The 56,465-nt window shown below is 61.5% G+C and carries 53 protein-coding genes (2 of these 53 only partly in view); 22 read left to right on the top strand and 31 right to left on the bottom strand.

Annotation, left to right across the window (positions count from 1 at the left end; genetic code table 11):
- The 5 genes from ACJ8IN_RS11785 to ACJ8IN_RS11765 all read left to right on the top strand — a co-directional run.
- On the top strand, positions 1–1,040 hold the 3' portion of the coding sequence (locus ACJ8IN_RS11785; RefSeq protein WP_033646355.1) for a glutamine synthetase family protein. 379 nt of this gene lie to the left of the window's left edge; only the last 1,040 of its 1,419 coding nucleotides appear in the window; its start codon lies beyond the left edge, outside the window; its stop codon occupies positions 1,038–1,040.
- Between the two features lie 308 nt (positions 1,041–1,348).
- Positions 1,349–2,719 carry an APC family permease gene (locus ACJ8IN_RS11780; protein WP_033646354.1) on the top strand — a complete coding sequence of 457 codons (1,371 nt, stop codon included), beginning with the start codon at positions 1,349–1,351 and terminating at the stop codon, positions 2,717–2,719.
- Positions 2,720–2,810: 91 nt separating this feature from the next.
- Complete coding sequence (gene yddG / locus ACJ8IN_RS11775; RefSeq protein WP_033653883.1) at positions 2,811–3,704, top strand: aromatic amino acid DMT transporter YddG; 894 nt, start codon at positions 2,811–2,813, stop codon at positions 3,702–3,704.
- 73 nt (positions 3,705–3,777) lie between these two features.
- Positions 3,778–4,050, top strand: a complete 273-nt coding sequence (locus ACJ8IN_RS11770) for a hypothetical protein (RefSeq protein ID WP_046898558.1) — start codon at positions 3,778–3,780, stop codon at positions 4,048–4,050.
- A gap of 373 nt (positions 4,051–4,423) precedes the next feature.
- A complete protein-coding gene (locus tag ACJ8IN_RS11765) occupies positions 4,424–5,305 on the top strand; it encodes a nucleoside-specific channel-forming protein Tsx (RefSeq protein ID WP_060424248.1) in 882 nt (293 codons plus the stop codon).
- Between the two features lie 53 nt (positions 5,306–5,358).
- On the opposite strand, the gene ACJ8IN_RS11760 is transcribed toward ACJ8IN_RS11765, so the two are convergent.
- Positions 5,359–5,538: a hypothetical protein gene (locus tag ACJ8IN_RS11760; RefSeq protein WP_025160261.1), complete on the bottom strand. Its 180-nt coding sequence runs from the start codon at positions 5,536–5,538 to the stop codon at positions 5,359–5,361.
- A 443-nt stretch (positions 5,539–5,981) separates the two neighbouring features.
- Between ACJ8IN_RS11760 and ACJ8IN_RS11755 the strand changes: the two genes are divergently transcribed.
- A complete protein-coding gene (locus ACJ8IN_RS11755; protein WP_060424250.1) occupies positions 5,982–6,476 on the top strand; it encodes an anti-virulence regulator CigR family protein in 495 nt (164 codons plus the stop codon).
- Positions 6,477–6,590: 114 nt separating this feature from the next.
- Positions 6,591–7,121, top strand: coding sequence for a chorismate mutase (locus ACJ8IN_RS11750; RefSeq protein ID WP_047567895.1), 531 nt, complete (start codon positions 6,591–6,593; stop codon positions 7,119–7,121).
- Between the two features lie 3 nt (positions 7,122–7,124).
- On the opposite strand, the gene ACJ8IN_RS11745 is transcribed toward ACJ8IN_RS11750, so the two are convergent.
- The 4 genes from ACJ8IN_RS11745 to hutC form a co-directional block, all read right to left on the bottom strand.
- Positions 7,125–8,660 carry a serine hydrolase domain-containing protein gene (locus tag ACJ8IN_RS11745; protein WP_060424252.1) on the bottom strand — a complete coding sequence of 512 codons (1,536 nt, stop codon included), beginning with the start codon at positions 8,658–8,660 and terminating at the stop codon, positions 7,125–7,127.
- Positions 8,661–8,905: 245 nt separating this feature from the next.
- A complete protein-coding gene (hutG, locus tag ACJ8IN_RS11740) occupies positions 8,906–9,709 on the bottom strand; it encodes an N-formylglutamate deformylase (RefSeq protein WP_047567892.1) in 804 nt (267 codons plus the stop codon).
- Positions 9,706–10,929 carry an imidazolonepropionase gene (gene hutI, locus ACJ8IN_RS11735; RefSeq protein ID WP_033646347.1) on the bottom strand — a complete coding sequence of 408 codons (1,224 nt, stop codon included), beginning with the start codon at positions 10,927–10,929 and terminating at the stop codon, positions 9,706–9,708. Before hutI ends, hutG begins: the two co-directional genes overlap by 4 nt.
- 157 nt (positions 10,930–11,086) lie before the next feature.
- Entirely contained in the window at positions 11,087–11,842 is a 756-nt protein-coding gene (hutC, locus tag ACJ8IN_RS11730; protein ID WP_033646346.1) for a histidine utilization repressor, read from the bottom strand.
- Between the two features lie 180 nt (positions 11,843–12,022).
- Here hutC and ACJ8IN_RS11725 point away from each other — a divergent pair, with 180 nt between their 5' ends.
- The 3 genes from ACJ8IN_RS11725 to ACJ8IN_RS11715 all read left to right on the top strand — a co-directional run bounded on the left by ACJ8IN_RS11725 (position 12,023) and on the right by ACJ8IN_RS11715 (position 15,027).
- A complete protein-coding gene (locus tag ACJ8IN_RS11725) occupies positions 12,023–13,393 on the top strand; it encodes a formimidoylglutamate deiminase (protein WP_197838856.1) in 1,371 nt (456 codons plus the stop codon).
- On the top strand, positions 13,393–13,956 hold the full coding sequence (locus ACJ8IN_RS11720) for a HutD/Ves family protein (RefSeq protein WP_060438752.1): 564 nt from the start codon (positions 13,393–13,395) through the stop codon (positions 13,954–13,956). The genes ACJ8IN_RS11725 and ACJ8IN_RS11720 overlap by 1 nt, the downstream gene beginning before the upstream one ends.
- Before the next feature lie 69 nt (positions 13,957–14,025).
- Positions 14,026–15,027, top strand: a complete 1,002-nt coding sequence (locus tag ACJ8IN_RS11715) for a LacI family DNA-binding transcriptional regulator (protein ID WP_234553126.1) — start codon at positions 14,026–14,028, stop codon at positions 15,025–15,027.
- Between the two features lie 41 nt (positions 15,028–15,068).
- Here ACJ8IN_RS11715 and ACJ8IN_RS11710 read toward each other — a convergent pair whose 3' ends face one another.
- The 4 genes from ACJ8IN_RS11710 to pckA form a co-directional block, all read right to left on the bottom strand.
- Positions 15,069–16,511, bottom strand: coding sequence for a glycoside hydrolase family 32 protein (locus tag ACJ8IN_RS11710; protein ID WP_308325680.1), 1,443 nt, complete (start codon positions 16,509–16,511; stop codon positions 15,069–15,071).
- The gene (locus ACJ8IN_RS11705) at positions 16,508–17,767 is read right to left on the bottom strand and encodes an MFS transporter (protein WP_308325681.1); all 1,260 of its coding nucleotides are present in this window, start codon (positions 17,765–17,767) and stop codon (positions 16,508–16,510) included. Before ACJ8IN_RS11705 ends, ACJ8IN_RS11710 begins: the two co-directional genes overlap by 4 nt.
- Positions 17,768–17,935: 168 nt before the next feature.
- Positions 17,936–19,240, bottom strand: a complete 1,305-nt coding sequence (locus ACJ8IN_RS11700) for an MFS transporter (RefSeq protein WP_180548469.1) — start codon at positions 19,238–19,240, stop codon at positions 17,936–17,938.
- A 216-nt stretch (positions 19,241–19,456) separates the two neighbouring features.
- Entirely contained in the window at positions 19,457–21,076 is a 1,620-nt protein-coding gene (gene pckA / locus ACJ8IN_RS11695) for a phosphoenolpyruvate carboxykinase (ATP) (RefSeq protein WP_033646339.1), read from the bottom strand.
- Positions 21,077–21,508: 432 nt separating this feature from the next.
- Here pckA and ACJ8IN_RS11690 point away from each other — a divergent pair, with 432 nt between their 5' ends.
- Positions 21,509–22,852 carry a 2-hydroxycarboxylate transporter family protein gene (locus tag ACJ8IN_RS11690; RefSeq protein ID WP_308325682.1) on the top strand — a complete coding sequence of 448 codons (1,344 nt, stop codon included), beginning with the start codon at positions 21,509–21,511 and terminating at the stop codon, positions 22,850–22,852.
- 332 nt (positions 22,853–23,184) lie between these two features.
- Complete coding sequence (locus ACJ8IN_RS11685) at positions 23,185–24,603, top strand: serralysin family metalloprotease (protein WP_308325683.1); 1,419 nt, start codon at positions 23,185–23,187, stop codon at positions 24,601–24,603.
- 146 nt (positions 24,604–24,749) lie between these two features.
- Here ACJ8IN_RS11685 and ACJ8IN_RS11680 read toward each other — a convergent pair whose 3' ends face one another.
- On the bottom strand, positions 24,750–24,959 hold the full coding sequence (locus ACJ8IN_RS11680; RefSeq protein WP_004931526.1) for a hypothetical protein: 210 nt from the start codon (positions 24,957–24,959) through the stop codon (positions 24,750–24,752).
- A 157-nt stretch (positions 24,960–25,116) separates the two neighbouring features.
- Between ACJ8IN_RS11680 and ACJ8IN_RS11675 the strand changes: the two genes are divergently transcribed.
- On the top strand, positions 25,117–25,269 hold the full coding sequence (locus ACJ8IN_RS11675) for a hypothetical protein (protein WP_164070495.1): 153 nt from the start codon (positions 25,117–25,119) through the stop codon (positions 25,267–25,269).
- A gap of 38 nt (positions 25,270–25,307) precedes the next feature.
- Here the strand turns inward: ACJ8IN_RS11675 and yniD are convergent, their stop codons facing one another.
- Positions 25,308–25,400 carry a small membrane protein YniD gene (yniD, locus tag ACJ8IN_RS11670; protein ID WP_223307179.1) on the bottom strand — a complete coding sequence of 31 codons (93 nt, stop codon included), beginning with the start codon at positions 25,398–25,400 and terminating at the stop codon, positions 25,308–25,310.
- Between the two features lie 338 nt (positions 25,401–25,738).
- Between yniD and ACJ8IN_RS11665 the strand changes: the two genes are divergently transcribed.
- Positions 25,739–26,131, top strand: coding sequence for an ASCH domain-containing protein (locus ACJ8IN_RS11665; protein WP_033638276.1), 393 nt, complete (start codon positions 25,739–25,741; stop codon positions 26,129–26,131).
- Positions 26,132–26,135: 4 nt separating this feature from the next.
- Positions 26,136–26,735, top strand: coding sequence for a hypothetical protein (locus ACJ8IN_RS11660; protein ID WP_047567868.1), 600 nt, complete (start codon positions 26,136–26,138; stop codon positions 26,733–26,735).
- Between the two features lie 55 nt (positions 26,736–26,790).
- Here the strand turns inward: ACJ8IN_RS11660 and ACJ8IN_RS11655 are convergent, their stop codons facing one another.
- The 10 genes from ACJ8IN_RS11655 to yebS form a co-directional block, all read right to left on the bottom strand.
- Entirely contained in the window at positions 26,791–27,030 is a 240-nt protein-coding gene (locus ACJ8IN_RS11655; RefSeq protein ID WP_004931517.1) for a DUF1480 family protein, read from the bottom strand.
- A gap of 135 nt (positions 27,031–27,165) precedes the next feature.
- Positions 27,166–28,101: a Csu type fimbrial protein gene (locus ACJ8IN_RS11650; RefSeq protein WP_033638278.1), complete on the bottom strand. Its 936-nt coding sequence runs from the start codon at positions 28,099–28,101 to the stop codon at positions 27,166–27,168.
- Between the two features lie 20 nt (positions 28,102–28,121).
- On the bottom strand, positions 28,122–30,542 hold the full coding sequence (locus ACJ8IN_RS11645; protein ID WP_195904053.1) for a fimbria/pilus outer membrane usher protein: 2,421 nt from the start codon (positions 30,540–30,542) through the stop codon (positions 28,122–28,124).
- A 67-nt stretch (positions 30,543–30,609) separates the two neighbouring features.
- Positions 30,610–31,374 carry a fimbrial biogenesis chaperone gene (locus ACJ8IN_RS11640; RefSeq protein WP_033653896.1) on the bottom strand — a complete coding sequence of 255 codons (765 nt, stop codon included), beginning with the start codon at positions 31,372–31,374 and terminating at the stop codon, positions 30,610–30,612.
- 24 nt (positions 31,375–31,398) lie between these two features.
- Positions 31,399–31,947: a Csu type fimbrial protein gene (locus tag ACJ8IN_RS11635; protein WP_086557004.1), complete on the bottom strand. Its 549-nt coding sequence runs from the start codon at positions 31,945–31,947 to the stop codon at positions 31,399–31,401.
- A 5-nt stretch (positions 31,948–31,952) separates the two neighbouring features.
- The gene (locus tag ACJ8IN_RS11630) at positions 31,953–32,456 is read right to left on the bottom strand and encodes a Csu type fimbrial protein (protein WP_072270412.1); all 504 of its coding nucleotides are present in this window, start codon (positions 32,454–32,456) and stop codon (positions 31,953–31,955) included.
- Between the two features lie 2 nt (positions 32,457–32,458).
- Complete coding sequence (locus ACJ8IN_RS11625) at positions 32,459–32,998, bottom strand: Csu type fimbrial protein (protein ID WP_033638282.1); 540 nt, start codon at positions 32,996–32,998, stop codon at positions 32,459–32,461.
- A 274-nt stretch (positions 32,999–33,272) separates the two neighbouring features.
- Positions 33,273–34,709 carry a 16S rRNA (cytosine(1407)-C(5))-methyltransferase RsmF gene (gene rsmF / locus ACJ8IN_RS11620; protein ID WP_060424266.1) on the bottom strand — a complete coding sequence of 479 codons (1,437 nt, stop codon included), beginning with the start codon at positions 34,707–34,709 and terminating at the stop codon, positions 33,273–33,275.
- Between the two features lie 101 nt (positions 34,710–34,810).
- Positions 34,811–37,441 carry a PqiB family protein gene (locus tag ACJ8IN_RS11615; RefSeq protein ID WP_033638759.1) on the bottom strand — a complete coding sequence of 877 codons (2,631 nt, stop codon included), beginning with the start codon at positions 37,439–37,441 and terminating at the stop codon, positions 34,811–34,813.
- The gene (gene yebS, locus ACJ8IN_RS11610) at positions 37,410–38,657 is read right to left on the bottom strand and encodes a membrane integrity lipid transport subunit YebS (protein WP_039567108.1); all 1,248 of its coding nucleotides are present in this window, start codon (positions 38,655–38,657) and stop codon (positions 37,410–37,412) included. Before yebS ends, ACJ8IN_RS11615 begins: the two co-directional genes overlap by 32 nt.
- A gap of 255 nt (positions 38,658–38,912) precedes the next feature.
- Here yebS and ACJ8IN_RS11605 point away from each other — a divergent pair, with 255 nt between their 5' ends.
- The 4 genes from ACJ8IN_RS11605 (at position 38,913) to htpX (ending at position 43,473) form a co-directional block, all read left to right on the top strand.
- Positions 38,913–39,410, top strand: a complete 498-nt coding sequence (locus tag ACJ8IN_RS11605) for a GAF domain-containing protein (protein WP_033638286.1) — start codon at positions 38,913–38,915, stop codon at positions 39,408–39,410.
- Between the two features lie 96 nt (positions 39,411–39,506).
- Positions 39,507–40,217, top strand: coding sequence for an RNA chaperone ProQ (gene proQ / locus ACJ8IN_RS11600; protein ID WP_033638287.1), 711 nt, complete (start codon positions 39,507–39,509; stop codon positions 40,215–40,217).
- Between the two features lie 19 nt (positions 40,218–40,236).
- On the top strand, positions 40,237–42,285 hold the full coding sequence (prc, locus tag ACJ8IN_RS11595) for a carboxy terminal-processing peptidase (RefSeq protein WP_033638289.1): 2,049 nt from the start codon (positions 40,237–40,239) through the stop codon (positions 42,283–42,285).
- A gap of 309 nt (positions 42,286–42,594) precedes the next feature.
- The gene (htpX, locus tag ACJ8IN_RS11590) at positions 42,595–43,473 is read left to right on the top strand and encodes a protease HtpX (RefSeq protein ID WP_033638291.1); all 879 of its coding nucleotides are present in this window, start codon (positions 42,595–42,597) and stop codon (positions 43,471–43,473) included.
- Positions 43,474–43,524: 51 nt separating this feature from the next.
- Here htpX and ACJ8IN_RS11585 read toward each other — a convergent pair whose 3' ends face one another.
- Entirely contained in the window at positions 43,525–44,919 is a 1,395-nt protein-coding gene (locus ACJ8IN_RS11585) for an MFS transporter (protein ID WP_060427715.1), read from the bottom strand.
- Between the two features lie 231 nt (positions 44,920–45,150).
- Between ACJ8IN_RS11585 and kdgR the strand changes: the two genes are divergently transcribed.
- Positions 45,151–45,942, top strand: a complete 792-nt coding sequence (gene kdgR, locus ACJ8IN_RS11580) for a DNA-binding transcriptional regulator KdgR (RefSeq protein WP_060427717.1) — start codon at positions 45,151–45,153, stop codon at positions 45,940–45,942.
- A gap of 46 nt (positions 45,943–45,988) precedes the next feature.
- Here the strand turns inward: kdgR and ACJ8IN_RS11575 are convergent, their stop codons facing one another.
- The 5 genes from ACJ8IN_RS11575 to phnR form a co-directional block, all read right to left on the bottom strand.
- Positions 45,989–46,792: an ABC transporter permease gene (locus ACJ8IN_RS11575; protein WP_033638295.1), complete on the bottom strand. Its 804-nt coding sequence runs from the start codon at positions 46,790–46,792 to the stop codon at positions 45,989–45,991.
- A 2-nt stretch (positions 46,793–46,794) separates the two neighbouring features.
- Positions 46,795–47,658 (bottom strand): 2-aminoethylphosphonate ABC transporter permease subunit, encoded by an 864-nt coding sequence (phnU, locus tag ACJ8IN_RS11570; protein ID WP_060427719.1) that lies wholly within the window; start codon positions 47,656–47,658, stop codon positions 46,795–46,797.
- 1 nt (position 47,659) lies between these two features.
- On the bottom strand, positions 47,660–48,784 hold the full coding sequence (gene phnT, locus ACJ8IN_RS11565; RefSeq protein ID WP_308326147.1) for a 2-aminoethylphosphonate ABC transport system ATP-binding subunit PhnT: 1,125 nt from the start codon (positions 48,782–48,784) through the stop codon (positions 47,660–47,662).
- An 8-nt stretch (positions 48,785–48,792) separates the two neighbouring features.
- Positions 48,793–49,803 (bottom strand): 2-aminoethylphosphonate ABC transporter substrate-binding protein, encoded by a 1,011-nt coding sequence (locus ACJ8IN_RS11560; protein WP_060424271.1) that lies wholly within the window; start codon positions 49,801–49,803, stop codon positions 48,793–48,795.
- 175 nt (positions 49,804–49,978) lie between these two features.
- On the bottom strand, positions 49,979–50,698 hold the full coding sequence (phnR, locus tag ACJ8IN_RS11555; RefSeq protein ID WP_033653907.1) for a phosphonate utilization transcriptional regulator PhnR: 720 nt from the start codon (positions 50,696–50,698) through the stop codon (positions 49,979–49,981).
- A 155-nt stretch (positions 50,699–50,853) separates the two neighbouring features.
- Between phnR and phnW the strand changes: the two genes are divergently transcribed.
- Positions 50,854–51,957, top strand: coding sequence for a 2-aminoethylphosphonate--pyruvate transaminase (gene phnW, locus ACJ8IN_RS11550; RefSeq protein ID WP_041034837.1), 1,104 nt, complete (start codon positions 50,854–50,856; stop codon positions 51,955–51,957).
- Between the two features lie 9 nt (positions 51,958–51,966).
- Positions 51,967–52,776 carry a phosphonoacetaldehyde hydrolase gene (gene phnX, locus ACJ8IN_RS11545; protein ID WP_060424272.1) on the top strand — a complete coding sequence of 270 codons (810 nt, stop codon included), beginning with the start codon at positions 51,967–51,969 and terminating at the stop codon, positions 52,774–52,776.
- Between the two features lie 63 nt (positions 52,777–52,839).
- On the opposite strand, the gene ACJ8IN_RS11540 is transcribed toward phnX, so the two are convergent.
- The 4 genes from ACJ8IN_RS11540 to ACJ8IN_RS11525 form a co-directional block, all read right to left on the bottom strand.
- Positions 52,840–54,231 carry an L-cystine transporter gene (locus tag ACJ8IN_RS11540; RefSeq protein WP_060424274.1) on the bottom strand — a complete coding sequence of 464 codons (1,392 nt, stop codon included), beginning with the start codon at positions 54,229–54,231 and terminating at the stop codon, positions 52,840–52,842.
- Between the two features lie 181 nt (positions 54,232–54,412).
- On the bottom strand, positions 54,413–54,961 hold the full coding sequence (locus ACJ8IN_RS11535; protein WP_049212644.1) for a metal-dependent hydrolase: 549 nt from the start codon (positions 54,959–54,961) through the stop codon (positions 54,413–54,415).
- A 425-nt stretch (positions 54,962–55,386) separates the two neighbouring features.
- Positions 55,387–56,052, bottom strand: a complete 666-nt coding sequence (gene hxpB / locus ACJ8IN_RS11530) for a hexitol phosphatase HxpB (protein ID WP_033638306.1) — start codon at positions 56,050–56,052, stop codon at positions 55,387–55,389.
- Between the two features lie 64 nt (positions 56,053–56,116).
- Positions 56,117–56,465, bottom strand: the final stretch of a protein-coding gene (locus ACJ8IN_RS11525) for an HdeD family acid-resistance protein (protein WP_060424278.1). 932 nt of this gene lie beyond the right edge of the window; only the last 349 of its 1,281 coding nucleotides appear in the window; its start codon lies off the right edge, out of view; its stop codon occupies positions 56,117–56,119.

Genomic DNA, 56,465 nt, shown 5'->3' with positions numbered 1-56,465 from the left:
AAGATGGCACTCCCTTTGACGTTGAACCGCGCAATGTGCTGAACCGAGTGTGGCAGCGTTTGCGTCAGCGCGGGCTTTCCCCCGTGGTAGCGGTAGAGTTGGAGTTCTATCTCATCGATCGTCAACGCGACGCGGAGGGCTATCTGCAGCCGCCGTGCGCGCCGGGCACGCAAGAGCGCAACACCCAAAGCCAGGTGTATTCCGTCGATAACCTCAACCATTTCGCCGACGTGCTGAGCGAGATCGACGAACTGGCGCGTTTGCAGGGCATTCCGGCGGACGGCGCGGTGGCGGAGGCGTCGCCGGGGCAGTTCGAGGTCAACCTGCACCATACCGACGACGTGCTGCAGGCCTGCGATCACGCGCTGGCGCTGAAGCGGCTGGTGCGCATGGTGGCCGAGAACCACAACATGCAGGCGACCTTTATGGCCAAGCCGTATGAGGAACACGCCGGCAGCGGCATGCACGTGCACATCAGCATGCTGAACGCGCAGGGCAACAACGTGTTTGCCGACGACGACGGCGAAGACTCGGCGCTGCTGAAACAGGCGCTGGCGGGCATGATCGCCCTGATGCCGTCCTCGATGGCGCTGTTGGCGCCGAACGTCAACGCTTACCGTCGCTTCCAGCCCGGCATGTATGTGCCGACCCAGGCTTCCTGGGGGCATAACAACCGCACCGTGGCGCTGCGCATTCCCTGCGGCGATCGCGACAACCACCGCGTGGAGTATCGCGTGGCGGGCGCCGACGCCAACCCTTATCTGGTGATGGCGGCCATTCTGGCCGGCATCGTCTACGGGCTGGAAACCGCGCTGCCGCTGCCTGAGCCGGTGACCGGCAACGGGCTGGAGCAGGACGGGCTGCCGTTCCCGATCCGCCAGAGCGACGCGCTGTACGAGTTCGAACATCAGCCGGTGCTCAATGCATTGCTGGGCGAACGTTTCAGCCACGTCTATCTGGCCTGCAAAACCGATGAGCTGGTGCAGTTCGAGCGCCTGATCACCGAAACCGAAATCGAGTGGATGCTGAAAAACGCCTGATCCCGCTCACCCTGCGACTACCGCGCGCGTCCGGCGCATTTCATCGGCTCTCCTGTGGCCGGTGAGGCTGCGCGCTGCGGTACTGAATTTCTTCTATCACGGCGTACAGGACGCCGACGAGGAAATAACCATGACTCAGTCATTCCCATGCGCAGACGTTTGCCTGTGCCGCAGTGCCTACGGGCCGGTCGCCGGCCGCCCGACAGTGACCTCAACCCGTTTTTCCCGCCGCCTGAGCAGCAGTTTCCCCGCGGCCTCTCTGAATGACGTTGCACGGTTGACAGCAGAGGACCAAGAGGGGAAATGCCATGACGATTAAAGCCACCGACGGCGGCCCGGCGGGCAAACCGCAGCTGCGCAAATCCCTCAAGCTGTGGCAGGTGGTGATGATGGGCCTGGCCTATCTGACGCCGATGACGGTGTTCGATACCTTCGGCATCGTCTCCGGCCTCACCGACGGCCATGTGCCGACCTCCTATCTGCTGGCGCTGGCCGGCGTGCTGTTCACCGCCATCAGCTACGGCAAACTGGTGCGCCAGTTTCCTACCGCCGGCTCCGCCTACACCTATGCGCAGAAGGCGATCAACCCGCACGTCGGTTTTCTGGTGGGGTGGTCATCGCTGCTCGATTATCTGTTCCTGCCGATGATCAACACGCTGCTGGCGAAGATTTACCTGACCGCGCTGTTCCCGGAAGTGCCGCCCTGGGTGTGGGTGGTGGGCTTCGTTATCCTGATTACCGCCATCAACCTGAAAAGCGTCAATCTGGTGGCCAACTTCAATACCCTGTTCGTGCTGGCGCAGGTGGCGATCATTCTGGTGTTCATCTACCTGGTGGTGCGCGGCCTGCACAACGGCGAGGGGATGGGCACGGTGTGGAGCCTGCGGCCGTTCCTCAGTGAGAATGCGCACCTGCTGCCGATCATTACCGGCGCCACTATCCTGTGCTTCTCGTTCCTCGGCTTTGACGCGGTCACCACGCTGTGCGAAGAGACGCCCGACGCCGCCAAGGTGATCCCGCGCGCCATCTTCCTGACCGCGCTGTACGGCGGGGTGATCTTTATCAGCGTGTCGTTCTTCATCCAGCTGTTTTTCCCGACCATTCAGCGTTTCCACCAGCCCGATGCTGCGCTGCCGGAGATCGCACTGTACGTCGGCGGCAAGCTGTTCCAGTCGATCTTCCTGTGCGTGACCTTTATCAACACGCTGGCCTCCGGCCTGGCGTCGCACGCCAGCGTGTCGCGCCTGCTGTACGTGATGGGGCGTGACAACGTGTTCCCGGAGAAATTCTTCGGCTACATCCACCCTAAATGGCGCACGCCGGCGCTCAACGTGCTGATGGTCGGGCTGGTGGCGCTGTCGGCGCTGTCGTTCGATCTGGTCACCGCCACGGCGCTGATCAACTTTGGCGCGCTGGTGGCCTTTACCTTCGTCAACCTGTCGGTGATCAGCCACTTCTTCATTCGCGAAGGGCGCAACAAAAGCTGGAAGGATCGCTTCAACTTCCTGTTCCTGCCGCTGGTGGGGGCGCTGACGGTGGGGGTGCTGTGGCTGAACCTGGAGAAGAGTTCGCTGACCATGGGGCTGATCTGGGCGACGCTGGGCTTCGGCTATTTGGCCTGGCTGACCCGGCGTTTTCGCCAGCCGCCGCCGCAGCTCGAGCGGCAGCCGCAGCAATAAATTCACAGGCGGGAATTTCCCGCCTTTCTTTTTGGCGCGTGCGGCAGTAGAGTGAAAAACCCGATAAAAAATAACCCATTGGATCCGCCTTATGCCCGCTTTGCCCTCGCGTACCCGCGCCACGCTGTTCGGTTTGTTGGCTATTGTGTTGTGGAGCAGCGTCGTCGGCCTTATTCGCAGCGTCAGCGAAGGGCTGGGGCCGATCGGCGGCGCGGCGATGATCTACAGCGTCAGCGCGGTGTTTTTGCTGGTGGCGCTCGGCGTGCCGAAATGGCGCAGCTTTCCGCGGCCTTATCTCATCGTCGGCAGCCTGCTGTTCGTCAGCTACGAGATCTGCCTGTCGCTGTCGCTCGGCTACGCCAATACCCGCCTGCAGGCGATAGAAGTGGGCATGATCAACTACCTGTGGCCCTGTTTCACCGTGCTGATGGCGCTGGCGCTCAACGGCCAAAAGGCGAAATGGTGGCTGCTGCCGGGGCTGCTGCTGTCGCTGTTCGGCATCGGCTGGATCATGAGCGGCGAGGGCGGCTGGTCACCGGCGCAGATGCTGGCCAACGTGCGCAGCAATCCGCTCAGCTACGGGCTGGCGTTCAGCGGCGCGGTGATCTGGGCGCTGTATTGCAACCTGACCAAGAAGATCGCCCAGGGCAGCAACGGCGTGGTGCTGTTCATTGTGCTGACCGCGCTGGCGCTGTGGCTTAAATATGCCTTCAGCGCGGAAAGCGGCATGCAGTTCAGCGCCGGCGTGATCGTGACGCTGCTGTGCGCCGGGGTGGCGATGGGGGCGGGGTATGCCGCCTGGAACGTCGGCATTTTGCACGGCAACATGACGCTGCTGGCGACCGTCTCTTATTTTACCCCGGTGTTGTCGGCGGTGTTCGCCGCGCTGGTGTTGCACACCTCGCTGACCGTCAATTTCTGGCAGGGCGTGGCGATGGTCACTCTCGGCTCGCTGATCTGTTGGCGGGCAACCCGTGGAAATTAACGGAAATTATCCGCCGTCGGCGCAATGTTGAACTAGAATTTAACTAGCCATGTTGCCTGAAGGAACGACGACGATGAGAAGCGACATTCAATTTATTCAACAACCCGAAATCGACGTGCATCACTACGAGCGCGGCGATACCGTGCGCCTGACCACGGCGAATTTGCGGCATGAATATCAGCTCGACGTTTATATTTTGCGCCGCGACGACAAGCTGATTTACGGCTCGGTCGTCGCGGCGGCGCCCAAGACCGATATCCCGGTCGCCAGCTGGGAGGTGAAAAACGGCGAGGAGGTGGTGTTCCGCCAGGAAAACATCGCCAAGGCGGTGCCGGCGGTGAACTGATTTCGCTTTACGTATTTTTTACTGATTTTGATGAAGGCCGACGTTTATACGTCGGCTTTTTCTTTGCCGCGGCTCAATGGTGGGCAGGTGACACCCTGATGACATTTGGCTCAAAAACTGCGCTAAAAATCGATGTGCATGACAAAAATCACAGCGAATGTGAATTTGCATGAAACATAATTTGACAAATGTGAACGCAATCGATTACCTATTCGCGAAATGCGTAACTGGATCACAGATTCTTACAGTCAGTGGTTTCTATAATGCGCGCGTCATCCGAGTTTCTGTGTGAAGACAACGCCAGGTGTCGGCAGACTCATTGTCATCTTTTCTAAACGGGCAGGAAATGGCCCTTTAAGCATGTGGTAATAAAATGAAAAAAATAGCTCTCGCAGCAGGTGTACTGTTCGCAGCGTCTTACAGTGCATCATCAATGGCTGATAGCAAAGACAGTCAATATGTCTCCGACTGGTGGCACCAGAGCGTCAACGTGGTGGGCAGCTACCACACTCGCTTCGGGCCGCAGCTGAATAACGACGTGTATCTCGAATACGAAGCCTTCGCCAAGAAAGACTGGTTCGATTTCTACGGTTACGTTGACGTGCCGAAGTTCTTCGGCGTGGGCAATACCCCGGATCGCGGCATCTGGGACAAAGGTTCCCCGCTGTTTATGGAGATTGAACCGCGCTTCTCCATCGACAAGCTGACCGGCACCGATCTGAGCTTCGGTCCGTTCAAAGAGTGGTACTTCGCCAACAACTACATCTATGATCTGGGCCACAACGCCGACGGCCGTCAGAACACCTGGTACATGGGTCTGGGCACCGATATCGACACCGGCCTGCCGATGAGCCTGTCGATGAACATCTATGCCAAATACCAGTGGGAAAACTACCAGGCCGCCAACGAGAACAGCTGGGACGGTTACCGCTTCAAGGTGAAATACTTCGTGCCGCTGACCCAGGTGTGGGGCGGCAACCTGAGCTACATCGGCTTCACCAACTTCGACTTCGGTTCCGATCTGGGCAAGGACAGCCATTGGGTTGACGGCACCGGCAAACAGGTGCGCACCAGCAACTCGATCGCCTCCAGCCACATTTTGGCGCTGAACTACGATCACTGGCACTATTCTTTCGTGGCGCGTTACTTCCATAACGGCGGCCAGTGGCAGGATGGCGCGGATATCGGCACCCCGCAGGGCCCAATCAAGTCTACCGGCTGGGGTTATTACCTCGTGGTCGGCTATAACTTCTGATTTTCCGTGTTATCAGAAACAGAAAACCCCGCTTGGCGGGGTTTTTTTTGTCATCACTGGGCTTGTTCAACCGGGAGATGCTTCACCGGCATAAACAGCCTGCCTTTGATCACGTGACATTCATTATTTATCCAACTAATGATTTGTTCACGGCTGACGCCTTCCGACTGCGCGTAACGATGAAGATCGCCGTTAAAGTGCCGAGTGATGTATTCCATGAGGGTCATTTGCACGTCTTTTGCTCCTGAACGCCCACCCGTTGCCAGCCTGGCCACCGCGGGAGGTTGAGGTTTCTCAGACAGCGAATGTAAATTATTGGCAACCAAATCTCAACATAAAGCACCAGATTGGGGCGACAGCGGCGGGAAAAAGAATCCCGCACGGAGAGGCGGGAAGTGTTCGCTATTATCATTATGGATGATAAGAATAAGATTTGAGGTGCGACGAAAAAGAGCACGCTAACTCTTTTTTGTTACCCTCCCACGCTAGCGTAAGGCTTATTTTTCTTCAAGAAAAATCTGAGGTAAGTTTCGGAATTCTCGAGGCGTGTTGCGTTGAAACAAGCTATTGGCGCGACTGCTGTCAAACTGCACTTGTTATCTCGGAGTTTTCCTTATACTTCGTCCGGAAAAGACCCGCTATAGTCAACAGAGTCCCCCACGCAGGAATACACAGCATGAACAAACGTCGTACGACCCTCACGGTGTTGGCGCTGATTGCGTCGCTGGGGTTGTCATCCGCCCCGGCCCTGGCTGACAAAGGCGGCAATGGTAACGGCAACGGTAATGGCCATGGCAACAGCGGCAATCACGGTAATAGCGGTAACCATGGCAACAACGGCAACAACGGCAACAAAGGCAATAAAGATAAAGGCGGCTATAGAAACGACGATAATCTGGTTTCCGTCAGCCTCTCGCGCGACCGCGCCCGTTCGCTGGCGCGCAACTACGGCCTGACCGGCTACAGCGCGCTGCCACCGGGCATCGCCAAGAATCTGGCGCGCGGTAAACCGCTGCCGCCGGGCATCGCCAAAAAAGTGGTGCCTTACTCGATGCTGCGTGATCTGCCGCAGTACCCGGGTTATGAGTGGCGTATCGCCGGCGACGATCTGGTGCTGGTCGCGCTCAGCACCGCAATTGTCGCCTCTGTGATCAACGGCGTTTTCGACTAAGGTTTGTCGAGCGTTATCGGGCCTCGCTGCGGCGGGGCCTTTTTATTTGCCAGCGCGGGGCGGACGTGGTGAACTTTGGGCCTTACGTTTTCACTGCATCATAAGGGAGGCGCCATGTTCAGGGCGTTATTGATAGCCTGCTGTTTGACCAGTTTTCCCGCGTTGGCAGAGGGCGCCGCCGCCATCGGCGAGCTGGTGAACCAACGGCTGTCGTTGATGAAGGACGTCGCCGGTTACAAGGCGCAGCGGCATTTGCCGATCGAAGACCTGGCGCAGGAGGCGAAGGTGTTGGCCAGCGCGCAGGCGGAGGCGGGGCGTTTGGGGTTGGAGCCGGCGTCGGTGCGGCCTTTTATCGCCGCGCAGATGGACGCCGCCAAGGCGATTCAGTACCGCTATCGCGCCGACTGGCTGGCGAACCCGGAACCCGGCTGGCAGCCGCGGCCGTTGGCGCAGGTGCGCCCGCAGATCGCACAGCTGAGCAGCCAGATATTGCAACGGCTGGCGGAGCGGCTGCGCGCCGGCCCGCTCGGCGAGGCGGATCGGGCGGCGTTTATGGCGTCCGTGGATCAGGTGAATCTCAGCGCCGCCGACAAACGGCGGCTGGCGGATGCGCTGCTGGCGGTCAAAACCGGCAGCGCACGCTGAGCGTCAGTCGCGGCCGACGGTGCTGCGGCGGAAGGTCAGCATCCGGCTGCGGTTGGCGATGAGATCCACGTTGTAACCGCGGAAATAGAGGCAAAAGCGTTTTAACCACGGGCCGTCCTGGCACTCCACCAGCATGCGGCCCTGGCCGAGCGGGCTGAGCGTCCCGGTCTGCGCCGCCGGGCCGACGCCGATATGCACCCGATCGCCGCGAATTTCAAAGGCGGTGCGATAGTGCGGGTGATACCACAGCCCCTGCACATGCTTCAGGCAGTCGCCGTTGGCCGTGACCGGCAGGAAACGGCGCGCCACATGCCCGACCTCGCCCTCGACCGCTTCGCCGGTCCACTTCAATTTGATTGGCATATGGGCGGACAGCGACACCGCGTAGCCGTCTTCGCCCTGATACAGCGGTTCATCGCTGCCAAGATAGGCCAGATTGCCATTTTTGACCTCCAGCCAGTGCGGCTCTGCCGGCGTGGCGTAAAGGCCGTCGGGGATCGCCATGCTGCGCTGCGGCAGCGGTTCGCCAAGCAGCGCCGCCATCACCTGCAAAGCCATACCGAAACTGTCGCAGTCTTCGCGGTTGGCCACCAGCGCGACGCCGGCCTGGCGATCGGGCGCCAGCAGGAAATAGGTTTTGTAACCGGCGTGGGAACCGCCGTGGCCGAGCAAGCGGCGGCGGCCCAGCGGGGTTTGCGCCAGCCCCAGGCCATAGGTGCTGAGCTGGCCCTGATTGAGGCGGCGCGGGGCGCCGAGTTGCGCCAGCACGCCCTGGCCCGGGCCCTCGTCGGCCAGCAGCGTTTGCAGCCAGCGGGTGAGGGCGTGGAGGCTGCCGGTCAGGCTGCCGGAGGCGGAAAGGTGCAGGCCGGCGCTGGCGTGTTGCCAGCCCTGCGACGCTCGCCAGTAACCCGGCACCAACCCCGGCACCACGTCGAACCAGCTTTCCGGCGCCCGCATCTGCACCTGCAGCGGCCGGGCGATGTGCTGTTGCACCAACTGGTCGAAATCATACCCCTTGCTGCGCAGTGCGGCCTCCAGCAGCCGATAGCCGGTATTGCTGTAGGCGACCTCGCTGCCGGCTTCGTAGTTCAATCTTTCCAGCCCCTCGACAAACTGCATCACCGGCTGCGCCTCGCTGACGGCATGCAGCGAGATGCCGAGCAGGCCGAGCGTCTCGCGCACGTCGGGCAGGCCGCCGGTCATGTCCAGCGCCTGGCCGACGGTGACGTCTGCCAGCGCAGGCTGCAGGGCGGGCAGCAGTTCGCCCAGGCGCTGTTCGAGCCGAATGGCGCTGCCGGTGGCGTTCAGCGCCAGCGCGGCAAAGATGTGCTTGGTCACTGAGGCGTAGCGCACCACGCTGTCGGCGGTGAAGGGGGTATTCTGCGCCAGATCGGCCAGGCCGGCGCAGGCGGTGGCGCGGAGTTGTTCGGCGTCAAACAGGGTGATGGCGCCGCCGGGTTCGCCACGCCGTTGCCAGCCGGCCAGCAATTGTTCGGCGAGGGCGCCGGCAGCGCGCCAGTTTAACGGTGTTACAGACATAGGGCCTCCAGAGTGATGGTTCGAAACGGGCCAGCTCGGCCACACGCCGCCCGGCGCTGACGAGGAGCGCGGGCTTTTCGGCTGATTGTGGCGCAGTGCGTTTTTCGTCGGCCGCTGTTTTGTGCGCTGTTTAGACCAGTCGGTGGGGAATCACGCGAAACTTTGATATGGCGCGCAGAACGCGGCTGACGTTGCGGTTAAAGGCAGGGGGAGAAACAGGCGCCCGGCGGCGCCTGCAGAGGGGATCAGTTCAGTCTGGCGGCGCCGTCCAACAGGCCTTCAATCATCTGCTTGAGCAGGCGCTGCAGCGAGGCGGCGCGCTGCGGTTCGAACGCGTAAGGATACTGTTCGGACATGTAGTTCACCTGCGCCAGCTCAAGCTGGATCGCATGCTGTTGCTGTTGTGGCTGGCCGTAGGCGCGGGTGATGTAACCGCCCTTGAAGCGGCCGTTCAGCACGTGGGTGTACTGCTGTTGCTGCTCGCAGCAGGCGACCAGCCGATCGCTCAGCGCCTGGGCGCAGCTTTCGCCGCCGTTGGTGCCGAGATTGAGATCCGGCAGCTTGCCCTCGAACAGCCGCGGGATCACCGAGGCGATGGAGTGCGCGTCGAACAGCAGCGCATAGCCGTGCCGCGCTTTGAGGCGCGCCAGTTCGTCTTGCAGTTGCTGATGATAAGGTTGCCAAATTTGCTGCAGATAGCCGGCGCGCTCTGCGTCCGTCGGCGCTTTGCCCGGCAGGAAGCTTGGGCGGCCGTCGAACAGCACGTCGGGATACAGACCGGTGGTGGCGGTAGTGTACAGCGGCTTGTCGTCCGCCGGGCGGTTCAGATCGATGACGAAGCGCGAATAGTTGCCGACCAGCACGCTGGCGCCCATCGCCCGGGCGAAGTCGTACAGCTGTGGTATGTGCCAGTCGGTATCGGGCAGCGGGCGGGCGTCGTCGGTCAGCCCGGCCTCGACCGCCGGCGTCAGTTGCGTGCCGGCGTGCGGAATGCTGATCAGCAGCGGCAGGCTGCCGGTCTGGAAGCTAAAAGGATCGCGAATGGTCATTGACGTACTTCTCCTCGGAAAATCACCGTACAGGGCAGCTGACCGCCCAACCAATAAGCCAGTTCCGCCGGCCGCGACAGCGGCCAGTGAACGAAGTCCGCCACCTTGCCGGTTTCCAGCGTGCCGTGGCTGTGTTGCAGCCCCAGCGCTTTGGCGGCGTGGGTGGTGACGCCCGCCAACGCTTCTTCCGGCGTCAGGCGGAACAGCGTGCAGGCCATGTTGATCATCAGGCGCAGCGACAGCGCCGGCGAGGTGCCGGGGTTGGCGTCGCTGGCGATCGCCATCGCCACCTGGTGCTTGCGGAACAGCTCCACCGGCGGGCACTGGGTTTCGCGCAGCAGGTAATAGGCGCCGGGCAGCAGCACCGCCACGGTGCCGGCGTCGCCCATGGCGCGGGCATCTTGTTCGGTGGCGTATTCGAGATGGTCGGCGGAAAGCGCGTGATGGCGCGCCGCCAGCGTGCTGCCGCCGAGGGCGGAGAGCTGCTCGGCGTGCAGCTTGACCGGCAAACCGGCGGCTTCGGCGGCGGCGAAGACCCGCTCCACCTGCGCCGGCGAGAACGCCAGATGTTCGCAGAAGGCGTCAACCGCATCCGCCAGGCCGGCTGCCGCCGCCTGCGGGATGATGGTGTCGCAGACCAGATTGATGTAGTCGTCGGCGCGGTTGGCGTATTCCGGCGGCAGCGCATGGGCCGCCAGACAGGTGGTTTTCACCTCGACCGGCAACAGCTCGCCCAACTTGCGCGCCACCCGCAGCATCTTCAGTTCGCTTTCCGGGCTGAGGCCGTAACCGGATTTGATCTCCACGCAGGTGACGCCTTCCGCCAGCAGCGGCCGCAGGCGGAACAGCGCCTGCTCCAGCAGCAGCGCTTCGTCGGCCGCGCGGGTGGCTTTCACCGTGGAAATGATGCCGCCGCCCTGCGCGGCGATCTCGGCGTAGCTCACGCCGTTCAGCCGCTGTTCGAACTCGCCGCTGCGATTGCCGCCGAACACCAGGTGCGTGTGGCAGTCAACAAAACCGGGGGTGATGATGCCGCCGTCGAATTTCACCGTTTCGTCCGCGATCAGGCCGGACGGCAGCGCCGCATGTTCGCCAATCCAGACGATCTTGCCGTCGCGCACGGCGATCGCGCCGTCGGTCAGGGTGTGATACTTGCCGTCGCGCATGGTGACGATATCGGCGCCGTGCCACAGGCTGTCACAGTGAATCTCAGACGTCATTGCTTTCCTCCGCCGGAGCCGCAGCTCCCACATGGTTGTATATACAATTAAAAACAACCTAACGCATTCATCGGGATGTCACAAGAGGCGGGCGAAATTTTGTTATCAGGATGTGATCGACAGCGGAGATGCGGGCGCAGGGCGCGCCCGCCGGGGATCAGACTTCGCTGGTGAAGCGGCCGAACAGTTGATAACGGCTGCCGGGGTACAGCAGCCGGGCCGAGGTCACTACGGTTTTGCCGGACCAGGTGCGGCGATGGATCAGCAGGCCGGGTTCGTGGTCCTCCAGCTGCAGCAGCTCGCGCTCGCGCCGGGTGGGGATCACCGCTTCGACGATGTGTTCGCCGGCGGTCAGCGGCGCGGCCTGCGTCAGGTAGGTGTAAGGCGTGACGCGATCGAAATCCTGCTTCAGGTAGTCCGGCGCCACCAGCGGGTTGACGCAGCGGTCTTCCACCTGCACCGGCACATCGTTCTCGTAATGCACGATCTGCGAGTAGAACAGCCGTTGGCCGGGCTGAATGCCCAGCGCCGTCGCTTCTTCCTCGCTGGCCGCACGGGCCTTCAGCTCGAGGATTTTGCTGCTGTGGCGATGACCGCGCGCGGCGATCTCATCGGCGATGTTGTGCACTTCCAGCAGCGCGGTATGTGCCTTGGCTTCGGCGACGAAGGTGCCGACGCCCTGCATGCGGATCAAAAAGCCTTCGCTGGTCAGCTCGCGCAGCGCGCGGTTGATGGTCATGCGGCTGACGCCCAGTTCCGCCACCAGTTCACTTTCGGAGGGCACGCGCTGGTGCGGTTGCCAATGCCCCGCACGGATTTGATTCACGATCGCCTGTTTGACCCGTTGGTAGATCGGGGCGGGGGCATCGCTCATTGCAGCCGCCAGTTGTAACACGGTCTGTTGTTCAGCCACGACGTTAACCTCGTCAAATAAAAAAATAATAACACCAGTTTACTGTTGATGTCGGCGTATGTATATGTATATACAACTAGTGGCCGTCGCGCCAGAAACTTGCCGGCGGCCGCCAAAAATTCCCGAAGGCGCGCCATCGCCGCGCCTCATTCGCCGTTACACCAACAGTGGAATACTGCCATGCCTGCTTATTTTGCCCCACGCGCTTTGCTCCCTGAGGGCTGGGCGCATAACGTCCGGCTGGACGTCGATGCGCAAGGTTATCTGACTCAAGTTACCGCCGACGCTGAGCCGCAAGGCTGCACCCGGCTGCACGGCGACGCGGTGCCGGGCATGCCGAACCTGCACTCCCACGCTTTCCAGCGCGCGATGGCCGGGCTGGCGGAAGTGGCGGGCAACCCGCAGGACAGCTTCTGGACCTGGCGCGATCTGATGTACCGCCTGGTGCAGCGCCTGACGCCGGAGCAGGTGGAGGTAGTCGCCCGTCAACTGTATATCGAAATGCTCAAGGGCGGATACACCCAGGTGGCCGAATTCCATTATCTGCATCACGACGCCGACGGCAAGCCTTACGCCGATCGCGGTGAGATGACCGGCCGCCTCAGCGAGGCCGCGCATCAGGCCGGCATCGGCATGACGATGCTGCCGGTGCTGTACAGCTACGCCGGTTTCGGCGCGCAGCCGGCGCAGCCGGGGCAGAAACGTTTTATCCAGGATACCGAAAGCTATCTGCACCAGCAGCAGGTGATTGCCCGCCAGCTGGTGGATCGTCCGTTGCAGAATCAGGGGCTGTGCTTCCATTCGCTGCGTGCGGTGGAGCTGGGTCAGATGCAGCAGATTTTGGCCGCGTCGGATCGCACTTTGCCGGTGCATATTCACATCGCCGAGCAGCAAAAAGAGGTGAACGACTGCCTGGCGTGGAGCGGGCAGAGCCCGGTGGCCTGGCTGTATGACCATTTGCCGGTCGATCAGCGTTGGTGCCTGGTGCATGCCACCCATCTGGATCGCGACGAGCTGGAAGCGCTGGCGCGCAGCCGCGCGGTGGCCGGGCTGTGCCTGACCACCGAAGCCAACCTCGGCGACGGCATCTTCCCCGGCGACGCTTACCTGCAGCAGCAGGGGCGCTGGGGCATCGGTTCCGACAGCCACGTTTCGCTCAACGTGGTGGAAGAGCTGCGCTGGTTTGAATACGGCCAGCGGCTGCGCGATCAGCGCCGCAACCGTCTGACGACGCCGGAACAGTCGGCGGTGGGCGATGTGCTGTACCTGCAGGCGCTGCAGGGCGGCGCGCAGGCGTGCGGCGCGCCGATCGGCCGGTTGCAGAGCGGCTATCGCGCCGACTGGCTGGTGCTGGACGGCGACGATCCGTATCTGGCGGCGGCGCCGGATGCCTCGATCCTCAACCGCTGGCTGTTCGCCGGCGGCAAAGAGCAAATTCGCGACGTGTTCGTCGGCGGCCGGCAGGTGATCGAGCAGGGGCGGCACGCGCTGCAGCAGCAGAGCAGCGCCGAGTTCCTGCAGGTGTTGAAAACCTTTCAGCAGGAGGCGTAATGAGCCTGACCCGTTTTAGCTTCGCCGCGCTGCCGGTCAGCCCGTGGCGCAACGGCGGTGGGGAAACCCGTGAAATCGTCAGCTGGCCGCCGGGCGCGCAGGATTTTGACTGGCGCGCCAGCATCGCCACCATCGCACAGGACGGGCCGTTTTCCGCCTTTGCAGGCATGGATCGTTCGATCACGCTGCTGGAAGGCGACGGCGTGCGGCTGTTCAGCGCCGGGCATATCGACCATCAATTGGCGTGCGTCGGGGAGCCGTTCGCTTTCTCCGGCGACGTGGCGCTGGAAGCGACGCTGCTGGGCGGCGCCAGCCAGGATTTCAACATCATGACGCGCCGCGGCCGGCAGGCGGCCGAGGTGCGGCGCAGCACGGCGCCCGTCACCTTGCCACCCAACCGGGCGGGCGTGCTGTATGTGCTGAGCGGGGTCTGGTCGCTGCCGGGGGGCGGCGAACTGCGGGCGCGCGAGGGCGTCTGGTGGGCGGCGCAGGCGGCGGGCGGCGAAGTGGCGCCGCTGACGGCCGACGGCGCTCTCCTGTGGGCGAACATCACAGCCTGCTAACGCAGAGTAGAGTCCTGCGCCCGGTTATGGGATTATTCACTTTTCCCCATTAATCATAAAGAAGGGCGCATGGCTTCGCTGAAAGACGTCGCAAAACTTGCCGGAGTCTCGTTGATGACGGTGTCCCGCGCCATCAATGAACCCGGCAAGCTGCGGCCGGAAACCTACCGCCGCGTCAAACAGGCTATCGACCAGTTGGACTACGTGCCGGATCTGTCGGCGCGGCGTATTCGCGGTGACGGAAATCGCGTGCAGACGCTCGGGGTGCTGGCGCTGGACACCGCCACGACGCCGTTCTCGGTGGAAATGATCCTGTCGATTGAGAAAACCGCGCGCGAGCGAGGCTGGAACAGCTTCGTCGTCAACCTGTTTGCCGACGACAACGCCGAACAGACCGTCGATCTGCTGCTGGCGCATCGTCCGGATGGGGTGATCTTCACCACGATGGGGCTGCGCGAGGTGACATTGCCGGCCAAACTGCTGGACAAAAAGCTGGTGCTGGCCAACTGCGTCAGCCCGGCGCATTCGATCGCCAGCTACATTCCTGATGACGAGCAAGGGCAGTATGAGGCCACGCGCACGCTGATCGCCAAAGGCTATCGCGCGCCACTGTGCATTCATTTACCGGCGGATACGCTGGCGGCGGGCCTGCGCCGCCGCGGTCTGGAACGCGCCTGGCGCGAAGCGGGGCGCGATGTTGAACAGCTGCGGCAGTATCATCTCGATCTGAGCGGCGGCGATCAAAGCTATCGCGACTGCGTCGCGCTGCTGGAGCGGCATTTCTCTGCAGGACGGCGCGATTGCGATGTCGTGGTGTGCGGGAACGATCGGATAGCCTTTCTGGTGTATCAGGTATTGCTGGCGCAAGGATGGCGGATACCGCAACAGGTGGCGGTGCTGGGCTACGACAATATGGTCGGCACCGGCGAGCTGTTCCTGCCGGCATTGACGACGGTGCAGCTGCCGCATTACGAGCTGGGCCGCCTTGCGGCGCTGCATGTGATTGAGCAGCGGGAGCAGCGTGAGACGGTGAAAGTGCCTTGCCCGCTGTTGGAGCGGGGTTCGCTGTAAGCGCACCGGGTGCGTCGCTGCGCGCCCGGTGCTCATTCCCATTATCCCCAGATGCTTGCCAACCGCCATCCCGTGATGGGCTCGAACTGTGCCCGGCCGCCTGCGGCGAACAGGCTGAGGTGGCGCTCGCCCGCCGTCGGATAGATGCGGCTGGTCAGGCAGGCCTGGCCCTGATTGACGAAGATCTCCAGCGATGAGCGGTCAATGAAGAGACGTAGTGACAGGGTGTCACCTTCCGGCAGCGGCACGCTGCGGCAGGTGCACAGGGCGGGGTTGTCATGAAAACGTTCCAGCACCAGCCGGTGCGCCTGATTGTCGACGAACAGGCGCGCCGCATTCCCGATGGCCAGCCCGTAACGCTCGGCGTCGTTGTCGGCCGGTCTCAACGTCAGGGTGAGTTCCTGCACGTCGTCCGCCAGCGGCAGATGTTGATTGGTCAGCGTCTGCGCCAAAAACGAGTGCGACGCTCGGCGCAGCGCCGCCAGTTCACGCGCTGGGTTCATGCGGACGCTGCCGTCGGCGGCCAGCGTCAGCTCGCGCGGCAGGGTGAGGGCGCCGGCCCAACGGTGCGCTTTGCTGGGCATCGGTGATTCCCACATATCCATCCAGGCAAACAGCAGCCGACGGCCGTCGGCGGCGGTGAAGGTTTGCGGCGCATAGAAATCGTGCCCGGCATCCAGCTCGCAGAAGGGCTGCGTCACCCTGAAGTCGCCGTCCGGCCGCCAGTGGCCGAGCAGATAGCCGCTCTGGAAGCGATTGCGGTAGCGGTAGCCCTGTGCCGCCAGCCCCTGCGGCGAAAATAGCAACAGGTGTTGTTCCCCCAGCGGGAAGAAATCCGGGCATTCCCACATATACCCTTGATGCGCCGCCAGCGCGCCGGCCAGCACCCGATCGAAGCGCCAGGCGCGCAGATCTGCAGAACGGTACAGGCGCACCTGGCCGAGACCGTTTTCTTTGGCGCCGACCACCAGCCACCATTCGCCGTTCTCGCGCCAGACTTTCGGATCGCGGAAATGCTGAATGCCGTCCGGCGGGGCCAGCACCGGCCCGTGCTTGACGAAGCGTATGCCATCTTCGCTGGTGGCCAGACATTGCACTTCCCGCACCTGGCTGTCGTCGCCGGGCTCGCCCAGCCACACGTGGCCGGTGTAAATCAGCGTCAGCACGCCGTTGTCATCCACGGCGCAGCCGGAAAAACAACCGTCTTTGTCATAGGGCGCATCGGGCGCCAGGGCGATGGGCTGGTGCTGCCAGCGGATCAGATCGCGGCTGGTCGCGTGCCCCCAATGCATGGGCCCCCAGTGTTCGCTGTAGGGGTGATGCTGGAAGAAGGCATGATAGACGCCGTCAATACAGATCAGGCCATTGGGATCGTTGATCCAGCCGGCGGGCGGCGCGAGATGGAACTGCGGGTAGTATTCGTCTCGGCGCTCTGCGCGCAGGGCTTCGACCGCATGGTCGGCTTGAGCTAAGGCAGTGTTCATTGGATAGACTCGCTTGATTTAATGGCGGATTGAAAGGGGGTTGCGCCGGAGGAACGTTCGCCGCGCAGCAGGAAACAGGAGACAAGCGTCGTGGCGGCGACCGCGCACCCCATCAGCAGATAGGTGTCGGCAAAGCCGATGCGGTCATAACCGTAGCCCGCCAGCGGCGACAGGAAGCTGGCCATCACCTGGGTGATGAACTGAAAGCCCACCAGGTAAAGCGTTGAGGAGAGGCGACTGTCGAAGCGGCTGGCGATGTATTTGAAGATAGCGATCAGCAGGATCGGCAACTCTACGGCGTGCAGCAGTTTCATGGCGGAGATCATCAATGCGCCACTGACCAAGCCGGAGCCGAACATGCGCAGCGCCATCACGCCACCGGCCAGCAACAACCCCTGTTTGGCGCCGATGCGGTTCACCAGCAGCGGTGCCAGGAACATGCCGCCGGCTTCGAGGAAGACCTGCAGCGAGTTGAGGAAGCCGTACATCTCGTTGCCCTGTTCGCGTGAAGCGAACTGCGAGGCGAAGTAGACCGAAAATTGCTGATCGAAAACGTTGTACACGCTGATACCGAGCACAAACACCACCAGCGCCCAGAAGCCCGGCATACGCAGCAGCGCCAGCGCATCCTGCAGCCGCAGATTTTCCGGTTTGCCGAACGCCAGGCCGGCCATGGCGTTCGGCTTCAGCTCGCGCACCTGGCTGAGCAGCAACAGGAACACCACGGCGGCGGCGGAGGCCAGCCAGAAATTGATGTTCGGATCGATATTGAAGATAAAACCGGCCAAAAAGGTGGCGCTGGCCCAGCCGAGCGATCCCCACATGCGGGCGCGGCCGAATTCGAAACCGCTGATGCGGCTGACTCGCTCGGTATAAGATTCCAGCGCGCCGATGCCGGCGAAGAAGGTGGCGCCGATAAATACCCCGCCGACCAGCGCGCCGAGCGGCAGGCTGCTGGCCAGCAGCGGGGCGTAAACGTAGATAAAGAACGGGCCGGTCAGCAGCAGCATCACGCCGAGAAACTGCAGCAGGTGCTTGCGCAGCCCAAGTTTGTCCTGAATAAACCCGTACAGCGGCTGGGCGCACAGCGCCACCAACGAGATAGCGGAGAAGATCAGGCCGGTCTCGGCGCCTTTCAGGCCGATCTTCTGATTCAGCCACAGCGAGATCAGCGAAAAGCTGGAAGACCAGGTGAAGAAAAAGAAGAACAGCAGGCCGCTGAGCAGCACGTAATATTTTTTAGTTTCGCGGTTCATGGGTAGGGCCCCGGTGAGTGAAGTTAGCTCTATTGTTAACGTTAACTCGCAAAGGGATGAAGCCAGCAGATATCACGCGTGCGATGTTAATCACAAAAGTTAACGTTAACATTTTGGCGTTGTGATCGGGGTCACGAGTTGGCAAGGGGGCGATATGCCCCCGGAGGATTAACGTTCGTTCAGCGAGCGCAGATGGTCGTCGCGGCGCAGCGTCATCAGCGCAAACAGGCTGACCACCGAAGTGGCGACCACGTAATAGGCGGGAATGTCGATATTTCCGGTCTGTTTGATGAGGCCGGTGATAATCAGCCCGGCCGAGCCGGAAAACACCGCATTGGACAACGAGTAAGCCAGCCCCAAGCCGGTATAGCGCACCCGGGTCGGGAACATCTCCGCCAGCATCGCCGGGCCGGGGCCGGCCAGCAGGCCGACCACGGCGCCGGCGATCATGACCGCCAGCCCTTTGGCCCACAGTGAACTCTGCGCATCCTGCAACAGGTGCAGCAGCGGGAAGGTGAACAGGATCACCGCCGCCACTGCCGTCAGCATCACCGTTTTACGCCCCAGTTTGTCGCTGATGATGCCCGCCGGCAGAATGGTCAGGGCGAAGCCGACGTTGGCCAGCACCGTCGCCACCAGCGCCTGCTGGAAGGTGGCGTGCAATGAAGTTTGCAAATAGGAAGGCATCACCACCAGGAAGGTATAGCCGGCGGCCGACCAGCCCATCATGCGGCCGATGCCGATCAGAATGGTTTTCACCACGCCGCCCAGCTTCGCTTCCGTCGGCGCGGCGGCGTGTTCCGCATGTTGCTGCGCCTGGGTGAACGTGGGCGTTTCCTCGAGCTTTAGCCGCAGCCACAGCGCCACGGCGCCCATCGGCAGCGCCAGCAGGAAGGGAATGCGCCAGCCCCAGTCATGCAGCTGCTGCACGCTGAGCAGCGCGGCCAGCAGCGCCACCAGCCCAGCGCCGGCCAGCAGGCCGAGCGCGACGGTCAGCGACTGCCAGGCGCCGAACAGCCCACGCTTGCCCTTCGGGGCGAACTCGGTCATCAGCGACACGGCGCCGCCGAATTCGCCGCCGGCGAACAGCCCCTGAAACATGCGCAGCAGCGTCAGCAGCAGCGGGGCGGCGACGCCGATCGAGGCATAGGTTGGCATGACGCCGATCAGCGCGGTGGCCAGCGTCATCAACAGCAGAACCGCAATCAGCGTCGGGCGACGGCCGATGCGATCGCCGATGCGGCCGAAGATCACCGCGCCGATCGGCCGACAGAAAAACGCCAGCGCGAAGGCGGCGTAGGTGAGGATCAGGCTGGTGATTTCGTTTTCACCCTGCAGCGTGAAAAAATTGGCGGCGATAACGGTGGCCAGGAACCCGTACACCCCGAACTCATACCATTCGATAAAGTTGCCGACCGAGCCGGCCAGCAACGCCTGACGCGAGCGGCGCGCGTCGAGAGTCTGTTGATTCATCCCCGTTCCCATACTTTTGAATTATTGTTCGTCAGTTCTAAATTTATACGACAAAACAATCAATTGATTTTAGCGGGAACTGTGAGGCGTTCAGCGCCTGCCGTCGATACGCCACCATTCGGGGCAAACATCGGCGAACGCAGGGGATGGCGGAAGAGTGAAAACAAAAAAGGGCCGAAAATTCGGCCCTGAGACAGCTTGGCATAAACCCCTGCGTTACCGTTTAGGCCCGGCGTTCACCAGTTTTTCACCCGCCGGGGTGACGGTATATTTGGCGAAGTTATCGATAAAGCGCTGCGCCAAATCCTGCGCTTTCTCCTGCCACAGCGACTCGTCGGCGTAGGTTTTGCGCGGATCGAGGATCGACGGATCGACGCCCGGCAGCGCGGTCGGCACCTCCAGCCCGAAGATCGGCAGCGTGAAGGTCTCGGCCTGCTCAATGTCGCCATTCAGAATGGCGTCGATAATGCCGCGCGTATCCTTGATCGAAATACGTTTGCCGCTGCCGTTCCAGCCGGTGTTGACCAGGTAAGCCTGGGCGCCGGCGGCCTCCATGCGTTTCACCAGCACTTCGGCATACTGCGTCGGGTGCAGCGTCAGGAACGCAGCGCCGAAGCAGGCGGAGAAGGTCGGCGTCGGCGCGGTGATGCCGCGCTCGGTGCCGGCCAGCTTGGCGGTGAAGCCGGACAGGAAATGGTACTGGGTCTGCTCCGGCGTCAGGCGCGATACCGGCGGCAGTACGCCGAAGGCGTCGGCGGTCAGGAAGATGATCTTGCGCGCATGGCCGGCTTTGGACACCGGTTTGACGATGTTCTCGATGTGATAAATCGGATAGGAAACGCGGGTGTTCTCGGTCTTGCTGGCGTCGTCGAAGTCGATGCTGCCGTCGGCCAGCACGGTGACGTTTTCCAGCAGCGCATCGCGGCGGATCGCCTGATAGATTTCCGGCTCCGCCTGCGGCGACAGCTTGATGGTCTTGGCGTAGCAGCCGCCTTCGAAGTTGAACACGCCGTCGTCGTCCCAGCCGTGCTCGTCATCGCCGATCAGCTGGCGCTTCGGATCGGTGGAGAGGGTGGTTTTGCCGGTGCCGGACAGGCCGAAGAACACCGCCACGTCGCCTTGCTCGCCGACGTTGGCCGAGCAGTGCATCGAGGCGATGCCCTTCAGCGGCAGCAGATAGTTCATGATCGAGAACAGGCCTTTCTTCATCTCGCCGCCGTACCAGGTGCCGCCGATCAGCTGCATGCGTTCCGTCAGGTTGAAGGCGACGAAGTTCTCCGAATGCAGCCCTTGCTGCTGCCAGTCCGGGTTGGTGCATTTGGCGCCGTTCAGCACCACGAAGTCCGGCTCGAAGTCCGCCAGTTCGGCGTCGCTCGGGCGAATAAACATGTTTTTCACGAAGTGCGCCTGCCAGGCCACCTCGGTGATGAAGCGCACTTTCAGGCGCGTGTCGGCGTTGGCGCCGCAGAACGCGTCCACCACGAACAGACGCTTGCCGGAGAGCTGGTTGCCCACCAGCGTCTTCAGATGCTGCCAGACTTCCGGGGAGAGCGGCTGGTTGTCATTTTTGCCGGTGCCGTTGTCCGACCACCAGACGGTATCGCGCGTGGTGTCGTCGCGCACGATGTATTTGTCCTTCGGCGAACGGCCGGTGAACTCACCGGTCGCGACGTTGACCGCGCCGAGTTGGGTGAGGGTGCCGCGTTCCAGCGGCGGCAGGTCGGCGCGGGTCTCTTCGGCGAACAGCAATTCATAGCTGGGGTTATAGACGATGTCGGCGGCCTGATGGATGCCGTAGCGAGCGAGGGTTTGTGGGGTAACAGCGCGTGAAGACATATTCTACTTCCTTATGAGTCATATTATGCCTCTTTCCCGTGCGGTGCCGCGCGCAGGATTAAGGTTCGGATCAAGCTGACCGGATTCAGCTAATGCGTTTCCGGTTCTTTATTAATAAAACAGGGGGATTTTTCGCCCTCCTATAGCATAGCAGCGAATTTAAGCCTGCTTACTTTAATTACAAAATGCTGACGATAATTAATTAAAACCAACCTTGGCGGAGGGTCACAATATTGAATTTCGCCGGCGTAATTTAGTTTTGCATTTTTATTTTTTATCATATCGTCAGGGCTGTCCACTGTTTTATTTCTTATTAGAAAAAGCGAAATCCACAATAGGATTTTTCGTAATCATTTGTTTTTGCTTGGCTATGGCAGGACTGTTGCGCCAGGTGAATCTAACCATACTGTACGCTTGTCAGCAGGGTGAATAATGAAACAGATAAATGCAGAACTGGCCTGTGATAAAAATGCGGCATCGTCCGAATCCTCAGGGTTAATTAATCAACTTCGTCAAATAGATATCGGTGCGGTACCGATCGCGTTGTTTATCACGATTTGCGCGATCGTGGCGATTTCCGCCTACGCCAACTTCCTGCCGAAGAATATGATCGGCGGCCTGGCGGTGATAATGACGCTGGGCTTTGCGCTGGCGCAGTTGGGAAAAAGCATTCCCGTGCTGCGCGATATCGGCGGGCCGGCCATTCTGTGTTTGATGGTGCCGTCGGTGTTGGTCTATTTCAATGTCTTCCAGCCTAACGTCATGGGCACCGTTCATCTACTGATGAAAGACGCCAACCTGCTCTATTTCGTCATCGCCAGTCTGGTGGTCGGCAGCATTCTCGGCATGAACCGTGTGATCCTGATTCAGGGGATGATTCGCATGTTCGTGCCCTTGGTGGTCGGTACGGTGACGGCGGTGATCACCGGGCTGCTGGTGGGCAAGCTGTTCGGTTTTACCTTCTATCACACCTTCTTCTTCATCATCGTGCCGATCATCGGCGGCGGCATCGGCGAGGGGATTTTACCGCTGTCGCTGGCCTATTCGGCGATCCTGGGCTCGACGCCGGACGTCTACGTCGCGCAGCTGGCGCCGGCGGCGGTGCTGGGCAACATCTTCGCCATCGTGACCGCCGGGGTGCTGGCGCGCATCGGCATGCAGCGCAAGGCGCTGAGCGGCGACGGCATGCTGATCCGCTCGGCGCAGGAGAACGCGATGTTCGCCATCAAGGAGCAAAACGGCAACGTCGATTTCCAACTGATGGGCGGCGGGTTGCTGGTGATCTGCGCCTTCTTTATCGTCGGCGGCCTGTTTGAACACATCGTGCATATTCCCGGCCCGGTGCTGATGATCCTGTTCGCGGTGCTGTGCAAATACTGCCGGGTGATCCCGGCCTCGATGGAAACCGGCGCGCACAGTTTCTACAAGTTCGTCTCCACCGCGCTGGTGTGGCCGCTGATGATCGGTCTGGGCATGCTGTACGTGCCGCTGGAAAGCGTGGTGGCGGTGTTCTCGGTCGGTTATGTGGTGGTCTGCGGTTCGGTGGTGCTGTCGATGGGGCTGGTCAGTTTCCTGATTGCGCCTTACCTGAAGATGTTCCCGGTGGAAGCGGCGATCGTCACCTGTTGCCACAGCGGCCTGGGCGGCACCGGTGACGTGGCGATCCTGTCGGCATCGAACCGCATGGGGCTGATGCCGTTCGCCCAAATCGCCACGCGCATCGGCGGCGCTTCCACGGTCATCGGCGCGACGCTGCTGCTCGGTTGGTTAGTCTGAGTCCAGGGTTTCTTATGGATAGCCGGGGTTGGATTGCCCCGGTTTTTTTATGCTTTTTTTCCGCTTATCGTGATAATGCTGATGATTACCTTGAAAATCATTCGTATGGCGCAAATGCATAGTCGTACTTTATCTAAGAAAATTCTGTACTCGGCGAAAATGTGTCTATTCTTTTTTCTTAAGGGATTATCGTTCTCATTCAGAGTGCCGAGGGAAGGCGCCACCGCATTACCGATATCCCCGTATTGATTCAACACCGGGCCGCTGCCGTTCAGGCAATCCGCCAGTTGGGGCATCCCCCCGATTGAATTGACGAATATGGAGATAAGGTTATGTCATCAAGCAATGCTTCCGTTAAGGCCGAAGGCGTATTAGCCCTGCTGGGCGCTTATAAACCCGATGAAGACGACACCATTACCGTGCTTCATCCGTCGAAAACGTTCGCAAACGCCGGCCTGGAGCTGGTGCGCGGCGATCGCAGCTGGCACGACAAGGGCGTGACCGACACGCCGGTCTCCCTGAGCTGCAGCTTCTGGGAAAAGGCGCCGGGCAACATGTCGAGCATGGGCATCAGCGGCTTCAGCAGCTTTAACGCCGAACAGCGCGAGCAGGCCAAGCTGTCGTTGCAGTCGTGGTCCGACGTGGCTAACATCACCTTTACCGAAACCGGCGACACCGCCGCCGCCAACATCAAATTCGGCCTATTCGACTACAGCTCGCGCGGCTCCTATGCCTTTGCGTATAACCCGGATACCTCGCCTTCGGTTGCCGGGCAAACCTGGTATAACGCCAAGAACCACACCTTCGTCAACAACCAGATCCATGAGAACGAGTACGGTCGCCAGACCTTCACTCATGAAATCGGCCATGCGCTGGGGCTGCAGCATCCGGGCGACTATAACGCCGCGCCGGGCGTCAGCATCACCTACGGCAAGGACGCGACCTATTTCGAGGACAGCCGCGCCCACAGCGTGATGAGCTATTTCAGCGAAAGCAACACCGGGCAGGACTTTAAAGGCGCGTACTCATCCGGACCATTGCTCAACGACATCACGGCGATCCAGCATTTCTACGGCGCCAACATGAACACCCGCACCGGCGATACGATCTACGGCTTCAATTCCAATACCGATCGCGACTTCCTCACCGCCACCGGCGCGCAGGACAAGATTGTTTTCACTGCCTGGGATGCCGGCGGTAACGACACCTTCGACTTCTCCGGCTTCGGCCAGAATCAGCGCATCAACCTGAATGAAAAAGCGTTCTCGGACGCTGGCGGCCTGAAAGGCAACGTGTCCATCGCCGCAGGCGTGACGATTGAAAATGCCATCGGCGGATCGGGCAACGATGTGCTGGTGGGCAACGCCGCCGACAACGTGCTCAACGGCGGCGCGGGCGATGATGTGCTGTATGGCGGCAAAGGGGCGGATCAGCTGTGGGGCGGCGCCGGCAAGGACACCTTCGTCTATTTCGCGGCGGATGAATCGACGGCGGCGGCACCGGATTGGATCCGCGACTTCGTGCGCGGTGAAGACAAGATCGATCTGACGCTGTTCAATACCGGCAGCGCCGACGGCATTCGCTTTGTCGATCAGTTCAGCGGCAAGGTGGGGGAAGCGATGCTGAGCTATGACGCGCAAAATCACGTCAGCGACGTGGCGATCAACCTGGGCGGCGCCTTTGACGGCAGCGATTTCCTGGTGAAAGTGGTGGGGCAGCCGCTGGATGCGGGTGATTTCGTGTTGGCGTAATGCAGGCAACAAAAATAGGGCGTTTTGGGCAAAAACCCGACAATTCCTATTAATTCCGTCATATTAGCGTGACATAGTAGCGCGCAGAAGGCCGGGCTTGCATACCTCGGGCTTCTGTCGGATCGCCAACCTTTTCGGTTGGCGATTCATTTTCCGCCTTTCAGCATGTTGATGGCGGCGCCGAGCAGGATGCGCCGTTCGATATCGTTGCTGTCCGCCAGCTGCCGCGCCAGATGTTTTTCCAGCGTTTCCACCGACAGCGCTTCGCCGCGATGGCGCAGCTGCATCACGCCGTCGCCGATCAGGCGTGCGACCTCATCCCATACGGGTTTAATCTCCTGTTCCGAGAACGTCATGGCCTACCTCGGTTGGTTGATTTTTGCCCAATGTAGCAGCTGAACTGCGGCTTCGCTACCGGCTGCCTAAAACAGGAAGCATAAAAAACAAGCCATCAGTATTTCTTCTGGTTTTTACGCTCAATACTTGCGGTGTCGAAAAGCAGGAGAAAACATCATGAACTGGGTCGAAACCTTGGCGGAGTACTACCGCCTGAGCCGCACGGGTGAAACGCAGCATTGGCTGTGTCGCCGCTGGTTGCCGCAGGGAGAGGCGCGCTTGGCCTATTTGCGGGAGTTGCTGGAGCCGACCGCGCCGCGGCGGCGGTGAGCAGGGCACCGGCGTTTGGCCGGCGTCGTTTCGCGTGATTAACCGAAAGCGATCGCCGCCCAACGCAACAGCAGCAACGCCAGGCAGATCAGCAGCAGCACCACCACCATTTTACTGAGCTTGGCGCCCATGCGTTTTGTTGCCACGTTGCTTCCCCTTTAGCTGAAATACCATCCACCGGCGAGGATGATGAGGAAAAGCGTCACTAACGCGACGCCGTTGAGTAAATCGCTGAAGGTATCGTCAGCATCGATGTCATTTTGCCGCATGTTGCCGCCTGGCGGTCGCCATTGGGTGAATAATGTTCACAGTATGCGCCCGACAGCGCGGCAGGCACAGCGAAGAACGGTAAAAACGCGTAAAGGCGGCGGTGGCGGAACGCGCAGTCGCGCTTGCGACGGATGCAGACGGCCGGCAATACGTTGTACTATCCTGTCTGCATTGATGCATTTTTCCTAAAGGTATAATCATGGCGACGGCAATTCCACAGAAATACGAGCACCTTGAGCGCTGGGCGTTCGGCGATACCGAGCAGCAGGCCGATGAAGTGGTGCAATTGATCCTCAATGGCACCAAAACGGCCACCTGTTCCAACCTCGACGGCGAGGGGATCCCGCAGGCCGGCGATCGGTTCCTGGTGGTGGACGGCAAGGGTGAGCCGGTCTGCGCGGTCGAGCTGACCGCGGTGGAAATGAAAACTTACGATCAGGTCGATGAAGCGCACGCCTTTGCCGAAGGCGAGGGCGATCGCTCGCTGGCGCACTGGCGCAAAGAGCTGCAGCGCTTCTTTGAAGAGTACGATCTGTTCTCGCCGGACATGACGCTGGTGCTGATGAATTTCAAAGTCGTCGACAAATTCTAATCTTATGCGCGCCGTTCCCTACGAGTGCCAGTGGGCCAGCCCGGAACTGGCCGCCGATCTGATCGCCGGCCGCGCGACGCTGGCGCAAGACGAAAATTGGGCGCGCAGCGGCGCCCGCGATCGAGCGGAGTACGTCGAGTGGGCCAATCACGTGTGCGGCATGGCCTGTCTGAAAATGGTGCTGGGCCACCGCGACGGTGAAGCGCCGCCGCTGCTGGAGCTGGCGCGGCGCAGCCTGCCTTACGGCGCCTATGTGCGCGAAGGGGAGCGGATAAAGGGGCTGATTTACGCGCCGTTCGTCGAGTTCGTACGCGAGCAGTTCGCGCTGCAAGCGGTGGTGAAGGTGGGGCTGGAGGCCGCTGACGTGCCGGCGCTGCTTCAAGAATGCCGCTACTTTATCGCCTCGGTGCATCCCTCCATTCGCCGGCCGGAGAGCATACCGCCGCAGCGGGGCGGGCATCTGGTGCTGATCACCGCCGCCGATGCGCAAAGCGTGACCTTCCACAATCCTTCGGGCGACAGCCCGGCGACGCGCGAGCGGGTGCACCTGCCGCTCAGCCGCTTCGCCCCTTTCTTTGCCGGCCGCGGCATCGCCATCGCATAAAAAAACGCGCTGTTTCCGATGAAAACAGCGCGTCGTCAGCAGTTCTGATGCATTTTCATGCCAGCCGCATCACCCAGGCGTCCGCCTGCCGATCGTAGTGCTGCTTGTACAGCAGTGACTGTTTGCCGTCGAGGATCGCCGGAATGCTGGTGTGTTCATCCCAGCCGTCCAGCTGCATGCACAGATCCGGATCGGACTTGCAGGGAATGCTCAGGGTGCCGGCGCGGTCGGCGCCGGCGTGAAGATGCGCGTCATCGACCTCGAAGCTGCCAATTTTTACGACGGTTTTGCTCATGGGAACTCCTTGCTCAATGGTGTGGTAGGAGGTTAGACCAGTGCGGCCATCGGTAACAGCATAGCCAAGTGAGCAAAAAATGCCACATAAAAATTACATTTTGGAAACAATTTCCACGGCGGCAAAGCACCGCGCCTAGTATTCCACCACAAAACTGAGATTGTCTTGATAGCTGCCGACCGCCACTTCCGTCTGCGCCGCATTGACCGCCGCCTTATACGGGATGCTTTGCGCCAGCCCGGTGCCGGCGCCGCTCTGTTTGTTGGTGCTATCCCAAACGGTCGTCGTATTGGGCAAGTAAATCTGATACTGCATGAAATTGCTGGTGCCGCTTTTCATACGCCGCCAACCGGAGACCGGGTTATTGCCGTTGGTGAAATAGGTGTTGTATCCCTCGGTTTTGGTGCAGGTCAGGGTGATGCTCTGATTGACAGGATTGAACTGCCCGACCAATGCCATGCTGCCGAAGTTGACGTTGGGCGCGGTGCCGATCAGGCAGTCTTTGGTGATGGCGACGCTGACGCTGACCGTGCTGGCCTTGTTGACGCCGTCCCACCAGATGCACAGGCCGAGCACGCCGAGGCCGCAGATATGGTAGTTCCAGATCAGGTTGATGGTGTCGGTATAGGTGCCCGAACGCACGTTGGCGCCGGCGGTGGTTTTGATATACAGCGGAAAGTTGACGTTGGAGGAGATCAGGATCAGCGACAATAGATTCAGTGAACTGTAGTCAATGGTCTGCCCGATGCTGTAGGGATATTGATAGTTGGCGTCGGGATAGATCAGGTAGGCGATTTTATCGCCGGAACCGTCGGTGTTGGCGACCGCCATGCCGTTGGTGGTCGACGCAACCTTGACCGTGACGGTGTTCTGCGACAGCAGCGATAGCCCGAGGCCGGTGCAGTTGAGGCCGGCGGTGCCCTGGGCGTTGATCTGCCCGTTGTAGACCACGAAAGAGCTGCTTCCCGGTAAGGTGACGGTGCCGTTGGTGGTGGCGCAGTCGGCGAATGCGCGCTGACAGAACAGCAGCGAGAGGGTTAACAATAAGAAGGCTTTCAATCCCCGAAACATAGTGACTCTCCGTCGTTGAATTAGCGGCAGACAACCGGGCCGACGCGCTGGATGCCCTGAGGCTTCGCCAGGCTGAATTCCGCCTGACACGGCGGGCCGCCGTCGGCCGGGATCACGCTCAGCCGATTGTGTTGTTGCACCGGGTCGATATAGGTCATGCCATCCCAACCGACATAGCTTTGCTGATTGCCGCCAACCACCGCCACCTGGCTGCCGTTGGCCAACGGTTTGCCTTGCTCGTCAACCAGTTCGACGTCGGCGGCGGAGATGGGTTGGATGGGGAACTCAACCAGAAAACCGCTGTGATCGCGAATGGCGACGGTTTTCTCCACCGTCGGCAGCGCGACGTCGGCGGGCAGGTTGAGCGGATCAATCTGGAATTTCGCATGGTAGTAAGAGGTGACGGTCGGCACCAGTAAATAGCCATGGGCGTCGGTCTTGCCGATCGGCTGGTTCTCATAGCTCACCGGAATGTCGGCGTATCCTTGCGTGGACACCAGCGCAAAGGCATCGTTGATGGTGTTGGTGGCGTACACGCCGCCGTTCATCGCCACCAGCGAACCGCTGATTTCTCCCCAGTGGTTGGTTTCATCGCGGGTGCCGTATACGCCCGCTCGGGCTTCGAGTCTGCGGGTGCGCCAGGTCAGATCGGCCTGGCGGTAATCGCCGCCGCTCGGGTTATTGGCGTAGGCCAGATTCCAGCCGAAACCGCCATCGGTCGGCGCGGCGCGGCTGTAGCTGACGCGTTCGCTCCAGCGGTTGTTGTTGTCGCGCGCGGCGCTGAAGCTGGCTGTGCCCCAGCTGTCGAACGGAATGGAGAGCTGCAGTTGGGCGCTGTAACCGCTGCTGCCGATTTCCCGGTTCAGCGAGGCGTACAGGCTGCTGTTGCGCCAAAGCGACACGCTGTAGGACAGGTTCACCAGGCGGGTTCGCTGAGCGATGGCGTCGCGGACGTCAAAATAACCGGCGCCGAGGCTGCCGAGCCGGCCCAGGCTGACGCTGCCGGTCAACTGATCGGTGCGGCGGCTCAGGCGGTAGTCGCTTTTATACACGGAAATGTCGCCAAAATCGGCGCTGCGCAGGATGCGTTGGGCGTTGAGGCTGAAACGTTGGTTGCTGTAGGTGTAACCAAAGCTGCTCTGATCGCCGTGGTTGCCGGTGTAGCGATAGACGGGCTGGGGATCCGGCTGTTGCAACGGCCTGCCGGTCAGCGGATCGTAATAGGTGGGGGATTGTATCGCCCGTCCGCCGTTAAACGCTTCATCGCCGGCCTGGCTGACGCTGTAGGACGCGTTGAGAACCCCCCATTGCCCGACGCGAAGGTCGGCGCCGGCGCCGCCAACCGCCAACTCGGCTGCGCCTTCGGCGCGTCCTTCCAGGGTTAACCAATCAGTGACGCCGTAACGTAAGCTGGCGCTGCCGACCCATTGCCCGTAATCGGCAGAATTCAACCCGTAGTTGCGCCGCAGCAAACCGGTGGAAATGCTGAAATCGCTCATGCCGGTCTGCAGCAGGTTGCTGGCCACGTAGAACGGCACCGTGGTGCTGACCTGGCGGCCGAGGGCGTCGGTGGTGACGACGGTGGCCTGACCCGCGCCGTTAATGTAGGGCACGCTGTTGAGGGTGAACGGCCCGGGATTGATGTTGGTGGTGCTGTTTTTATAGCTGTTGATGTATAAATCGACGCTGCTGGGCAATGCCGCCTGGCCGGAAAACTGCGGCAGCGGGTAGGTGATAAGATCCGGGCGCACCGCGAAATTGCGCGCCAATTGCAAGCCGCCGATGCGCACGGCGCTGCTCCAGGGGAGCGAGCCGGTGGTAAGGTCACCGGCGATCACACTCAGCATCCGCTGGTCGTCGTTGAAACGCCAGTAGCTGTCGTATCGAATATAGCGCCCGCCATCGTCGTTCGGGCCGCCGTTAAACCCGCTGCGGTAGATGCCGGTGTTGGCGATGACGCCGAACCCGTCGAACAGCCGCTGTTCGCTCCACGCCGACAGGTAGCCCGGCCGGCCATTGCCGTTGCTTTGGCTGGCATAGATATCGTAGTTGAACAGCAAACCCAGGCTGCTTTGCGCCGGCAAGCGCTGCAACGGTGAATGGGCGCCGATGGTTTGCTGCGGCAACCAGTCGTTGGGCACGTTGATCAGCAACTGCTGGCTCTCGCCGCTGTAGCTGACATCCACCTTCTCCAGCCGATCGACGGCGATCTCTTTCGCCTGCTTATCCGCTACCGGCAGCCCGGCGTCGAGCAGTTGCTGGGGCGTCATGTAGTAATGGCCGCCGCGGTAGTTGACCGGCACGACGTTGCCGGTTTGGCGCCCGTTGACGACCGGCTCCAGATACAGCATGGTGTCCGGCATGCTGACGGCGCTGGGCGGCGGCGGCAGATCGTCGCCGAGCGCAAACGGCAGCCAGCCGCCGGCCGCCATGCTCAGCATGACAAACGCCAGCGGCTTAAGGCTGAAACGCCGCGTCGATAGCCTCCCTGTCGGCTGCACCTGGGCCTCAATAAGACGGAATGGCTACGGGCTGTTTGTTGTCATTGACCGTGGCCATCAGTTTGCCGCTGCTGAAACCGCCGGCGGGCGGCAAGGCGAAGCGCATTTGCGAACCGGGCAGCACGTATCCCATCAGACCGGGATTCAGGCTGCGGCCTTGCAGCGTCACTTTCGACATGCGGGCATGCACTGCGCCTTGATTTCGCACCTCCAGCCAGCGTTCGCTGCTTTGCTGCTGTAGACGATAGCTGAGCTGAGGTTGGCTGGCGGTCGCGTAATCGCGCGGTTTTTCGCTGTCCTGTTTGGTCCAAATGCCCTTGCCGCTGACGAACAGCGGCACCGAGTAGCGCATCTGGAATTTCAGCCCCATCTCCGCACCGCCGGGAGCGGCGCCCGACGACTGTTCTTTCACCGGCACTTCATCGACCAAAATGCGGTAGGCGCGCTCCTGTCCCGCCGCCGGGGCCGACTGTTTGATCAGGCGTATCAGCTGGCGTTTGCCTGGCGCGATCGACGCCACCGGCGGGCTGGCGATCACGTCGCTTTGGTTGCTGTAATCGTCTTTGCCGGCGGTTTGCCGCCAACCCAACACGCGAATTTGCATATAGACCGGTTTGCTGTCGCGATTTTCCAGCCACAGCGCGGTGGCCTGTTGTTGATCTTCAATCACCGGATCGATTGGCCAAATGAGAATGGAGGCCGCGGCCAGGGCGTGCTGCTGGCTTGCCAGGAGCAGGGCTGCCGTTAACGGCAGGCGGAAAGGTATGCGCATAACTCATCCTTATTGCAAAAAAACTTAATAAGTGACCGTCAACAAGACCGTATCGCTGTAAACGCCACTGGTGGGCAGGGTACTGGTCGAAAACAGACGGGCGTAAACCTTGATTTCTTGCGTGCTGCCGGTGGCGGCGACGGTCTGCGCCGCGCCGCCGTTGGCGCCATCCCCCCAAAGGGTGGCGTAGTTGCTGTCTTGATAAAGTTGATACAGCAGCGTTTCCGACGTGGCGGCGTTTTGTAATTTTCTGCCGCCGGCGATGGATCCGGTCACATGATTGCCGACGCCGAGGGCCAGCGTAACGCTCAGCCCCGGGTTGCAGCGAAACAGCACCGAACCGGCGCCGCTGCTGGAGACGACGCTGACCGCGTTGCTCAGCGAGGACAGTTGGCCGAAGTTCAGGGTGCCGAAGGTGGTCACGTCACTGACGCCGCTGCCCAATACGCAGCCTTTTACCACGGTTGCATTGACGGTGAACGGCTGGCTTTTGGTCAAGTCGTTGACGCCGGTATCGCTTTGGGCCGGGGAAAGCGGCAGGCAGAACAGCAAACCGCAAATGGAAGCGCGCATCGTCATTACCAATTGATCGTGACCTGTACCGTATCGGTGTAGCTGCCTGTCGGGGGCGTGGACTGCGCCGGAATCATGCCATAGACCGGCAGCCAGTTGTCCGCACCGTTGGCGGTTTGTGACACGCCCGTCAGATTGTCCCAAATGGTGCTGTGGGCGGCGTTGGTGTACAGGTTGTAATTCACCCGTTGGCCGGCCGCGCTTTGCAGGTAGCGGGCCGCGGTATTGCCGCTTTGCCCGCCGCCAAGCAGAACGCTGTAGCTGGTGCCGTTGGTGCATTTCACCCGAATGGCGCCGGCGTTTTGCTGCCCGGCGACGCTGGTGGCGGTGCTGAGAAAATACAGCGTGCCGAAATTCAGCGTGCCGAAGCTGACGTTGCCGCCTGAGCTGCTGCCGGCTTCACAGGCGCTGAGCAAGGTCGCGCTGACGCCGAGGGTCGCCGTTTTACTGTCGGCCTGCGCCAACAGGCTGCACGCCCATAATCCGCCGCAGCAAAGCGCGAGCCGCACCGTTACCAGGTGACCGTCATCGTGACGGTGTCGTTATAGGTGTCCGCCGCTGGGGTAGAACCGGCCGCCGGCACGCGGCCATACACGATCAGCGGAACGGCGGCGCCGGTGCCGGTGCCGGTCAGCGCGTTGGCGCCGCTGCCCCAGGCGGTGGTGCGCGCGGCATCCTGGTAAAGGTTATAGCTGATGAATGCGCCTGCGGTGCTGGCCATGCGGCGTTGGGTGCCTGAAGTGACGTGGAGCCCGTTGTCCAGCGCCACCGTGTAGTCTGTGCCGGTGGTGCAGGTCAATGACAGCGTACCGGCGCCCCCTGCGCCGGTGGCGCTGGCGTCGATAATGTTGGCCAGTGAAGAGTAAGTGCCGAAGCTGATGGAGCCGAAGTCGTTGACGGAACCGCTGCTGTTGCCGCCCCCCACGACGCAACCGGCGCCGATGGTCAGCGTCACGCCTAACGTGCCTTGAATGGTGCCTGCTGCGTTAGCCGCGCCGTTGGCGCACAGCAGGGTTGCTACCGAGGTCAATGCCATCAGAGTTTTTTTCATCTTATATTCCTTGCCGTATGAGAGAAAGCCCGCAAAGACGCCACCCAGAGGTGGGTTGAACGTATTCATTTAGCTGCACTTTAATTAATAGAATAAGAATCGGGAATTGTCTTGATGAAAGCGAGAAACTTTTTATTTCCATCCCCCGGCTGACGGGGCTTGCAGGTGAGGTATACCGATAAATTGAAATGATTAGAATAATAACGAACGGTGATGGGAATATTATTAGCGTTATTTTATCGCCGGGGCGTTTTATTCCCCGGCGCGGTATCGTTTACAGGTGAAAATCCAGCGCGCCGTCGCGCACCAGCTCGCGCGGCAAGTTGTTCTTGATACGGCTGCCGATGCGCTTGGCGATGCCCAGCGGCTGCCCCTGGTAGGTGACGATGCATTCATCGCCCGCCGGCGGCAGTTCCGGGTAGAGATCGCGGCCGTGATACCACTCCTGCGCCAGCGTGGCGTCCAGCTCGAAATGCGCTTTGCCGCCGGTGCCGGCCAGCGCGATCGCCGCCTCGTGCTGCCAGCGGAAACCTTTAGGGAAACGCTCCGCCAGTTTGAGGCCGATGCGCGAGAAGCGCACCTTGCCGAACAGCGGTTCCAGCTCGGCCGGGAACAGCCAGATCTCTTTGTCGCGTTCCCATAGCCGGCCGTCATCGCCCCAGGTTAAGCCGGATGCGGCGGCGGCTTGGGCGACCAGCGCCGCCTCTTTGCCGGACAGCGGGCTGAACGGGAATTTACCGACTTTGTAGGTCGGCTTCGCCAACGGCGCTACGGCGCGCCGTTTGCGCAGGCGGGCGACGAAAAAGCCTTCGCTGTCGTAAATCTGCGGGAAGACGTGCAGGAAACCTTCGGCGGTCAGCGCCTTGTCGGCGCCGGGGAACAGCTCGCCCAGCGGCTCGATGCTGACCGCGTCGCCGTAGGTGTCCAGCAGCCAGCGCACCACCTGCTGATTTTCCTGCGCATTGAGGGTGCAGGTGGAGTAAACCATCACGCCGCCCGGCGCCAGCGCATGAAACGCGCTGTCGATCAGCTCGCGCTGGGTGGCGGCGATCTCGGCCACGCTTTCCGGCGACCAGTTGCTCATGGCGTCCGGATCCTTGCGCACCACGCCTTCGCCGGAGCAGGGGGCGTCGAGCAGAATGGCGTCGAAGCTCTCGGGCAGCGCGGCGCCGAACACCCGGCCGTCGAAGTGGGTCAGCGCGGTGTTCTTCACGCCGCAGCGGCTGATATTGGCGTGCAGCACTTTCACCCGGCTGGCGGAGTATTCGTTGGCGACGATGCCGCCCTGATTGCCCATCAGCGCGGCGATCTGGGTGGTTTTGGATCCCGGCGCCGCCGCCACGTCCAACACCCGAGTCGGCGCCGCGCCGCCCGCGAACAGCGCGCTGACCGGCAGCATCGAACTGGCTTCCTGAATGTAGAACAGGCCGCTCAGGTGTTCGGCGGCGCTGCCCAGGCGCAGCTCTTCATCGTCGCGCTCGATCCAGAACCCTTCCGCGCACCAGGGAATGGGCTCCAGTCGCCAGTCGTAATCCTGCACCAGCGCCAGGAAGTCGGCGACGCTGATTTTCAGCGTATTGACGCGCAGGCTGCGGCGCAGCGGGCGCTGGCAAGCGGCGATAAAATCGTCCATCGCCAGCTCGGTGGGCATGATGGCGCGGGTGGCGTCAAGGAAAGCGGGGGGCAGAAAAACGGCGGTGGATTTGGCCACGGGCGAACTCTCAGGGTGCAATAAAGATAAGGGCGAGAGTTTATCACAAAGCGGAAAAAAACAGGGCCCGGCGATGCCAGGCCCTGAGGAAAATGCGAAATTTAATCGCGCGGAATGGCGGTACCCCAGGTTTTCCAGTCCTTAGGCTCTTCCGGATTCAGCAGGAAGTGTTTGTTCGGCGTGGCTTTCGGCGCCAGCGGAATGGTCGGCGGCGTGGCGAAGGCGATACCGCCGCGGATGAACTGCTGAAAGGTGCCGCTCTTGATCACGCCGCCGGTCAGGCCGAACTGCAGGTTGTAACCCGAAGCCAGCCAGAACACGCTGTTGTTGCGCACCAGATGCTGATATTTCTTACTGATGCGCAGCGCGACGTGCACCCGATCGGACATGGCGCCAAGGTAGAAGCCGGTGATGGTACCGACCTCTACACCGCGGAACAGCACCGGCGTGCCGATCTGCAGCGAGCCGGTTTCGGCGGCGTCGAGCACTACGCTCAAGCCGTCGAGATAGCGCGAGTCGGTGATGCTGGCCTGCTGCAGCTCGAAGGTGCGCAGCTCGCGGCCGCGCCCCGGCTCCACGTTGATATAAGGCTGGAGCAGGGTATCGAGATTGCTGACGCCGGCGGCGGAGATCTCCGGCGAAACGATCGAGAAGCGGCTGCCCAGGCGCGCGAAAGTGTGCACATATTCCGGATACAGCACCGCTTTGGCCAACACTTCGTTGCGCTCCGGCGCCAGCTGCAGCGACTCTACCTGGCCGACGTCGATACCGAGGTAGCGCAGCGGCATACCCGCCGACAGCTTGCTGGCGTCGTAGGTTCGCAGCATGATTTGGCTGCCCACCGCGCGGGCGGCGGTTTCGCTGGCGTACAGCACGCGGTTGGCGCCCTTGTTGAGCGTCACTCCCTGCAGGTTGTCGAAGCTGATGGCGCCTTTCAGCGCGCGGTTAAGCGGCGAAGCCTGCACCGTCAGCCCGCTGCCGTTGAGCTGCACCTTGGCGCCGCCTTCGGCCCAAAAGATGCTTTCGCGGGTCAGCAGCTTGCGGTATTCCGGGCTGATGTAGACGTCCACCTCAAACTCGTTGGCCTTCGGCCGAACGTTGACGATCTCGCCCACCTGGAATTTGCGGTACAGCACCACCGAACCGGCCTGCACGTCCGGCAGGCTGGTGGCGCTGAGGGTCAGGGTGGTGGAAGGGGCGTTGCCGACGATGCCTTCCTCGGCTTTTTCGCTGTTGGCGTACAGCGGGTATTGGCCGCCCGGTTCCCCCTTGCTGCCGGGAATAATGCGCACGCCGCCGTCCACCCATTCTTGGGCGCTGGCGCCGAGCACTTCCATACCGTCGATGCCCAGCTTGACGTCGAGCCGGCTGTTGACCACGAATTTACTGTCTTTGTGCAGCAGGCCGCGATACTGCGCGTCGATGGCGGCGGTGAACACCACGCCGCCGGCGGTCAGGGTGCGGCTCAGGATCTGGCCGACTTTCACGCCGTGCACCACCAGCGGTTGCCCGACGTCGATGCCGTAGCTTTGCGGCGCATTCAGCGTGACGGTCAGCACGCCAGGCTGCTGCAACAGCGTTTCACTGCTGTCCAGCACGTTGAAGCGCTGCTGCGGCTCACCTTCGCCCGGCACCAGCTCCAGCGTGGTGCCGGTCAGCAGTTGGCTGAGCTTGGCGTCGTTGAGGCTGATGCGCGGGCTGCGCATCACGATGCGGGTGCCGCTGCGCATCAGATCGACCACCGAAGGATCGATGGTCAGTTCACCGACCACTTTGCTGTCCTGTTGCAACGTCAGCTTGGTCAGGGTGCCGACCTGCAGCCCCTGGTACATCAGCGGCGTGCGGTTTTCACTCAGGCTGTTGCCGCTCGGCAGATCCAGCAGGATATTGACGCCGCGCTGGCTGTGGGCCAGATCCGGATACAGGGTATAGCTCTGATCGCCCTTGGCCTGCTGGCCATCGGCCGGCGAATCGAAGGCGATGGCGCCGTTGACCAGCGCCGCCAGGCTCTCCATTTGCACCGTCGCGCCGGACAGGCTGAAATCGCCCTTGAAACCGGAGACATTCCAGAAGCGGCTGTTGCTCTTCACCAGGTTGGCGAAACGGCGGTCGATCAGTACGTCGATGGTCACGCCCTTGTTGCCTTCGCTGATAGTGTAGTCATACACCTTGCCGACCGGGATTTTACGGTAGTAGACCAGCGAGCCGCTGTTGAGCGAGCCGAGATCGTCGGCGTGCAGGTGGATCATCAGCTCGCCGGTGTTCAGGCGGTATTTCGGCTGGGTATCGAGCGCGGTGAAGTGGGTTTGCTCCTTGCCGCTGCCGGGCATCATGCCGATATAGTTGCCGCCGACCAGCGCATCGAGCCCGGAGACCCCGGCCAGCGAGGCTTTGGGCGTCACCAGCCAGAACTGGGTGCCTTCGCGCAGCGAGTCTTCCAGATCGCTTTTGATGCTGGCCTCCACCACGATGCTGCGCAAATCTTTGCTCAGGCTGATTTTCTGCACCGTGCCGACCTCTACGCCCTGATAGCGCACCGGCGTGCGGCCGGCGACGATGCCCGCCGCCGATTGGAAATCGATGGTGACGGTGGTGCCGCGCTCCTGGACATTGTTATAGACCAGCCACCCGGCGATCAGCAGGGCGATGAACGGCAGTAACCAGAACGGTGAAATGCGGCGCTTGTTCTTGACCCGCGCTTCAGTCGGTGTAGTCGGCGTTTCCTGTTGCATGTGCATCCCAAATCAATCGGCTATCCAGCCACTCAACGGCAAGAATAGTCAAAATGACCGCCGAGCCAAAGTAAAACGCGGCCGGTCCCATAGTAAAAGATAACAGCTGGTCGCGGTTTACCAGCGACATCATCAAGGCGATAACGAACAGATCGAGCATCGACCAGCGGCCGATCCAGGCGACCAGACGCAGCAGACGAATGCGCGTCTTCAGGCTGTGCGAGGTTTTGAAGTGAATGCTGAACAACAGCGTGATCAGCACGATCACTTTGGTAAAGGGCACCAGCACGCTGGCGATGAACACAATGGCGGCGATCGGCACGTTGCCGGAGGTGGCCAGCGAGACCACGCCGGAGAATATGGTGTCTTCGAGGCGCACGCCGTTGGCGTAAATGATGGAAATCGGCAGCAGGTTGGCCGGTATCAACAGGATCATCGCCGCGATCAGCGCCGCCCAGGTTTTCTGCAGGCTGTAAGGCTGGCGGTGGCACATCGGCACGTGGCAGCGCGAACAGCGGCCGCGCGCGTCGGGGTAGCCGGTATAGTGGCAGGACAGGCAAATGTGCAGCGCCGCCGGCGGGCCTTTCGGCTGTTCCTGCGGATAGTAACGCTCCCACAGCTGCTCCAGGTTGGCGTGGATCAGCGTCAGGATGCTGAGCAGGGTGAGCGACAGGTAGGCGATCAGCGCGCTGCCCGCCTGGATGTCGGCGTAATCCTGCACCTTGATCGCCGCCACCGCCATGCCGATCAGATAGATGTCCAGCATCACCCACTCTTTCAGCCGCTCCAGCATCAGCAGCACCGGCCGCAGGTTCATGCCGAGCGCGTGGCCGAAGCGCAGGTACAGCAACGACAGCGCCAGCGTCAGCGGGGCGCCGATGGTGCAGAACGCCACCATGCTGGCGGTAAGCGGGTCGCCCTGACGGCTCATCTGCCAGATGCCTTCCAGCAAACTGGCGTCGATGCGCGTGCCGAGCAGGCGGATGCTGATCAGCGGTTCGGTGAAGGCGAACGGCATCAGCAGCAGCATGGCGATCGCCATGGCGGTCAGGCGCGTCATCGACCAGTCGCGGCCGTTCACCACCTTGGCGTTGCAGCGCGGGCAATAGGCGGCCTGGTTGCCGCTGAGCGGCGGCAGCACGAACAGCAGATCGCACTCGCAGCAGCGCTGGTGGCGCGCTTTGGAAAGGGGGGCGGTGATCGCGTGTATTTTCATCTTTGACAAGTCGCTGCCCTTGAGCCCGCCGGAACTGTCAGCGTAGCTGAAAAATAAACCGGCCGCGTCACTGGCGATCGGGCGCCGGACGGTAAAACGAGGTAAACCGGGATTCTGAGCGGCAAACATACCCCGAGCGACAGGGTTTTGTGAAGCAACAGATGATTAACCTTGTGGCTATACGCATTTAATGCTTATTTTATAGGGCCTAAGCTTTGGGCTTCTGGCCATCTTCACTGTTTCAATGGTTATCACATGACAAAAGAACAATTCTACGCGGAATTAAAACGTGACCTGAGCGCGTTGCTCGGCGGGGAAACCAACTTTATCGCGGCGTTGTCCAACGCCAGCGCGTTGCTCAACGAGCGTCTGGATGACGTGAACTGGGTCGGTTTCTATCTGATGGATGGCGGCCAGCTGGTGCTGGGGCCGTTCCAGGGCAAGATCGCCTGCGTGCGTATTCCGGTGGGCAAGGGCGTGTGCGGCACGGCGGTGGCGGAAAATCGCGTGCAGCGCGTCGGCGACGTGCATGCGTTCCCGGGCCATATCGCCTGCGATGCGGCCAGCAACGCGGAAATCGTGCTGCCGCTGGCGGTTGGCGGCCGAGCGATCGGCGTTTTGGATATCGACAGCACGGTTTATCAACGCTTCGACGAACAGGACGAAGCGGGCTTGAAAGCAGTGGTGGCGGGGCTTTGTGAGCAACTGGAACAGTGCGACAGTGCGAAATATGTGACTGTGGCGGCAAGTTGATCGACGGTTAACGTGGCAATTACCGATGGCGTCATTATAATGACGCCTGTTCATGCCTGTGGCTTGTTGGCAATACCGTTGTAATCAGGAAATTTCATGGAAAATCAACCTAAGTTGAACTCTAGTAAAGAAGTCATTGCTTTTCTTGCCGAGCGTTTTCCGCTCTGCTTTAGCGCCGAAGGCGAAGCTCGTCCGCTGAAAATCGGTATTTTTCAGGATTTGGTAGAGCGCGTGCAGGGGGAAGAGAATCTCAGCAAAACGCAATTGCGTTCTGCCCTGCGCCTGTACACCTCAAGCTGGCGTTACCTGTACGGCGTCAAAGTCGGCGCGCAGCGCGTCGATCTGGACGGCAATCCGTGCGGTGAACTGGAGCAGCAGCATGTCGATCATGCTCGCCAGCAGCTTGAAGAAGCCAAAGCGCGCGTTCAGGCACAGCGTGCCGAACAAAACGCCAAAAAACGTGAAGCCGCCGGTGAATCCGCCGATGCCGCGCCACGCCGTCCGCGCCCAGCCGGTAAAAAGCCCGCTGCACGTCGCGAAGGCGGAGCCGCGCCGGAGAACCGCAAGCCGCGCCCACAAACTCGCCCACAGCCAGCTCGTCAACCTCGTGCAGCAAAAGAGGAAAACCAGCCGCGTTATGCGCCAGTCACGGATATCTCTAAACTGCAAATTGGCCAGGAAATCAAAGTCAGAGCAGGCAAGAGCGCGATGGATGCTACCGTACTCGAAATCGCTAAAGATGGCGTACGTGTGCAGCTCTCTTCCGGTCTGGCGATGATTGTGCGCGCAGAACACTTGCAGTTCTGATACGGAGGCCAACCCAGGCATGAACAAATTCGTCAGATTAACAGCGATTGCAGGGCTGCTGTGGGCGGGTGTCAGTTACGGCGCGGAAACAGCCAACATCCGCATCGGCCAACTGCCTCAACTGCAACAGGAACCTCAGCACGCTACGGTGAGTGAGCGCGTCACCTCGCGCTTCACTCGCTCTCATTACCGCCAGTTCGCCCTCGACGCGGAGTTTTCAGGCAAGATCTTCGATCGCTACCTGAACATGCTGGACTACAGCCATAACGTGTTGCTGGCCTCCGACGTGGCGCAGTTCGCCGGCAAACGCAATCAGGTGGGCGAAGAGCTGAAAACCGGCAAGCTGGACACCTTCTACGCGCTGTTCAATCTGGCGCAGAAACGCCGCTTTGAGCGTTACACCTATGCGTTGTCGTTGCTGGACAAGCCGATGAACTTCACCGGCAACGGCACTATCGATCTCGACCGCAGTAAAGCGCCGTGGCCGAAAGACAAGGCCGAGCTGGATAGCCTGTGGGATGCGAAAGTCACCTATGACGAGCTGAACCTCAAGCTGACCGGCAAGACCGACAAAGAAATCCGCGACACGCTGACCAAGCGCTATCAGTTCGCCATCAAGCGCCTGACGCAAAGCAACAGCGAAGACGTCTTCCAGCTGGCGATGAATGCCTTTGCGCATGAAATCGACCCGCACACCAACTATCTGTCTCCGCGCAACACTGAGCAGTTCAACACCGAAATGAGCCTGTCGCTGGAAGGCATCGGCGCGGTGCTGCAGATGGATGACGACTACACCCTGATCAACTCGATGGTGCCGGGCGGCCCGGCGGCGAAGAGCAAGGCGATCACCGTGGGCGATCGCATCGTCGGCGTCGGCCAGGCCGGCAAACCGATGGTGGACGTGATCGGCTGGCGCCTGGACGACGTGGTGTCGTTGATCAAAGGGCCGAAAGGCAGCAAGGTGCGCCTGGAGATCCTGCCGGCCGGCAAGGGCACCAAAACCCGCGTGGTCACCCTGACCCGCGAGCGCATCCGCCTGGAAGACCGCGCGGTGAAAATGACCATCAAGACCGTCGGCAAAGAGAAGGTGGCGGTGTTCGACATCCCCGGCTTCTACGTCGGTCTGACCGATGACGTGAAAGTGCAGCTGCAGAAGATGGCCAAGCAGAACGTCAAGAGCGTGATCATCGATCTGCGCACCAACGGCGGCGGCGCGCTGACCGAAGCGGTGTCGCTGTCCGGCCTGTTCATTCCGAGCGGCCCGGTGGTGCAGGTGCGCGACAACAACGGCAAAGTGCGTGAAGACGCCGACACCGACGGCGTGACCTACTACAAAGGCCCGCTGGTGGTGCTGGTCGATCGCTTCAGCGCCTCCGCCTCCGAGATCTTCGCGGCGGCGATGCAGGATTACGGCCGCGCGCTGATCGTCGGCGAGCCGACCTTCGGTAAAGGCACCGTGCAGCAGTACCGTTCGCTGAACCGCATCTACGATCAGATGCTGCGCCCTGAGTGGCCGGCGCTGGGGTCGGTGCAGTACACCATTCAGAAGTTCTACCGCGTCAACGGCGGCAGCACCCAGCGCAAAGGGGTGACCCCGGACATTCTGATGCCGACCGGCGTCGATCCGGCGGAAACCGGCGAAGCGTTTGAAGACAACGCCATGCCGTGGGACAGCATCAATGCGGCGACCTACAGCAAGACCGGCGATATGGCGCCGTTCGAGCCGGAACTGCTGAAAGATCACCAGCAGCGCATCGCGCAGAATCCGGAGTTCCAGTACATCGCGCAGGATATCGCGCATTACAAGGCGCTGAAGGATAAACGCAACATCGTGTCCCTCAATCTGGCGGTGCGCGAGAAAGAGAACCACGACGACGATGCGACCCGTCTGAAACGCATCAACGAGCGCCTGGAACGCGCTGGCAAGAAGCCGCTGAAATCGCTCGACGATCTGCCGAAGGATTACCAGGAACCGGATCCGTACCTGGATGAAACCGTGCATATCGCGCTGGAGCTGGCTCATCTGGAAAAAGATCGGCCCGCTCAGCAGCCAACGCCGGCCAAATAAGGCCGCGTCCGGCAGGATGAAAAACGCACCCTCGGGTGCGTTTTTTTATGGTGCCGCGAAGGCCTGCTTCCCTGCAGGGGGAATGGGGGCGGGCTTATGCGTCGCCTGACAAATTTATGGCAAAAAACCCTCCGCCTTGCGCAACAATCGTTTACAATTTGCCAAATCCCGGTCGCGCGCCGTTTTTGTAAAGTTTCGTATTTTTAGTAGGTTAATGACGCACGACTCTTGAAACTGTGACGAATGCCCATACGATCTAGGGTATCTTAGACAGCGTTTTGTTAACATTTATGAGGAAGTAAACATTTTATGATGCGTATAGCTCTGTTCCTGCTCACCAACCTGGCGGTGATGTTGGTTTTCGGGCTGGTGCTCAGCCTGACAGGAATCCAATCCAGTAGCGTTCAGGGCCTGATGATCATGGCCGGTCTGTTCGGCTTCGGCGGCGCTTTCGTGTCGTTGCTGATGTCCAAGTGGATGGCGCTGCGCTCCGTCGGCGGGGAAGTGATTGAACAACCGCGTAACGAAACCGAAAACTGGCTGCTGGAAACGGTGCGCCGTCAGTCGCAGCAGGCGGGCATCGCCATGCCGCAGGTTGCTATCTACCACGCGCCGGACATCAACGCCTTCGCCACCGGCGCACGCCGCGACGCCTCGCTGGTCGCCGTCAGCACCGGCCTGCTGCAGAGCATGAGCCGCGACGAAGCGGAAGCGGTCATCGCGCACGAAATCAGCCACGTCGCCAACGGCGATATGGTGACCATGACCCTGATTCAGGGCATCGTGAACACCTTCGTCATCTTCATTTCGCGCCTGATCGCGCAGGTTGCCGCCGGCTTCCTGGGCAACCGCGACGGTGAAGGGGAAGGCAACGGCAACCCGATGATTTACTTCGCGGTGTCGATGGTGCTGGAACTGGTGTTCGGCATCCTGGCAAGCATCATCACCATGTGGTTCTCGCGTCACCGTGAGTTCTACGCCGACGCCGGCTCCGCCAAGCTGGTGGGTCGCGAGAAGATGATCGCCGCCTTGCAGCGCCTGAAAACCAGCTACGAGCCGCAGGAAGCGGGCAGCATGATGGCGTTCTGCATCAACGGCAAATCCAAGTCGTTCAGCGAGCTGTTCATGTCGCACCCGCCGCTCGATAAGCGCATCGAAGCGCTGCGTTCCGGCCAGTACCTGAAGTAATCGGCTGAATGAAAGGAAAAACCCCGGCTCGCCGGGGTTTTTTTATGTCCGCTATTTCACCTCGCGGCTCGGCTGCGCCGCTTGCGCCGTCGATTGGGTGATGCGCAGGCTGCTGACCGCCGCCGCCAGAGTGGCGAATATTCCTGCCAGGAGCAGCGAAGCGTGGGTGCCGGAGGTGGGGAACAGGTTGAACATCAGCGCCACCAGCGCGGCGCCCGAGGTTTGCCCCAGCAGCCGGGCGGTGCCCAGCATGCCGCTGGCGCCGCCGCTGCGGTTGCGCGGCGCGGCGGAGATGATGGTGTGGTTGTTGGGCGACTGGAACAGGCCGAAGCCGGCGCCGCACAGCACCATGCGCCAGATGATGTCCCAATTTGACGGAGCCGCGGGCAGCAGCGCCAGCGAAAACAGCCCGAACGCGAACACCGCCAGCCCAATGCAGCCCAGCAGGCCGGCGTGCACGCGCTCCACCAGCCGGCCGGCGATCGGCGCCATGACGACGATCGCCAGCGGCCAAGGTGTCAGCAGCAGCCCGGTCGCCACCTCGTCGCGGCCCAACGTGCTTTGCAGGAAGAACGGCAGCGATACCATCGCCAGCATCTGCGCGGCGAACGAGCAGATTGAGGTGCCCATCGACAGGGCGAAAATCGGGATGCGCAGCAGGTCGACCGGCAGCAGCGGAAATTCCTGGCGCAGCTGGCGGCGCACGAACACCGCGCCAATCGCCAGCAGCGCGGCGATCTCGCTGAAGATCAGCGTCAGGCTCTGGCCCTGGGCGAAGCCGCTGATGGCAGTGATCAGCAGGCCGAAGGTCAGCGCGTTCAGCACGGCGCTGGTGGGATCGAAACGGCGGTTATCGCTTTTTTGGCCGTTGGCCGGCAGAAACTTCATGCCCAGCAGCAGCGCGACGAGGCCGATCGGCAGGTTGATGGCGAACAGCCACTGCCAGGACGCGACCGACAGGATCGCCGCCGCCACCGTCGGCCCGGCCGCCGAGGAGCAGGCGACGATCAGCGAATTGATGCCCATGCCGCGGCCGAGAAAACGCTGCGGATAGATGATGCGGATCAGCGCGGTGTTGACGCTCATGATGGCGGCGGCGCCAAAGCCTTGCAGCACGCGGGCGATGGTCAGCGTGAGCAGCGAGTCGGACAGGGCGCAGAACAGCGAGGTGATGCTGAACACCAGCAGCCCGGCCTGATAGATGCGGCGATAACCGATCAGATCGCCGAGCGACGCCAGCGACAGCAGAGAGACGGTGATCGCCAGCTGATAGGCGTTAACCACCCAAATGGAGCTGGCCGGGCTGGCGTTGAGATCGCGCGCGATGGTGGGCAGCGCCACGTTGGCTATCGCGCCGTCGAGCACGGATACGGTAATGCCGAGGGCGATGGCGAGGATCGCCCCATAGCGTTGCGGGACGGGGAGGCCGTCGGAACAAGGACGCATGTTGGTCTCAGCGGTATTTATTCAGGGGAGTATTATCATGCTAATCATATTCGCCCGTGATTGCATGCCCCTTGTCCGCTGAATTGTAAGCGGCGGTGAGCGGGCCGGCGGTTATCCATTTGGCTTCAAGTGCTTAGCGTTCAACTGCGTTGCGCGTCGCGATCTGTTCCGATTATACTGAAACCCTTGTTTAAATTTCCTGAAACAGAACCGTTAAGTAGGGTATTCGCCATGGCTAACGCAGATTCAGACAAGCAACCGGATGCCGTCTCATCCGTGATGAAAGTGTTCGGTATTTTGCAGGCGCTCGGCGATGAGCGCGAGATTGGCATTACTGAACTGTCCCAGCGGGTGATGATGTCCAAAAGCACCGTCTACCGTTTTCTGCAGACCATGAAAGCGCTGGGCTACGTTTCGCAGGAAGGGGAGACGGAAAAATATGCGCTGACGCTCAAGCTGTTCGAGCTGGGCGCCAAATCGTTGCAGAACGTCGATCTGATCCGCAGCGCCGACGTGCAGATGCGCGAACTGTCGAACCGCACCCGCGAAACCATCCACCTTGGCGCCCTGGATGAGGACGGTATCGTCTATATCCACAAGATCGACGCGATGTACAACCTGCGCATGTATTCGCGCATCGGTCGCCGCAACCCGCTGCACAGCACTGCCATCGGTAAAGTGCTGCTGGCCTGGCGCGATCGGGATGAGGTGGCGCAGATCCTGTCGCAGATTGAATTTACCCGCAGCACCGAGCATACCCTGACCAGCGCCGCCGAACTGCTGCCGGTGCTGGGGTGGGTGCGTGAGCAGGGATACGGCGAAGATGCCGAAGAGCAGGAAGTGGGGATCCGTTGTATCGCGGTGCCGGTATTCGATCGGTTTGGGGTGGCGATCGCCGGGTTGAGCATCTCTTTCCCGACGCTGCGCTTTTCCGATGCGGCGCGGGAGGAGTATGTGGCGCTGTTGCACGTCGCCGCCCGGCGCATCAGTGAACAGCAGGGCTATCACGACTATCCGTTCTGACCCTTCGCTTCCATGAACAAGGCGCTGCCATGGCAGCGCCTTGCGGCTATTTCACGCCCGGCGTCAGCCGCTGCGAAATCCGTTCCAGCACTAACATCAGCAACAGCGTGGCCGCCACCAGGATCATGGTCAGCGTCGCGCCGTTGGCGATGCTGCCGCGATCGGTCAGGCTGAAGATAGTGACCGGCAGCGTTGCCCAGCTCGGCGGGTAGATCATCATGGTCGCGCCCAGCTCTCCCATCGACAGCGACAGGCTGAGGGCGAAGGCGGAGATCATATAGGGGGCGATCATCGGCAGGGTGACGTGGCGCAGGCGGAACAGCGGGGAAGCGCCCAGGCTGGCGGCGACGTTCTCGTAGTCGCCAGGCAGCCGGGCCAGCCCGGCCATCACGTTGCCGAAGGTGAAGGCGGAAATCAGCACGAAGTGCGCGACGGGCACGATCAGGAAGGTGCCGTTCATCTGCAGCGGCCCCTGGCTGAACGCCACCAGCATCCCGAGACCGATCGACACCGAAGGCACCGCGCTGGGAATGAAGAACAGCGTGCTCAGCAGGCGCTGGCCGCGCCCCTGATGGTGGCGCAGCGCCAACGCCGCCCAGGTGCCGCACAGCAGCGCGAACAGGCTGGCGCTGAAACCGATAGCCAGGCTGGCGACCAGCGCGTCCCAGGAGGCGCCGCCAAAGGCCTGGCGGAAGTGGCTGAGGGTGAAACCGCTCGGCAGCACGCCGTTCCACTGTTCGCTCAGGCTGGACATCAGGATCACCGCCAGCGGCAGGCAGAAGAACAGCGCGAACAGCGTGACCGCCAGCGTGCAGGTCAGGGTGCGGCCGGTGCGAGACCAAATCAACATCGTCAGTTCCTCAGCCCGGCGCGCGCCGCGGCGTAGCGGTAAAGGGAGAACAGCCCGAGCGACAGCGCGATATTCACGACGGCGATCGCGCAGGCGACGGCATAATCCGACTCCAGAATCGCTTTGGAGTAGACCATCATCGGCAGCGTGGTGACACCCTTGGCGCCAATAAACAGCACGATGCCGAACTCATTGGTGGTCAACAGCAGGCACAGGCTGCCGCCGGCCAGCAAGGCCGGCAGCGCGGCGGGCAAAATTACCTGGCGCACCACGCGCCCCGGCCGGGCGCCGAGGATGCTGGCGGCTTCGAGCTGGCTGCGATCGATCTGCGACAGCGCCGCCATCAGCGGACGCATCACCAGCGGCGTAAACACGGTGATTTCCGCCAGGATCACGCCCCAGATGGAGTAAAGAAAGTCCACCGGCGGCAGGGTAAAACCGAAGGTCGCCATCAGCGTACCGTTCAGCAGGCCGGCGGAGCCGTAGATAAAGGTGAAGGCCAAGGTGATCAGGAAGGTCGGCATGGCGATAAAGGTATCGATCACCCAGGCGATCAGCCGGCTGCCGGGGAACGGCGTGAACACCAGCAGCAGCGACAGCAGGGTGCCGAGCACCAGGCAGCCCAGCGTCGCCAGCAGCGCAATCTGCAGCGTATTGAGCAGGGCGCTGACAAAGCGTCGGGATTCGAACACCTGCTGCAGCGCGGCGGCGCTGAACAGCCCCTGATCGTCGGTAAACGCCTGTTTGACGATCAGCGCCAGCGGATAGAAAAACAGCGTCGCCAGCACCAGCAGCGGCAGCAGGATCCATAAACGGCGCGGTGAACGCGGCCGCCGGGCCGGGCGAATAAGCGTAGAGTCGGTCATGTCAGTCCTCGATCAGTACCGCGTCGTCAGGGGCGAAATAGAGCGGCACGCGCTCGCCGATCTGCGGCATCCGGCTCTGATGGGTGGTGACCACGCGCAGCGGGTGGCCTTGCGCGTCGAACTGCAGGTGCGTCAACTCCCCCTGCCAGTGAATATCGCGCAGCGTGCCGACGATGCAGTTGCTGCGCTGGGCATCGGCATTGAGCGCAATATGCTGCGGCCGAATGCACAGCAGTTTGTCGAAGCCGCGTTGTGCGCCGTAGGTGAAACAGCCGATCACTTTTCCGGCGCAGCTGACGGTGGTCATGCCTTGGCCGGCGGTGGTTTCCAGCGCGGTGGCCGGCAGCAGGTTGGCGCGGCCGAGGAACTCGGCGGCGAAGCGGTTTGTGGGATGACGGTACAGCGCGCGGGTCTCGCCGTGGGCGATCAGGTGGCCGTCGCGCATGATGCCAATCTTGTTCGCCAGCGTCAGCGCTTCGCCCTGATCGTGGGTGACGTACAGGATGGTCAGCTCCGGTAGCTCGCGGTGCAGGCGGGCGATCTCTTCCACCATGCTGTGGCGAATCTGCGCGTCCAGCGCCGACAGCGGTTCATCCAGCAGCAAGACTTTGGGGCGCACCGCGATGGCGCGGGCGATCGCCACGCGCTGCTGTTGGCCGCCGGAGAGCTGGCTGGGATAACGCCTGGCGTAGGCGGACATGCCGACGATGGCCAGCGCCTCCTCGACGTGCTCGGCGGTGAGGCCGCGCGGCTTGCCCTGCGCGCGCAGGCCGAACGCCACATTGTCCTCGACGCGCATATGCGGAAACAACGCGTAGTTCTGTACCACCATGCCCAGGCCGCGCTCATAAGGTGGCACGTCGGTGACATCGACGTCACCGATGGCAATACGCCCGGCGGAGGGCTGCACGAAGCCGGCGATCGCCCGCAGCACGGTGGTTTTGCCCGAACCGGAGGGGCCGATCAGCGCCAGCACTTCGCCGGGGGCGATGGTGAGCGTCAGGGGTTTCAGCACCTCGGTGCCGCGGTACGCCACGCTGACGCGGTCGAGCTGAATGCCCGACGGCCCGGCGATGTCCTGGCTGCTATCCCGCGCCTCGGCGCGGGAAGAGAGGGTAGAAGGCATTGTCAGCGTCATTCGGTCACCTTGTGCCAGCGTGAGATATCGGCGGACAGGCTGCTTACCACCTGATTCCAGTCCGGCGCCCAGATGTCCACGCCTTCCAGCGCCGCCTGCGACCGCTTGAAGTTATCGTCGGTCGGGATGACGTCCTTACGCACCGGCATGCCGTAGGACATGGCGCTAACGCTGCTCTGCGCTTCTTTGCTCAGCAGGAAGTCGATCAGCTTTTTGCCGTTGGCGCTTTGCGGCGCGCCTTGCACCAGGCCGACATAGTAAGGCAGCGCCAGCGTGCTGCGCTTGCCGTCCGGCCCGGCCGGCCAGAACACCTGCACGTTCGGGTTGCTGCGCATCTGCGCCAGGTTCATCTGCAGATCGCCGTTGGCCACCAACAGCTCGCCTTTATTGACCAGCGCGGTCAGCTTGCCGGTGGAAGCGGAAGGGCCGACGTTGTTGCTTTGCAGCTTGCCGAGGTAGTCGAAACCGGCGTCTTTGCTACCGAAGCTGTGAAACGCCTGCAGCAATACTGCGGTGCCGTCACCGGCCTGGCCCGGCGTGGAGTACTGCAGCTTGTTGCGGAACTGCGCGTCCAGCAGCTGTTGATAGCTGGCGGGCGCCTGCGGCAACAGTTTGGCGTTATAGATGAAGCTCAGGTAGTTGTTTACCAGCGGCACGAACTGCGGCTGAGCCTCGGCGATCTGCGCCGCATCCTGCGGGGTGAAATCCTGCAGCAGTTTTTCCGCGGCGGCGCGCTGGATGAACGGCGGCGGCGTCACCAGCACGTCGGCCTGCGGGTTGCTGCGCTCTTTCGACAGCCGCTCTACGATGGCGCCGGAACCGCCTTCGACGTACTGCACCTTGATGCCGGTTGCCTGAGTGAAGGCGTCGAACTGGGTTTGATACCAGCTGTGATCGCCGGCGTGCAGACCATCGGCGGAGTAGACGGTCACCACCGCGTCGGCGGCCCAGGCCGGCGCGGAGCCGAGTGCGATGGCGGTCATCACGACCAGACGAGAAAGTTTCATAGCTTCAGCCTCACTGTTGCGGATTTATGTGTAACTGGTATACACCAGATGTGCGGCCACGCTAATCGGCGAATATGACAAACAAATGAAAGCGGCAAAATATATTTGCCGGCAACGGGGAATTGGGCGTGGGGGAGAAAGGCGGGGCGGCGGGCGCAGCCCCTGTCATGCGGGGTTAAAGCGTATCGACTTCGATGCGCAGGCTGTCGTGGCGCCAGTACTCGATATCGAAATCGAGAATGCGGCCGTGCTGGTCGTAATTCAACCGGCGCAGCAATAAGGCGGGCAGGCCGACCATGGCGCCGAGCGCGTTGGCGGCGCGGTAAGGCAGGGCCGTCGGGTAGAACGACAGATGCATGTTGCTGTAAATCAACGCGTAATGCTGTTGATAGACTTCGGTCAGGCTGCCGTTGAGATCGTGGCTGAGCAGTTCCGGCACCCGCTGCGGCAGGCAGTGGTTTTCGCAATAACAGATGGCGCGGCCGTCGGCGTAGCGCACGCGGCGCAGCAGATACACCTGGTCGAAGGGTTCGAGCGCCAGCGGCTGCATCACGTCGAGCGGCACCGTGGTTTTTTCGCCGGACAGCAGCGCGGTGCGCGGCGCGCGCCCCTGCTCCTGGCACAGGCGGTGGAAGTTGGTGTTCTGCGTCGGATCCAGCCACAGCCGTTCCGGCGTGACGAACCAGCCGCGGCGATCGGCGCGATAGATGGCGCCGGTGGCCTCCAGCTGCGCCAGGCTCTCGCGAATGGTAACGCGGGTGGTGGAGAAGATGGCGCACAGCTCGCGCTCCGAAGGCAGCTTGTCGCCCGCCTGCAGCGCGCCGCGGGTGATGCGCGCCTGAAGCTGATCCTTGATCTGCAGGTAGTGGGGCATTTCGCCCTGATGTTCTTTCATTTCATCTCGCTATGGCATCGGCCCGTCATTCCGGCACGCGCTTATTATACATAGCCAGATGAATTTTTTGTTTCATCGCGCTTTGTCGTTTGACCGGGGAAGGAATTTGCCGCCACAATGCCTGCAATCTGGTATAGACCAAATAGGTGAATAACATGTCCGATCGAAACTACCTGCTGTTGACCCCCGGCCCGTTGACCACGTCGAAAACGGTAAAAGAGGCGATGCTGTTCGACAGCTGCACCTGGGATGAAGATTACAACCTGGGCGTGGTGCAAAGCATCCGCCAGCAGTTGGTGGCGCTGGCGACGCCGTCCGCCGGTTACACCTCGGTGTTGCTGCAGGGCAGCGGCAGCTTTGCGGTGGAGGGCGTGCTGGGCACGGCCATCGGCCCGCAGGACAAGCTGCTGATCGTCAACAACGGCGCCTATGGGGCGCGGATGATCGAAATGGCGCGGCTGATGGATATCGACCACCACGCTTTCGACTGCGGCGAGGTCAATGAGCCGGACGTGGCGGCGATGGAGGCGGTGCTGAAAAGCGATGCGCGCATCAGCCATATCGCCATGGTGCACTGCGAAACCACCACCGGCATGCTCAACCCGCTGCAGAAGGTCGCCGGCCTGGCGGCGCGCAACGGCAAGACCTTTATCGTCGACGCCATGAGCAGCTTCGGCGGCATCCCGCTGGATGTAGACGCGCTGGGCATCGATTTTCTGATCAGCTCCGCCAACAAATGCATTCAGGGCGTGCCGGGCTTTGCTTTCGTCATCGCCCGCCGCAGCGAGCTGGAGAAATGCGCTGGCCGCTCGCGCTCGCTGTCGCTGGATCTGTATGCCCAGTGGCGCTGTATGGAAGACCAGGCCGGCAAATGGCGCTTTACGTCGCCGACCCACACCGTGCTGGCCTTCGCGCAGGCGCTGAAAGAGCTGGAACAAGAGGGCGGCATTGCCGCGCGCCACCGCCGCTATCAGACCAATCAGCGGCGGCTGGTGGCGGGCATGCGCGAGCTGGGCTTTGAGACTCTGCTCGATGATGCATTGCATTCGCCGATCATCACCGCATTCTATTCGCCAAAGGCCGACACTTACCGCTTCGCCGAATTTTATCAGCGCCTGAAACAGCAAGGGTTTGTGATCTATCCCGGCAAAGTGTCGCAGAGCGACTGCTTCCGCATCGGCAACATCGGGGAAATTTACCCGCAAGATATCGAACGTTTGCTGGCGGCTGTCGGGCAGGCGATGTATTGGAATCAATAAGGATTGACCATGAAACAGATCAACGCAGTGATCCTCGACTGGGCCGGCACCACGGTGGACTTCGGTTCCTTTGCGCCAACGCAGATTTTCGTCGAGGCGTTCAAACAAACCTTCGATATCGACATCAGCCTGGCGGAGGCGCGCATTCCGATGGGGCTGGGCAAATGGCAGCACATCGAGGCGCTGGGCAAGCTGCCGGCGGTCGACGCGCGCTGGCGGCAGAAGCTGGATCGCTCGATGAGCCACCAGGACATCGACGCGCTGTATCAGGCGTTTATGCCGCTGCAAATCGCCAAAGTGATCGACTTCGCCGATCCTATCGAGGGCGTGCCGCAGGTGATTGCTGGGCTGCGCGAACAGGGCATTAAAATCGGCTCCTGCTCCGGTTATCCGCGTGCGGTGATGGAGGTGCTGGTGCCTGCCGCCGCGCAGCGCGGCTACGTGCCGGATTACTGGGTCGCCACTGACGATCTCGCGGCCGGCGGGCGGCCGGGGCCGTGGATGGCGCTGCAGAACGCCATCGCGCTGGGCATCGATGCGGTGGCGCACTGCGTGAAGGTGGACGACGCGGTGCCGGGCATTCATGAAGGGCTGAACGCCGGGATGTGGAGCGTCGGATTGGCGCTGTCCGGCAACGAGTTTGGCGCGACCTGGCAGGAGTACCGCCAAATGGCGGCGGCAGAGATCGAGCTGCGCCGTACGGCGGCCGCCGATAAGCTGTATGCGGCGGGCGCACATTATGTGATAGACACGCTGGCGCAATTGCCGGGCGTTATCGCCGACATCAACCGGCGGCTGGCGGACGGCGAGCGGCCGTAACGACCGGGCGCGGGGCATAAAAAAACCGGGGGGAATCCCCGGTTTTTTCGTTTTGAGACGGCGTTAACGGTGAGCCAATTCGACTTCGTCTTCGCTGTCCATCACGATTTTGTCGGTTTGCTTCATCAGCTGGCTGGTGATGGTGCCCGCCGCCATGGAGCCGTTGACGTTCAGCGCGGTACGGCCCATGTCGATCAGCGGTTCGACCGAGATCAGCAGCGCGACCAGCGTCACCGGCAGGCCCATCGCCGGCAGCACGATCAGCGCGGCGAAGGTGGCGCCGCCGCCCACGCCCGCCACACCGGCGGAGCTGATGGTGACGATGCCGACCAGGGTGGCGATCCACACCGGATCCAGCGGGTTGATGCCGACGGTCGGCGCAACCATCACCGCCAGCATTGCCGGGTAAAGGCCTGCACAGCCGTTCTGGCCGATGGTGGCGCCGAACGACGCCGAGAAGCTGGCGATGGATTCCGGCACGCCCAGGCGACGGGTCTGCGCTTCCACGTTCAATGGAATGCTGGCGGCGCTGGAGCGGCTGGTGAAGGCGAAGGTGATCACCGGCCACACCTTGCGGAAGAATTTCAGCGGATTAACGCCGGTGAAGGCCAGCAGGGCGGCGTGAACCACGAACATGATGCCCAGGCCGATGTACGAGGCCACCACGAAGCTGCCGAGCTTGACGATGTCGTGAATGTTGGAACCGGCAACCACTTTGGTCATCAGCGCCAGCACACCGTACGGCGTCAGTTTCATGACCAGACGCACCAGCTTCATCACCCAGGCTTGCAGGGTGTCGATAGCCACCAGCACGCGCTCGCCTTTCGGCTTGTCGTCTTTCAGCAGCTGCAGCGACGCCACGCCGAGGAAGGTGGCGAAAATCACCACGCTGATGATCGACGTCGGGCTGGCGCCGGTCAGATCGGCGAACGGGTTTTTCGGGATGAACGACAGCACCATCTGCGGCACGGTCAGGTCGGCCAGTTTACCCACGTAGTTGGTCTGGATTGCCGTCAGGCGCGCGCTTTCCTGCGCGCCCTGCACCAGGCCTTCGGCGGTCAGGCCGAACAGGTTGGTGACCAGTACACCCACCAGCGCCGAGATCAGCGTGGTGAACAGCAGCGTGCCGATAGTCAGGACGCTGATTTTGCCCAGAGAAGAGGCGTTATGCAGCTTGGCCACCGCGCTCAGGATCGAGGCGAACACCAGCGGCATGACGATCATTTGCAGCAGCTGCACATAGCCGTTGCCGACGATGTTGAACCAGCTGATGGATTCTTTCAGTACCGGGTTGTCGGAGCCGTACACCAGCTGCAGGCCCAGGCCGAATACCACGCCGACCACCAGGCCGACCAGCACTTTTTTCGCCAGGCTCCATTGCTTGTGGCGGGTTTGCGCCAGCAGCAACAGGAGCGCGACAAACACCAGCACGTTAATCACGAGCGGAAAATTCATCCCCAATGTCTCCAATCATCTTTCTTATAAAAACGACTACGCATCACGTATGTCGCGATGTAAATATCGTAACAGTTTGCCGAGTAGCCCACTTATATCCAAATGGAATTTGATATAGCTTTTTGTGTGTTTTTGTTCGTTTTATATACATTAAGGTGATTGGTTGAGCGGTTTTTTGTGATCAGAGTCTAATATTTCTGATTTGCTCGACATAGGATTGCACCGGCAGGGTGAAATCACCTTGCCAGCAGATGGCAAACGCCACCAGGCACAGACACAGCACACGCTCGAGCTGGTTGCCTTTTTGCGAGTTGAGCAGCGGCAGGCGAAAACGCCAGCGGCACGGCCACAGCAGCGGAACGCCGGCGGGAGTGAGCATATCGGCCAGCAAATGGCTGAAGTAGCCGATGATCATGGCGTGCAGCGCGTCGGCCGGGATCGGCCAGCTGCGCGGTACGTCCAGCTGGAACAGCGCCATGCCGCCGGCGATCGCCAGCAGGCTGTGGGTGAAACCGCGGTGGCCGAATGCGCGGGCGATGGGAATGGCGAGCCAGCGCAGACGCTGGCCCAGCACCGACTTGGGGTGATCGATGTCCGGCAGCAGCGAGGTCAGCAGCGCGGCGGGTATGATGTGCCACCAGTCGCCGGTAGCCAGCTCTGGCGTCACTTCCGCCTTCTTGGCGAAGATCGCGCAAGCGACAGAGAATATAAGGTGTCCTTCCGCGGTCATGCTGTTGCGATTCCGGCTGGTAAACTGTTAATTTATCCAGTATATGGGAAAATTCCCAGTAGTGGAAGCAGTTACCCTGTAACCAATTGTTTATTTTCCCCTGTTTTACAACGGGTTGTTACGGCAATGCGTAACAAATCATCGCTTTTGACGGGCGTGAACAAAAAGCGGGCAATGGGCGGTGCGGAACGGAGAGAAACAAGGGTGGTTTTCAGTACGCAGCGGCGGGAGGAAGCGGCGGCCTTGAACAGCGCTGCGTGGCAGTGACAACGCTCCGCGGGCCGTCGCTTTCCCTGCCGCCCAGCATAATAATAACAACATGCCAATTCAATAATAATGAAACACTGTTTCGTTTGTTTTGCGGCGCGGATCCCTTTTATGCCGCAGAGCGGCAAAGCCAGGGCGCCGGTGGCCGGCGCCGCAGGTCAGGCAAAGTGGGCGGGGGTGAGCTGTTCCAGGGTCTCCAGCTGGTGGTCCGCCAGCGCCCAGCGCGGATCGTGGCGGTATTCGGCGGCGGGGATGACGATGGAACGCATGCGCGCGGCCTTGGTGGCGATCATGCCGTTAAAGGAGTCTTCCAGCGTGATGCAGCGCAGCGGATCGCTGCCCAGGCGCTCGGCGGCGATCAGGTAGACCTCCGGATGTGGTTTGCTGTACGGCAGGTATTCGGCGGAAACCAGCTGATCGAAGTAGCCCTCAAGATCGAACATCTTCAGCACCTGCCGTTGCATGTGCAGCGGCGAGGCGGAGGCGAGGCCGATGTTCAGCCCCTGCTCGCGGCACAGCTCCAGCGCCTGCCGGACGCCCGGCAGCAGCGGGCGCGTCTCGTGCACCAGCTCGATGGCGCGTTCGATAATCCGCGCCGACACCTCATCGAGCGATACGCCTTGCCACGGCATCGCCTGGTACCACATTTTCACCACCAGATCGATGCGCAGCCCCAGGGTGTCCGGCAGCTTGTGGCGATCGGACAGATCCAGACCCAGCGCGCCGAAGATATCCAGCTCGGCCTGCAGCCACAGCGGTTCCGAGTCGATCAACAAGCCGTCCATATCAAAAATTGCGGTTTCAATGCGTTGCGAATAAGCCATTAACGGTTAACTCCTGCCGGCGCGGGTGAATGTGCCCGATACTCTATCATCGCCGGTGGTGAGACTAAAATCTTTGCCTGCGCGTTTGGCTTTTGCCAAAGCGAAGGATATTCCACATCTCGCGTAATTTTAACCACCAGCGTTGGTGTTGGCGCTCGGTGACCTGTTGCAACATGCGGGCATAGTCCAGCACCAGTCCCGGCGTCCAGGTCATGCTTTCGCCACGGCTGCGCAGCACCGCCAGCATCCACAGATTGGGATCCAGCACCAATAACAGAAAACGGCGCCACAGATGTTTATCGCCCAGCACGCCCTCCAGCGCGCTGTCGAGCGCGCCGATGACCGTGGTGGAGCAGTTGCGCCGAGTCAGGTTGTAAGTCGCGTCCTGCCGATACCGCAGCCAGAATGCGCGC

The organism is Serratia sp. CY31944 (genome assembly GCF_052169175.1).
GTDB lineage: Bacteria > Pseudomonadota > Gammaproteobacteria > Enterobacterales > Enterobacteriaceae > Serratia > Serratia sarumanii.
The sequence above is the reverse complement of the archived record's forward strand: the minus strand, read 5'-3'. Positions and strand labels throughout refer to the sequence as shown.

Coding starts and splice junctions, on each gene's coding strand:
- ACJ8IN_RS11780 (WP_033646354.1), top strand. CDS start 1,349: ATGACGATTAAAGCCACCGACGGCGGCCCGGCGGGCAAACCGCAGCTG.
- yddG (WP_033653883.1), top strand. CDS start 2,811: ATGCCCGCTTTGCCCTCGCGTACCCGCGCCACGCTGTTCGGTTTGTTG.
- ACJ8IN_RS11770 (WP_046898558.1), top strand. CDS start 3,778: ATGAGAAGCGACATTCAATTTATTCAACAACCCGAAATCGACGTGCAT.
- ACJ8IN_RS11765 (WP_060424248.1), top strand. CDS start 4,424: ATGAAAAAAATAGCTCTCGCAGCAGGTGTACTGTTCGCAGCGTCTTAC.
- ACJ8IN_RS11755 (WP_060424250.1), top strand. CDS start 5,982: ATGAACAAACGTCGTACGACCCTCACGGTGTTGGCGCTGATTGCGTCG.
- ACJ8IN_RS11750 (WP_047567895.1), top strand. CDS start 6,591: ATGTTCAGGGCGTTATTGATAGCCTGCTGTTTGACCAGTTTTCCCGCG.
- ACJ8IN_RS11745 (WP_060424252.1), bottom strand. CDS start 8,660: ATGTCTGTAACACCGTTAAACTGGCGCGCTGCCGGCGCCCTCGCCGAA.
- hutG (WP_047567892.1), bottom strand. CDS start 9,709: ATGACCATTCGCGATCCTTTTAGCTTCCAGACCGGCAGCCTGCCGCTG.
- hutI (WP_033646347.1), bottom strand. CDS start 10,929: ATGACGTCTGAGATTCACTGTGACAGCCTGTGGCACGGCGCCGATATC.
- ACJ8IN_RS11725 (WP_197838856.1), top strand. CDS start 12,023: ATGCCTGCTTATTTTGCCCCACGCGCTTTGCTCCCTGAGGGCTGGGCG.
- ACJ8IN_RS11720 (WP_060438752.1), top strand. CDS start 13,393: ATGAGCCTGACCCGTTTTAGCTTCGCCGCGCTGCCGGTCAGCCCGTGG.
- ACJ8IN_RS11715 (WP_234553126.1), top strand. CDS start 14,026: ATGGCTTCGCTGAAAGACGTCGCAAAACTTGCCGGAGTCTCGTTGATG.
- ACJ8IN_RS11710 (WP_308325680.1), bottom strand. CDS start 16,511: ATGAACACTGCCTTAGCTCAAGCCGACCATGCGGTCGAAGCCCTGCGC.
- ACJ8IN_RS11705 (WP_308325681.1), bottom strand. CDS start 17,767: ATGAACCGCGAAACTAAAAAATATTACGTGCTGCTCAGCGGCCTGCTG.
- ACJ8IN_RS11700 (WP_180548469.1), bottom strand. CDS start 19,240: ATGAATCAACAGACTCTCGACGCGCGCCGCTCGCGTCAGGCGTTGCTG.
- pckA (WP_033646339.1), bottom strand. CDS start 21,076: ATGTCTTCACGCGCTGTTACCCCACAAACCCTCGCTCGCTACGGCATC.
- ACJ8IN_RS11690 (WP_308325682.1), top strand. CDS start 21,509: ATGAAACAGATAAATGCAGAACTGGCCTGTGATAAAAATGCGGCATCG.
- ACJ8IN_RS11685 (WP_308325683.1), top strand. CDS start 23,185: ATGTCATCAAGCAATGCTTCCGTTAAGGCCGAAGGCGTATTAGCCCTG.
- ACJ8IN_RS11680 (WP_004931526.1), bottom strand. CDS start 24,959: ATGACGTTCTCGGAACAGGAGATTAAACCCGTATGGGATGAGGTCGCA.
- ACJ8IN_RS11675 (WP_164070495.1), top strand. CDS start 25,117: ATGAACTGGGTCGAAACCTTGGCGGAGTACTACCGCCTGAGCCGCACG.
- yniD (WP_223307179.1), bottom strand. CDS start 25,400: ATGGGCGCCAAGCTCAGTAAAATGGTGGTGGTGCTGCTGCTGATCTGC.
- ACJ8IN_RS11665 (WP_033638276.1), top strand. CDS start 25,739: ATGGCGACGGCAATTCCACAGAAATACGAGCACCTTGAGCGCTGGGCG.
- ACJ8IN_RS11660 (WP_047567868.1), top strand. CDS start 26,136: ATGCGCGCCGTTCCCTACGAGTGCCAGTGGGCCAGCCCGGAACTGGCC.
- ACJ8IN_RS11655 (WP_004931517.1), bottom strand. CDS start 27,030: ATGAGCAAAACCGTCGTAAAAATTGGCAGCTTCGAGGTCGATGACGCG.
- ACJ8IN_RS11650 (WP_033638278.1), bottom strand. CDS start 28,101: ATGTTTCGGGGATTGAAAGCCTTCTTATTGTTAACCCTCTCGCTGCTG.
- ACJ8IN_RS11645 (WP_195904053.1), bottom strand. CDS start 30,542: ATGCTGAGCATGGCGGCCGGCGGCTGGCTGCCGTTTGCGCTCGGCGAC.
- ACJ8IN_RS11640 (WP_033653896.1), bottom strand. CDS start 31,374: ATGCGCATACCTTTCCGCCTGCCGTTAACGGCAGCCCTGCTCCTGGCA.
- ACJ8IN_RS11635 (WP_086557004.1), bottom strand. CDS start 31,947: ATGCGCGCTTCCATTTGCGGTTTGCTGTTCTGCCTGCCGCTTTCCCCG.
- ACJ8IN_RS11625 (WP_033638282.1), bottom strand. CDS start 32,998: ATGAAAAAAACTCTGATGGCATTGACCTCGGTAGCAACCCTGCTGTGC.
- ACJ8IN_RS11615 (WP_033638759.1), bottom strand. CDS start 37,441: ATGCAACAGGAAACGCCGACTACACCGACTGAAGCGCGGGTCAAGAAC.
- yebS (WP_039567108.1), bottom strand. CDS start 38,657: ATGAAAATACACGCGATCACCGCCCCCCTTTCCAAAGCGCGCCACCAG.
- ACJ8IN_RS11605 (WP_033638286.1), top strand. CDS start 38,913: ATGACAAAAGAACAATTCTACGCGGAATTAAAACGTGACCTGAGCGCG.
- proQ (WP_033638287.1), top strand. CDS start 39,507: ATGGAAAATCAACCTAAGTTGAACTCTAGTAAAGAAGTCATTGCTTTT.
- prc (WP_033638289.1), top strand. CDS start 40,237: ATGAACAAATTCGTCAGATTAACAGCGATTGCAGGGCTGCTGTGGGCG.
- htpX (WP_033638291.1), top strand. CDS start 42,595: ATGATGCGTATAGCTCTGTTCCTGCTCACCAACCTGGCGGTGATGTTG.
- ACJ8IN_RS11585 (WP_060427715.1), bottom strand. CDS start 44,919: ATGCGTCCTTGTTCCGACGGCCTCCCCGTCCCGCAACGCTATGGGGCG.
- kdgR (WP_060427717.1), top strand. CDS start 45,151: ATGGCTAACGCAGATTCAGACAAGCAACCGGATGCCGTCTCATCCGTG.
- ACJ8IN_RS11575 (WP_033638295.1), bottom strand. CDS start 46,792: ATGTTGATTTGGTCTCGCACCGGCCGCACCCTGACCTGCACGCTGGCG.
- phnU (WP_060427719.1), bottom strand. CDS start 47,658: ATGACCGACTCTACGCTTATTCGCCCGGCCCGGCGGCCGCGTTCACCG.
- phnT (WP_308326147.1), bottom strand. CDS start 48,784: ATGCCTTCTACCCTCTCTTCCCGCGCCGAGGCGCGGGATAGCAGCCAG.
- ACJ8IN_RS11560 (WP_060424271.1), bottom strand. CDS start 49,803: ATGAAACTTTCTCGTCTGGTCGTGATGACCGCCATCGCACTCGGCTCC.
- phnR (WP_033653907.1), bottom strand. CDS start 50,698: ATGAAAGAACATCAGGGCGAAATGCCCCACTACCTGCAGATCAAGGAT.
- phnW (WP_041034837.1), top strand. CDS start 50,854: ATGTCCGATCGAAACTACCTGCTGTTGACCCCCGGCCCGTTGACCACG.
- phnX (WP_060424272.1), top strand. CDS start 51,967: ATGAAACAGATCAACGCAGTGATCCTCGACTGGGCCGGCACCACGGTG.
- ACJ8IN_RS11540 (WP_060424274.1), bottom strand. CDS start 54,231: ATGAATTTTCCGCTCGTGATTAACGTGCTGGTGTTTGTCGCGCTCCTG.
- ACJ8IN_RS11535 (WP_049212644.1), bottom strand. CDS start 54,961: ATGACCGCGGAAGGACACCTTATATTCTCTGTCGCTTGCGCGATCTTC.
- hxpB (WP_033638306.1), bottom strand. CDS start 56,052: ATGGCTTATTCGCAACGCATTGAAACCGCAATTTTTGATATGGACGGC.